56 protein-coding genes and 1 tRNA gene (2 of these 57 running past the window's edge) are annotated in these 57671 nt (G+C 31.3%); 39 read left to right on the plus strand and 18 right to left on the minus strand.

Annotated features, from left to right (window positions below; all coding sequences use genetic code 11):
• Positions 1-194 carry the 3' end of a zinc metallopeptidase gene (locus tag G6R40_RS13645; RefSeq protein ID WP_165136686.1) on the plus strand. Its footprint begins 517 nt before the window's first position, so only the last 194 of its 711 coding nucleotides appear in the window; its start codon lies beyond the left edge, outside the window; the stop codon is at positions 192-194.
• A 2-nt stretch (positions 195-196) separates the two neighbouring features.
• On the opposite strand, the gene G6R40_RS13650 is transcribed toward G6R40_RS13645, so the two are convergent.
• From G6R40_RS13650 to G6R40_RS13695, 10 genes are all read right to left on the minus strand, one after another.
• Positions 197-799: an IMPACT family protein gene (locus tag G6R40_RS13650; protein WP_165136689.1), complete on the minus strand. Its 603-nt coding sequence runs from the start codon at positions 797-799 to the stop codon at positions 197-199.
• Between the two features lie 2 nt (positions 800-801).
• Positions 802-1845 (minus strand): bifunctional diaminohydroxyphosphoribosylaminopyrimidine deaminase/5-amino-6-(5-phosphoribosylamino)uracil reductase RibD, encoded by a 1044-nt coding sequence (ribD, locus tag G6R40_RS13655; protein WP_165136692.1) that lies wholly within the window; start codon positions 1843-1845, stop codon positions 802-804.
• Positions 1846-1905: 60 nt separating this feature from the next.
• Complete coding sequence (locus G6R40_RS13660) at positions 1906-2568, minus strand: hypothetical protein (RefSeq protein WP_165130353.1); 663 nt, start codon at positions 2566-2568, stop codon at positions 1906-1908.
• Positions 2549-4360, minus strand: a complete 1812-nt coding sequence (locus G6R40_RS13665) for a DUF349 domain-containing protein (RefSeq protein ID WP_165136695.1) — start codon at positions 4358-4360, stop codon at positions 2549-2551. Before G6R40_RS13665 ends, G6R40_RS13660 begins: the two co-directional genes overlap by 20 nt.
• A 116-nt stretch (positions 4361-4476) precedes the next feature.
• Positions 4477-5211 carry a shikimate dehydrogenase family protein gene (locus G6R40_RS13670; protein WP_165136698.1) on the minus strand — a complete coding sequence of 245 codons (735 nt, stop codon included), beginning with the start codon at positions 5209-5211 and terminating at the stop codon, positions 4477-4479.
• A gap of 61 nt (positions 5212-5272) precedes the next feature.
• On the minus strand, positions 5273-7078 hold the full coding sequence (locus G6R40_RS13675) for an endonuclease (RefSeq protein ID WP_165136701.1): 1806 nt from the start codon (positions 7076-7078) through the stop codon (positions 5273-5275).
• 12 nt (positions 7079-7090) lie between these two features.
• Positions 7091-7627 (minus strand): tRNA methyl transferase PRC-barrel domain-containing protein, encoded by a 537-nt coding sequence (locus tag G6R40_RS13680; RefSeq protein ID WP_165136704.1) that lies wholly within the window; start codon positions 7625-7627, stop codon positions 7091-7093.
• Positions 7628-7872: 245 nt separating this feature from the next.
• Positions 7873-8958 (minus strand): endonuclease, encoded by a 1086-nt coding sequence (locus tag G6R40_RS13685; RefSeq protein ID WP_165136707.1) that lies wholly within the window; start codon positions 8956-8958, stop codon positions 7873-7875.
• A 78-nt stretch (positions 8959-9036) separates the two neighbouring features.
• On the minus strand, positions 9037-10227 hold the full coding sequence (locus G6R40_RS13690) for an ABC transporter permease (protein WP_165137742.1): 1191 nt from the start codon (positions 10225-10227) through the stop codon (positions 9037-9039).
• Positions 10228-10230: 3 nt separating this feature from the next.
• The gene (locus G6R40_RS13695) at positions 10231-10593 is read right to left on the minus strand and encodes a ribosome-binding factor A (RefSeq protein ID WP_165136710.1); all 363 of its coding nucleotides are present in this window, start codon (positions 10591-10593) and stop codon (positions 10231-10233) included.
• A gap of 201 nt (positions 10594-10794) precedes the next feature.
• Between G6R40_RS13695 and mce the strand changes: the two genes are divergently transcribed.
• The 20 genes from mce to G6R40_RS13795 all read left to right on the plus strand — a co-directional run bounded on the left by mce (position 10795) and on the right by G6R40_RS13795 (position 33221).
• Entirely contained in the window at positions 10795-11193 is a 399-nt protein-coding gene (gene mce, locus G6R40_RS13700; RefSeq protein ID WP_165136713.1) for a methylmalonyl-CoA epimerase, read from the plus strand.
• A gap of 191 nt (positions 11194-11384) precedes the next feature.
• Positions 11385-11458: transfer RNA gene (locus G6R40_RS13705), tRNA-Ile, on the plus strand.
• Positions 11459-11575: 117 nt separating this feature from the next.
• A complete protein-coding gene (locus G6R40_RS13710; protein ID WP_165136716.1) occupies positions 11576-12505 on the plus strand; it encodes a hypothetical protein in 930 nt (309 codons plus the stop codon).
• Between the two features lie 256 nt (positions 12506-12761).
• On the plus strand, positions 12762-13109 hold the full coding sequence (locus G6R40_RS13715; RefSeq protein WP_165136719.1) for a helix-turn-helix domain-containing protein: 348 nt from the start codon (positions 12762-12764) through the stop codon (positions 13107-13109).
• Positions 13110-13115: 6 nt separating this feature from the next.
• Positions 13116-14285 (plus strand): VapE domain-containing protein, encoded by a 1170-nt coding sequence (locus tag G6R40_RS13720; protein ID WP_165136722.1) that lies wholly within the window; start codon positions 13116-13118, stop codon positions 14283-14285.
• An 89-nt stretch (positions 14286-14374) separates the two neighbouring features.
• Positions 14375-15508 (plus strand): toprim domain-containing protein, encoded by a 1134-nt coding sequence (locus G6R40_RS13725; protein WP_228455867.1) that lies wholly within the window; start codon positions 14375-14377, stop codon positions 15506-15508.
• Between the two features lie 212 nt (positions 15509-15720).
• The gene (locus tag G6R40_RS13730; RefSeq protein WP_165136725.1) at positions 15721-16194 is read left to right on the plus strand and encodes a special sigma factor; all 474 of its coding nucleotides are present in this window, start codon (positions 15721-15723) and stop codon (positions 16192-16194) included.
• A complete protein-coding gene (locus G6R40_RS13735; RefSeq protein ID WP_165136728.1) occupies positions 16187-17098 on the plus strand; it encodes a relaxase/mobilization nuclease domain-containing protein in 912 nt (303 codons plus the stop codon). The genes G6R40_RS13730 and G6R40_RS13735 overlap by 8 nt, the downstream gene beginning before the upstream one ends.
• A gap of 1 nt (position 17099) precedes the next feature.
• A complete protein-coding gene (locus G6R40_RS13740) occupies positions 17100-17699 on the plus strand; it encodes a hypothetical protein (RefSeq protein ID WP_165136731.1) in 600 nt (199 codons plus the stop codon).
• Between the two features lie 483 nt (positions 17700-18182).
• Entirely contained in the window at positions 18183-18557 is a 375-nt protein-coding gene (locus G6R40_RS13745) for a GreA/GreB family elongation factor (RefSeq protein WP_165136734.1), read from the plus strand.
• A gap of 19 nt (positions 18558-18576) precedes the next feature.
• Entirely contained in the window at positions 18577-19848 is a 1272-nt protein-coding gene (locus G6R40_RS13750; protein ID WP_165136737.1) for a PIN domain-containing protein, read from the plus strand.
• 89 nt (positions 19849-19937) lie between these two features.
• Complete coding sequence (locus G6R40_RS13755; RefSeq protein ID WP_165136740.1) at positions 19938-23141, plus strand: type ISP restriction/modification enzyme; 3204 nt, start codon at positions 19938-19940, stop codon at positions 23139-23141.
• A 17-nt stretch (positions 23142-23158) separates the two neighbouring features.
• Entirely contained in the window at positions 23159-24217 is a 1059-nt protein-coding gene (locus G6R40_RS13760; protein ID WP_228455868.1) for an endonuclease domain-containing protein, read from the plus strand.
• A gap of 18 nt (positions 24218-24235) precedes the next feature.
• Positions 24236-26827, plus strand: coding sequence for a P-loop NTPase fold protein (locus G6R40_RS13765; RefSeq protein ID WP_165136746.1), 2592 nt, complete (start codon positions 24236-24238; stop codon positions 26825-26827).
• A gap of 31 nt (positions 26828-26858) precedes the next feature.
• Positions 26859-28904: an McrB family protein gene (locus tag G6R40_RS13770; RefSeq protein WP_165136749.1), complete on the plus strand. Its 2046-nt coding sequence runs from the start codon at positions 26859-26861 to the stop codon at positions 28902-28904.
• Between the two features lie 4 nt (positions 28905-28908).
• On the plus strand, positions 28909-30147 hold the full coding sequence (locus G6R40_RS13775) for an McrC family protein (protein ID WP_165136752.1): 1239 nt from the start codon (positions 28909-28911) through the stop codon (positions 30145-30147).
• A gap of 205 nt (positions 30148-30352) precedes the next feature.
• The gene (locus tag G6R40_RS13780; RefSeq protein ID WP_165136755.1) at positions 30353-30661 is read left to right on the plus strand and encodes a helix-turn-helix domain-containing protein; all 309 of its coding nucleotides are present in this window, start codon (positions 30353-30355) and stop codon (positions 30659-30661) included.
• The gene (locus tag G6R40_RS13785; protein WP_165136758.1) at positions 30658-31887 is read left to right on the plus strand and encodes a type II toxin-antitoxin system HipA family toxin; all 1230 of its coding nucleotides are present in this window, start codon (positions 30658-30660) and stop codon (positions 31885-31887) included. Before G6R40_RS13780 ends, G6R40_RS13785 begins: the two co-directional genes overlap by 4 nt.
• Positions 31888-31980: 93 nt before the next feature.
• The gene (locus G6R40_RS13790) at positions 31981-32913 is read left to right on the plus strand and encodes a helix-turn-helix transcriptional regulator (protein WP_144282110.1); all 933 of its coding nucleotides are present in this window, start codon (positions 31981-31983) and stop codon (positions 32911-32913) included.
• An 11-nt stretch (positions 32914-32924) separates the two neighbouring features.
• Complete coding sequence (locus tag G6R40_RS13795; RefSeq protein ID WP_165136761.1) at positions 32925-33221, plus strand: cyclic-phosphate processing receiver domain-containing protein; 297 nt, start codon at positions 32925-32927, stop codon at positions 33219-33221.
• A gap of 90 nt (positions 33222-33311) precedes the next feature.
• On the opposite strand, the gene G6R40_RS13800 is transcribed toward G6R40_RS13795, so the two are convergent.
• Positions 33312-33494 carry a hypothetical protein gene (locus G6R40_RS13800; protein ID WP_165136764.1) on the minus strand — a complete coding sequence of 61 codons (183 nt, stop codon included), beginning with the start codon at positions 33492-33494 and terminating at the stop codon, positions 33312-33314.
• Between the two features lie 111 nt (positions 33495-33605).
• Here G6R40_RS13800 and G6R40_RS13805 point away from each other — a divergent pair, with 111 nt between their 5' ends.
• Together G6R40_RS13805 and G6R40_RS13810 are read left to right on the plus strand one after the other, a co-directional pair.
• Positions 33606-34304: a hypothetical protein gene (locus tag G6R40_RS13805; RefSeq protein ID WP_165136767.1), complete on the plus strand. Its 699-nt coding sequence runs from the start codon at positions 33606-33608 to the stop codon at positions 34302-34304.
• Positions 34301-35215, plus strand: a complete 915-nt coding sequence (locus G6R40_RS13810) for a WG repeat-containing protein (protein ID WP_165136770.1) — start codon at positions 34301-34303, stop codon at positions 35213-35215. The genes G6R40_RS13805 and G6R40_RS13810 overlap by 4 nt, the downstream gene beginning before the upstream one ends.
• Here G6R40_RS13810 and G6R40_RS13815 read toward each other — a convergent pair.
• Entirely contained in the window at positions 35212-35442 is a 231-nt protein-coding gene (locus G6R40_RS13815; RefSeq protein WP_165136773.1) for a hypothetical protein, read from the minus strand. The two genes, G6R40_RS13810 and G6R40_RS13815, sit on opposite strands and share 4 nt — an antisense overlap.
• 177 nt (positions 35443-35619) lie before the next feature.
• On the opposite strand from G6R40_RS13815, the gene G6R40_RS13820 reads away from it, so the two are divergent.
• Complete coding sequence (locus tag G6R40_RS13820) at positions 35620-35928, plus strand: helix-turn-helix domain-containing protein (RefSeq protein ID WP_165136776.1); 309 nt, start codon at positions 35620-35622, stop codon at positions 35926-35928.
• A 118-nt stretch (positions 35929-36046) separates the two neighbouring features.
• Here G6R40_RS13820 and G6R40_RS13825 read toward each other — a convergent pair whose 3' ends face one another.
• The gene (locus tag G6R40_RS13825; protein ID WP_165136779.1) at positions 36047-37282 is read right to left on the minus strand and encodes a site-specific integrase; all 1236 of its coding nucleotides are present in this window, start codon (positions 37280-37282) and stop codon (positions 36047-36049) included.
• Positions 37283-37547: 265 nt separating this feature from the next.
• Between G6R40_RS13825 and G6R40_RS13830 the strand changes: the two genes are divergently transcribed.
• From G6R40_RS13830 to G6R40_RS13855, 6 genes are all read left to right on the plus strand, one after another.
• On the plus strand, positions 37548-38420 hold the full coding sequence (locus G6R40_RS13830) for a hypothetical protein (RefSeq protein ID WP_165136782.1): 873 nt from the start codon (positions 37548-37550) through the stop codon (positions 38418-38420).
• Positions 38421-38572: 152 nt separating this feature from the next.
• Complete coding sequence (locus tag G6R40_RS13835) at positions 38573-38836, plus strand: helix-turn-helix domain-containing protein (RefSeq protein ID WP_165136785.1); 264 nt, start codon at positions 38573-38575, stop codon at positions 38834-38836.
• The gene (locus tag G6R40_RS13840) at positions 38833-40107 is read left to right on the plus strand and encodes a DUF3987 domain-containing protein (RefSeq protein ID WP_165136788.1); all 1275 of its coding nucleotides are present in this window, start codon (positions 38833-38835) and stop codon (positions 40105-40107) included. The genes G6R40_RS13835 and G6R40_RS13840 overlap by 4 nt, the downstream gene beginning before the upstream one ends.
• Positions 40108-40197: 90 nt before the next feature.
• Entirely contained in the window at positions 40198-41400 is a 1203-nt protein-coding gene (locus G6R40_RS13845) for a site-specific integrase (RefSeq protein ID WP_165136791.1), read from the plus strand.
• Between the two features lie 91 nt (positions 41401-41491).
• Entirely contained in the window at positions 41492-42400 is a 909-nt protein-coding gene (locus G6R40_RS13850) for an AAA family ATPase (protein ID WP_165136794.1), read from the plus strand.
• Positions 42384-43463, plus strand: a complete 1080-nt coding sequence (locus G6R40_RS13855; RefSeq protein WP_165136797.1) for a DUF3871 family protein — start codon at positions 42384-42386, stop codon at positions 43461-43463. Before G6R40_RS13850 ends, G6R40_RS13855 begins: the two co-directional genes overlap by 17 nt.
• Positions 43464-43506: 43 nt before the next feature.
• On the opposite strand, the gene G6R40_RS13860 is transcribed toward G6R40_RS13855, so the two are convergent.
• The 4 genes from G6R40_RS13860 to G6R40_RS13875 are packed head-to-tail and all read right to left on the minus strand — an operon-like array spanning position 43507 to position 49671.
• Positions 43507-44670, minus strand: coding sequence for an HNH endonuclease (locus G6R40_RS13860; RefSeq protein ID WP_165136800.1), 1164 nt, complete (start codon positions 44668-44670; stop codon positions 43507-43509).
• The gene (locus G6R40_RS13865) at positions 44642-46720 is read right to left on the minus strand and encodes an AAA family ATPase (protein WP_165136803.1); all 2079 of its coding nucleotides are present in this window, start codon (positions 46718-46720) and stop codon (positions 44642-44644) included. The genes G6R40_RS13860 and G6R40_RS13865 overlap by 29 nt, the downstream gene beginning before the upstream one ends.
• 60 nt (positions 46721-46780) lie before the next feature.
• Entirely contained in the window at positions 46781-48211 is a 1431-nt protein-coding gene (locus G6R40_RS13870; protein WP_165136806.1) for a hypothetical protein, read from the minus strand.
• 5 nt (positions 48212-48216) lie between these two features.
• On the minus strand, positions 48217-49671 hold the full coding sequence (locus tag G6R40_RS13875) for a toll/interleukin-1 receptor domain-containing protein (protein WP_165136809.1): 1455 nt from the start codon (positions 49669-49671) through the stop codon (positions 48217-48219).
• A gap of 290 nt (positions 49672-49961) precedes the next feature.
• Between G6R40_RS13875 and G6R40_RS13880 the strand changes: the two genes are divergently transcribed.
• Positions 49962-50321: a hypothetical protein gene (locus G6R40_RS13880; RefSeq protein ID WP_185670490.1), complete on the plus strand. Its 360-nt coding sequence runs from the start codon at positions 49962-49964 to the stop codon at positions 50319-50321.
• Between the two features lie 295 nt (positions 50322-50616).
• On the opposite strand, the gene G6R40_RS13885 is transcribed toward G6R40_RS13880, so the two are convergent.
• The gene (locus tag G6R40_RS13885; protein WP_165136812.1) at positions 50617-50850 is read right to left on the minus strand and encodes a helix-turn-helix domain-containing protein; all 234 of its coding nucleotides are present in this window, start codon (positions 50848-50850) and stop codon (positions 50617-50619) included.
• A gap of 96 nt (positions 50851-50946) precedes the next feature.
• Here G6R40_RS13885 and G6R40_RS13890 point away from each other — a divergent pair, with 96 nt between their 5' ends.
• The 8 genes from G6R40_RS13890 to G6R40_RS13925 all read left to right on the plus strand — a co-directional run.
• A complete protein-coding gene (locus tag G6R40_RS13890) occupies positions 50947-51525 on the plus strand; it encodes a hypothetical protein (RefSeq protein ID WP_165136814.1) in 579 nt (192 codons plus the stop codon).
• A 6-nt stretch (positions 51526-51531) separates the two neighbouring features.
• The gene (locus G6R40_RS13895; protein WP_165136817.1) at positions 51532-52167 is read left to right on the plus strand and encodes a hypothetical protein; all 636 of its coding nucleotides are present in this window, start codon (positions 51532-51534) and stop codon (positions 52165-52167) included.
• A 40-nt stretch (positions 52168-52207) separates the two neighbouring features.
• A complete protein-coding gene (locus tag G6R40_RS13900; RefSeq protein ID WP_165136820.1) occupies positions 52208-52579 on the plus strand; it encodes a hypothetical protein in 372 nt (123 codons plus the stop codon).
• 6 nt (positions 52580-52585) lie between these two features.
• Complete coding sequence (locus tag G6R40_RS13905) at positions 52586-53035, plus strand: RadC family protein (RefSeq protein ID WP_165136823.1); 450 nt, start codon at positions 52586-52588, stop codon at positions 53033-53035.
• 614 nt (positions 53036-53649) lie between these two features.
• Positions 53650-54807, plus strand: a complete 1158-nt coding sequence (locus G6R40_RS13910; protein ID WP_165136826.1) for a site-specific integrase — start codon at positions 53650-53652, stop codon at positions 54805-54807.
• A gap of 310 nt (positions 54808-55117) precedes the next feature.
• A complete protein-coding gene (locus G6R40_RS13915) occupies positions 55118-55996 on the plus strand; it encodes a hypothetical protein (protein ID WP_165136829.1) in 879 nt (292 codons plus the stop codon).
• A complete protein-coding gene (locus G6R40_RS15065; protein WP_185670491.1) occupies positions 55996-57015 on the plus strand; it encodes a hypothetical protein in 1020 nt (339 codons plus the stop codon). The genes G6R40_RS13915 and G6R40_RS15065 overlap by 1 nt, the downstream gene beginning before the upstream one ends.
• 85 nt (positions 57016-57100) lie before the next feature.
• Positions 57101-57671, plus strand: the 5' end (the start) of a protein-coding gene (locus G6R40_RS13925; protein WP_165136832.1) for an ATP-dependent nuclease. 1289 nt of this gene lie beyond the right edge of the window; the window shows 571 of its 1860 coding nt (coding positions 1-571); the start codon lies at positions 57101-57103; its stop codon lies off the right edge, out of view.

The raw sequence follows: 57671 nt of genomic DNA on the forward strand, positions 1-57671 counted from the left end.
TTCCCGTAGAATATGATGCGAGTAATCGTGCGATGAAATGGTTGAAAGATACAGGAACGGTGACGCAAGAAGAATATATTGGGGTTGAAGATAGTCTAAAATGGGCTGCGAGAACTTATGTGGTAGCAGCTTTAGGGTCATTAGGACAACTTTTGTATTGGGCTTCGATGCTTTTCGGAGGCCGTCGCGAGTAATATTACAAATCTATAAAAGCATACTCTAAAAGCATCTCTGACAATTGGTTGGAGATGTTTTCTTTTTGTGCGGTTTTTACCCGTGCTGTGATGTGACAAATCTGTTGCGCATCGAAGTCTAAAATTTGTGCACCGTTTTTATTGAGTAAAGAAAAAATAACATTTTGCTGACTGAATTTAAAACTGAGTTTCAGTTCGCTTTCCAATTCTTTAGTAATGATATTTGCTGATTCCAAGGTTAATTTAGCGCTTTCTTTATAAGTTTTGACCAAGCCTGAAACGCCAAGTTTTGTTCCGCCATAGTAACGAATGACAACCACTAAAATATTGGTGAGTTGATGGGCAAGAAGTTGGTTGTAGATGGGTAATCCTGCACTTCCACTGGGTTCGCCATCATCGTTGGCGCGGTAGTTTTCGCCAGAAAGTCCTAGTCGGTAAGCGTAACAATGGTGCGTTGCTTTTGGATGAATTTCGCGTAAATGATTAAGACAAGATTTGACTTCTTCTTCAGAGATGACGGGATAGGCAAAACCAATGAATTTGCTGCCTTTTTCTTTTAGTGAAATATCTTCAATTGGCTTTTCGATGCTTTGGTATTCGAACATTTTTAAAGGAATTGATTTTCGGGATTAATATAATGTTGAATAAGATTTCCTCGGAAATTCATTTGATTATTCATTTCAAAATTAAATTCAGGTGCTTTGGTTCCGTTGGCTAAATTCAATTCAGGATTTTTAATGATAAAAGCTTCATCCCAAAGATTGGTATGGATAAATTGTTTCAACGTATAACTTCCGCCTTCTACCAAAACCGATTGTATGTCAAGTTCGAAAAGTTTTGTCATCAAATCCGTCATCATATTTTCTTTTTCAATTTTTACAAAGTGTAGATGATTTATTTTTTCATCTTTAATAACATTGAAAATTATCGTTGGTGCTTCGTTATTGTAAATTTTAAAGCCTAAAGGAACTTCCAAATTGAGATCAATTAAAATTCTAATAGGATTTTGACCTTCAATTTCGCGTACAGTTAAGTTGGGATCATCATGAAGTGCGGTATTTTTTCCGACCAAAATAGCATGTTCTTCACTTCTCATTTTATGTACAAATTGTTTGCAAAGGCTGTTACTAATTGGGTAAGGTTTATGATTTTTATCCATAAATGCATCCTGAGATTCTGCCCATTTCAGGATAATATAAGGTCTTTTCTTTTGATGAAAGGTGAAAAATCTTTTGTTGAGAGCCAAACTTTCTTTTTCTAAAATGTCAGAATCTACATCAATGTCGGCATCAGTCAAAATTTTGACACCTTTTCCACTCACTTTATCGTGGCTGTCGATAACACCGATAACGACTTTTTTAAAACCAATTTCTTTAATCTTCAGCGCGCAAGGTGGTGTTTTCCCAAAATGGGCGCAAGGTTCCAGCGAAACATAAATCGTTGAGTCTTGCAATAAGACGAAATCTTCCGCTTTTACACTGTTAATGGCATTAATTTCAGCATGGGCTTCGCCAGCTTTTTTGTGATAAGCTTCACCGATGATACGATTGTTATGGACGATAACTGCGCCAACCATCGGGTTAGGATAAGTTTTGCCGATGGCGTTTTCTGCTAATTGTATGCAGCGTTGTAGGAAGAATTTGTCTGTCATTTTATATAAAAAACACTTAAACAAAGTTAAGTGTTTTTGAAGATTTTATGCGAGAAAGCTTTATTTACCTGTCAATTTAATGTTTGGCATTGGCGTTGTGATGACGCGATCCAGCATTTTGTTTCTTTGTTTGTTGATGTATTTTGCAGTGCCACGAAAATCTGAGCTGTAAAATCTTTTGGAATATGTATAAATCAAAAATCCATTTTGGTCCCCATTTTTAGTTGGTCGAAAACGGTCGATATTATATTCCGCATAAGCTTCGCCAGCACCTTCTTTCGGGACAATGGTTACTAAATAATCTACAATAATCTCTTTACCGTCTGGACTTTCAATAACATCTACGAAAGAATAATTGTCATTAACCTGAGTTTTTCTGTTTTGTAAACTCTCAACTTTTTTCCGAACCGCTTCTTCAATATCGATTTCTTTGTTATAAAAAGAAAGATTAATTAGTTCTTGATAATTGTCGTAATCGTCATCGCTACGGAGATATTTTTGTTGAAACCACGTTGCCGAATTTTTTTTGCTCCAATAAAGAAAATATTCGTTATCACCAATTTTAATAGGGCCAGGAACGCTGATATAGTCAACAATATCGCGACCTTCCACTGCTTGGGTTTCTTGGGCAGAAAGTCCAAGAAATGCAAATGTCAATACGAGGATTAATGATAATTTTCTCAACATCGTTTTCTGGTTAAGATTAATTTTCGTTGTTGGCAATAATATTGTGGAGACTTAGTTTTAAACTTTCTAGCAAAGCTTTTTTGTCATCAATTTTTTGATAAGTATCTTTTAATAAAGGATTTTCGCGGGAAGCATTGCTAAAGAAGGAAATATTATTTTCTAATTTAACAACTTCAGCTTCGAGATCAGAAATTTGATTTTTGATTTTTCTAGCTTTATCTGTGATTTGGCTTTCGCTAAGATTTTCTTCGTGCAGATCGAACTCGTTGATTTTGTTAAGTTTGAGTCTTTCGCGCAAAGCTTTATTAAATTCAGTATTGATGCTAAGTTTGTCTTTCGGAACTTTTCCAATCGCGTTCCATTGATTTTTGATTTGCTCAATCTTTTCGATGCTGCCTTCTTCATTAGAAATTGTTTTTAATTCTTCTAATAAAGCTTTTTTATGTTTGTAGTTATCTTTCCAATTGTCCGTTGTTGCGCTATTTTTGTCACGGAAATTTTTGAAAAAAGTATTACATGCATTGCGGAATTCGTCCCAAACTTTGTTGGCTTGCGAACGTGGAACATGCCCTACGTTCTTCCAATCTTCTTGTAATTTTTTGAAAAGAGGAACTGCCGTTTCCCAATCTTCAGAATTCATGTTATCTTGTGCGGTTTTTATCAAAATGATTTTTGCCTCAAGATTTTTGATTTGAGAATCCTTTAGATCTTTATAAAAACTATTTTTTGCAGTATTAAAAGCGCGAAGGTTTTGTTTGAAATCTGTCCAAATTTGGTTTGAAAATTTCTTGGGAACACTACCTATTTTTAAGAAATCAAGTCTAAGATTTTCAACTGTTTTTATAGAGTTTTGCCAATAATTGTGGTTGATGTTTTTGTCTGGAGTAGCTAGCTTTTGTAGCGTTTCGATAATCTCATTTTTCTTAGCAAGATTCGCTTCTTGATCTCTTTCCAAAGTAGCGATTAACTCGGACTTTCTTTCATGGATTTTTTGAGAAACTTCTTTGAAATCTTCCCAAGTTTTTTCACGGAATTCTTCTGCAACGGGTTCTGCTTCTTCTTTCCAAAGTTTGTGCAGGTATTGCAATTCGTTGAGCGCTTTTTGTACCAAAGGTTCTTCTAGCAATTCTTTGGCTCTGTCGATGATATGCATTCTCTTTTCCAAGTTGTGTGCATACTCTTGCTCCAGATATTCTTTGTTAAGATCCAACATCTCATTGAACATTTTAAGATGGTGGAAGTAGTTGTTATTAAGATTTTTAAATTCGGATTTTGGTACTTGTCCAGCATTTGACCAAGCTTCTTTGATCTCACGAATGGCTTTGAAAAGATTGGTGCCGGGCTCCGAGTTGCTGTATAGATTTTTGAGACGTTCGATAATCTCGTGACGTTCTTCTAGATTTTTGCTGTGTTCTTCGTCCTGTTTTTTGTGGAAGTCATCCATTTTTTCTTTAAAAATACTGACTAAAGCATTTAAGCGCGACGTCTTTGGATGTTGATAACTGAAGGTGTTTTCATCATTGCCTTCTTCTAGATAATGATGTTTTTTTTCATCAACTTCGTCTTGGATAAGGTGCGACGCGGCATCTTTCAGCTGTTGGAATGTTCTTGAATACGAACCTGCATCTTTCAGATTAATGGTTTTTTCCATCTCGTCCAAAATCTCATCGAGAGATTTGCCTTCAACAGGGTTTTCTTCTGTTAAAACTTCAAGATCAGTATTATAAGCAAATTCGCTATTGTCATGTTCTTGTGGTGAAGCGTTTTGAGATTCAGCAAGTGTTACTTTGTTTTCTTCGTTTTCAAGATTTCCAGTCTCTGTTATCATAGCCCAACTTTTTATTAGAATAAGAACTTTTTATCGTACTAAATTAGATTTTTTTTATTGAAATACCCAAATTTTAAAGCCTTTTTATTAAGATTTTGATTTTTGGTGTAAAGTTTTTAAATATTTTTTGTCCAAATATCCCAAGCTTTTTCGGCTTGTTGTTCTAGCATATAATAGCCATTCATGGTTGTAGCGCCTTTGTTTCTCGCTTTTTTTATGAAGGTCGTTTCGCTGGGATTGTAGATTAAATCGATGATGTAATGTTGACTGGTAAGTGCATCAAAAGGAAAATTGAGACAATCCTCAACATTAGGAAATGTGCCAACAGGCGTACATTGTATAATTAATAAATGCTCCGAAACGGTTCTGAAATCAAGGTTGTCAAAAGTGGTTTTTGATTTTCTCGAAATGGTCAAATATTCGATTTGATGTTTTTCCAAAATATATTTAACTGCTTTTGCTGCGCCACCGTCCCCTAAAATTAAAGCTTTGGTATGGTTTGGATTTTTATGAATCATAAGACTTTTTTCAAAACCAAAGGCATCGGTATTGAATCCAATTTTTTTATCATCAATAATTTTGACGCAATTGACAGCACCGATTTTTTGAGCTTCATCACTTAGCTCGTCCAAATACGGAATGATGGCTTCTTTGTAAGGAATTGTAACATTGAAGCCTTTTAGGTTTTCTTGTTTTAAAAAGCTTTCTAAATTGTCGAGGTTTTGGAAATCAAAAAAACGGTAAGTATGATTTTTTAAAAATAGTTTTTTGAATTTTTCTTCAAAGTATTTTTTTGAAAAAGAGTAGGAGATATTTTTTCCTAAAAGTCCAAAAATGTGTGCTTGTTCCATAGAGTAAAGTTAAAAAAAAGACCGAAGTTTTCTTCGGTCTTTAATATGATTCTTTTCAATATTATTCAACAATAAATTTAGTTGAAGCTGTTGAGGATTTTAGAATGTAGATTCCTTTTGGAAGCTTGTTCAGGTTCAATTTTTGTTTGTTTTTAACTTGGTTGAAGTTTTGAACTTTTTGTCCGTTAAGGTTATAGATTTCTATATTGTCAACATTTTTAATTCCTTCCACAAAGATTTCATGGTTTTTAACAGGATTAGGATAAACTTTGATTTTGTTATCTGCGTTTTTTACTTCATCTGTTGCCATTTTTGTATAACAAGTCCAAGACAGGTTGTCTAGAGATACACGGTTGTTGGCAGATAGGTTTTGATCAATAATTTCGATTTCTATATTTCCTTCGATATTGATGTTAGAAATGGTGAAGGTTTTGGCATCTTTAGAATAAGCAATTGTCCCAACATTTTGACCATTAACCAATACGTTGAGTGTCCCTGCTTTGTCTGTATCGAAAGGTAGTTTGGTTCTCAAAGAAAGACTTCCGATTCCACCAGAAATTCCTGTAGCTTTTAATGCACCAGCGTTAGTACCACCAGTTTTAATACAGATAGCTTTGTTGTTGTCGCCATCAATATAGATTTGTTTATCTGTTCTGGCATTTGTCGCTTCATAAATAACACCATTGGTTGACCATTCTCTCAAAGAGTATGATGATGCTGGCGGTTGACTAGGAACTGGGATATTGTCAAAAGTTTCTGTACCACAAGTTGCTCCAGTGTTGCCGCCATCGCCGTCACCATTACCAGAAGACTTCGTTGTTGTCAAGTCAATAGTATTGCTGTTTCCGGAAATGTTGCCAGCAGCATCTTTGGCTTTTACATAAAATGAATATGCTGTTTCTGGTGTAAGACCAGTAATATTCGCGCTGTTGGTTGTTGTATTTTGTTTGAGTTGATTATTCATGTATACATCGTAGCTCGCAACAGCAAAATTGTCGGTTGAAGCTGTCCATGCCAATGTAGCAGAGGTAGCTGTAACATTAGAATAATTAAGATTGGTTGGTGTAGATGGTGCTTGTGTGTCTGTAGTGCCACCACCATTGAAAGAGTCTGGCCAAGTGTTTTGTGCCGCTTGTCCACCCCAAATAACAGTTGCTAAATAAGGATTGTCAATGAAAGGGTTTCTGTTACCTTGTTTGTTAGCAACGATATTGTTTCTTTGTATTTCAAAATTTGAAATAGGATCTTCTACGTTCCATTTTAATAAGATATCTGGGAAGTCGGAAGCAATGGTACTTGGTCCATAAGTGATGTTCAAAGGTTTACATCTGTCTTTGTAACGCACATACATGTACATAAGAATTCTAGCAACATCGCCTTTCCATTCGTCGCCAGGATACCATCCACCACGACTTGTTTTTTGAGCCATTGCACCTATTCCATCGTCGAAAAGAAGACTTCCTCTTGTGCTGTTTAAGCTAATATCTGCTGGTCTCAAGTGGTGACCATCAGCGCCAGGTCCAGATGTTCCTAAGTTGGGCGTTCCTTTCGATTTTGCATAGACATGCTCTCTGTTCCAAGAACCGCCAATGCTTCTACTTCTTTGGTGCGTGCCCGAGCTTTGGGAACCGTAGATTAATAATAAATTACCAGCTACATCAGGATCTACATCGCTGGTTTTCATAAGTTCTTTAAGCTGAGAATAAGAAATTGTTGTAGTATGTGTGTTAGTAATTGTTGCAGCCAACTGGTTTTTTAATTGATTTCCTGTTAGCTGTAAGTTGACCTGGTTGTAATATGCAGGTGCTGACTGGGCATTTATTACAAATGAGATAATAGATGCTAAAAATGATAACTTTAGTTTCATAGATTTATATTTCTATTTTAGTTCTGTGGTTGCAGCAATGTGCTGATTTATTAATATTTTAAAATTGTTATTAAATAATGTTTTTTCAATAGGTTTTAGAAATTCAAAAAAATAATTGTCATCAAAACGATAAAGCTTGGCTTGTAAGATGTCTTTCTCTGGGTGTTTTTCAATCTCAATATCAATGGGAAAATCAATTGGATCATCGATTTGCCATTTTAAAAATATTTGAGGCAAGCTTATCACTTTTGCGAATAATCCTGGATGCTGATTGCCAGCGCCTGCGAAAATTCGGTTGTCCTTTTTGTCGATTGCGATGACAAAAAGAGGATTAGGTGATCCGCCATATTGATTAACGCCTTTTCTTTGACCAATTTTGAAATGCTCAATCCCGTCATGCCCTCCAATGAGAATTCCGTCAAATAACGAATACATCGGATGTGTTGAAAGCCATAACAGTTCCTCTTTTTTCGAAGCGAACGCTGGTGTCGGCTGCGAGTAGAGTAGAGAAGAAGCAGGTATTTCGACAATTTGACCTTTGTTAGCCATTATTTCATTAATATTCTTTAATTATATTTTATCTTAGAAAAGAAAAGGGCACCAAATGTAAACATTATTTTTCACATGTAAAGCACAGGTTGTTAGTGTTTTTCGATAATTAAAACGGATTAATTACTTATATTTTATTAAATGGCAAAAAAGCTTTAGTTTTACTAAACAATTGTTTGAAATTTTCATAAAAAAAGCATTCAGAATTTTCTGAATGCTTTCAAAAAAAATATTTTTATAAAGAATTATTCGATAATGAATTTTGTGTTTAATTCTCTGGTTTTTAAGATATAAATCCCTTTTGGTAGATTGTTAAGTTGAATGGTATTTCCATTTTTAAATGGTTGCACAATCTCTTGAACTCTTTGTCCTACCATGTTATAGATCCATGCTTTGTCATATTGTTTAAGGTCGTTGCCTTGTACGGTGATAGAACCGCCTGATTTTGCAGGATTTGGATAGATTTTATAGTTCTTAGAGAATCCAGTGTCCTCTACGGCTAGTGGAGAAAGTCCCCAAGTTCTGGTTACGAATTCTGGATTATCGATGTATGGATTTCTGTTTTTTTGGTAGATGTAGGTTGCGTTGTTACGATCGATTTCTATTTGTGAAACCGGATCTTGCTGATGCCACAGTAGAAGCGTGTTAAGCTCCCAAGTTTGTAATCCAGGGAATTTTGTTTTCGATAAAATTTGATTGTCTTTAAAACCGGATAATTTGTCTTCATAACGCGTTGCGAAATACAACACCATTCTAGCGACATCTCCTTTGAATTCATTAATCGGTTCTGCGGCAGAACCTGAATAACCTGGAGAACTAGAAGAGCCAACTTTAGTTCCGTTTTTGGAAGTGAAGGTGGGCGAGTTTACTTTTGCAAAAGGAAAATTGCTACGCATGCCATTCACTTTTCCATCTGTTGGACGGATGTGGTGCATGTCAGAAACCATTGGAGAATTTTCACTGAAAATACTTTGTGGTATTATGTGTTCTCTATTATAACAGTTGTTTTCTACAGAATAGCTTCCGCATTTTCTTTGACCATGTATGTAGTTGTAAGGGTCTGGACCATTTGGATTTTCAGAATAAATATCTAAAACAGTTCCGTCATTTTCGTAACCTGGTGTAGAATATTTGTCTGTATCTGTAGATGGATAACCATTGTATAGATTGTCATAACTTTTTGTTATGTAACCAGCGCTGATGATTTGGCTAAGCTTAGTTTTCAAAGCGGCGCCTGATAAATCATCAGTCCCGTTGTAGTATCCTGCAGGGATTTGAGCTGATACAAATCCAAATGCAGCTAGTCCTAGTAAAATAGAAAGTTTTTTCATACCTTAAAAATTGGGCGGTAAAGGTACAGATTAATTTTATAGAATAAACTTAAAATAAACTTAAAATTTGGAATTCTTCTAGCTTTTTAATTTTCTAGAGAAGATATATGCTATTAAAATACCGAAAAATAAGCCTACAGCACCGACAACCAAATAGTTAATTGCGGTAATTCTCACGGGGAATGGTAGGTTTTCTCCCGCCATGAAGAAGTTGGTTTGTATCTGGAAATAACACAAAATGCTACCGATTATTAAACCTAAAGCCACACCAATAACAACAATTAAAAGCCCTGTGTTAAAATAAGTTTTATTCAAATCTTTTTGGGTAAAACCTAAAGATCGCAAAGTTCTCGCTTGTGGTGTTTTGTCGAGTTGTAGAATAATAACTGCACCCGCCAAATTGAAAGTGGTGATGAAAATAACCAAAGAAAAAATTAAATAAATCATTAACTTCTCAGTATTAATCATTTTCCAAAAGGCTGCATTTTCCTCAGATTTGGTTTTTATTTCGACATTATTATTAAGTTGTTTTAATAATTCAGATTTTACATTATCGGCAGAATCAGAATTTTTAAGTTTAATAACAACTTGATAAGCTGCATTTTTTGGAAGATTCAGAAGTTGTTGTGTAAGTTCTATAGGCGCCAAAATGTAGTTGTTGAGCTGGTCATTACTAGGAAAAACACCAGTAACATAGATTTCTTTTCGGTTAAAAATGTCATCCTCTTGTTGGATAATACCTTTTCCCGCCTTTGGCATATAGACGGTCGCGAAATCCTGTGAAGAATTAACAGGGATTGCCAATCGGTTATCGAGTTGACTTTCCATCAAGACTTCATTGGAAAATTCAAAACTAGGATAAGCACCGTAGATGACAGATTTGTTAATCGGATTTACAGAAATGTACGCCGAGTCAACACCGCGTAAATAAGCAATTTCTCCATTGTCTTTGTAAATGATATAGACTTTCTCTTCTATAACTTTGGAAAAGCTGTCTACATTTTTATTCTTTTTCAGAATATTCTGGATATTCTCAATATTAGTGAGTGTTTTTCCGTCTTTACTTTTTATGGTGAGATCAGCATGTAGGTTTGCGATCATATCACGATTGATATCCTCCAGTCCAGAAAATACAGACACGATGACAAACATCGAGGCAATCGCCACCATCATTGCAAATGCAGCCAACCATGTGATAAAGGTTACCGCATGACTTCCTTTTTTGGCAGTTATGTAACGGGACGCGATATAAAACGGATTGTTTCTCACCAATTACAGAATAGGATTGTCACCTTCACCTTTTAGTTCTTTTTCAATGCGCTCCACATCGTCCAAAGTAGTGTCAATATAAAATGCTAAATCTGGGATAATTCGGACTTGCTTTGCCATTTTTTGACCAAGATAATTGCGATATTGGGCTTTGTTAGCTTCAATTTCTTTCATAATCGGCTTACGCAATTCAGTTGGGAAAATGCTTAAATGTATTTTTGCAATCCCCAAATCTGGCGTTACTTTAACATCGCTTACACTCACCAAAAAATTTTGAGCGCTTTCTGCAGCTTGCTTTCTGAACAATTCTGCGAAATCCTCCTGTATAATTTGTGCGACTTTTCTTTGTCTATTACTTTCGTTCATGGCGCAAATTTAATACTTTTGTTTGATATAATTTGGGCGTGCCCCTTTGTTTTTCCAAAGCTTCGGCCAATAGCAAAACAAGCGGGTCGGTCTTCGTGCAGTCGCTTTTTTATCCAGTGGCTTCCGCTTCGCTCCGTCACTGGATAAAAAGAGCTCCGACAATGCACTACGCCCTCACGCAACTCAAAAAAAGAAATTAAAATGAAAATAGAACATTTAGGTATCGCAGTCAAATCATTAGGCATGTCCGAGGATTTGTTTTCAAAACTCTTAGGAAAAGAGAACTACAAGCAAGAATCTGTAGAGCGCGAAGGCGTTGTAACATCTTTCTACGAAGTAGGAGAAAGCAAAATCGAACTTCTAGAAGCTACTAATCCAGAAAGTCCCATTTCAAAATTTATTGAAAAGAAAGGCGAGGGCATTCATCACATCGCTTTTGGCGTAGAAAATATCTATGCAGAAATCGAAAGATTGAAAAAATCGGGTTTTGTATTTATTTCTGATGAACCCAAGGATGGCGCTGATAATAAATTAGTTGTATTCTTGCATCCCAAATCGACCAATGGTGTTTTGGTAGAATTATGTCAAGAAAAGCCATAAAAAGTTTGGTTGGGAAATAAATTTTATTATTTTTGCACTCACAAAATTTAACCAAATTTTGAGGTCCTATAGCTCAGTTGGTTAGAGCACCTGACTCATAATCAGTAGCCCGAAGACATTTTGAAGGGAAAAACGAGGTTGAAAAAAGTAGAAACAAATTTTTAGAATTTTTTAGATATAAAAATTCATAAGGCCCTATAACTCAGTTGGTTAGAGTAGATGACTCATAATCATCAAGTCCTTGGTTCGAGCCCAAGTGGGGCCACTTTTTAAGGGATTTTGCAGCAATGTAAAATCCCTTCTTTTTTATTTTGACGAACATTTGACGAACATTTGAATTTTATTTCTCCATATATTAGCATTTAATACTTTAGTAAAAAAAATGGACACCTTTTATTTAGTTGTTTATATAGTCGTTTTAATCCTTAACATAATTTTCCCATTATATTTATTAGGTAGAATGTGGTTTGCGCTAAGTCCATTTGTCATTAATCTATATTTTTCAGAGAAGAAGAGTTGGTATAATGACTGGAATAGCACTCGTTTTATTATTGTATTTACATTATTCGTAATTTCATTAGGGATTTCTTTTTTGTGGGGTTTACCCCTTTTAGAAAAAATCAAATTTGGAGATATTGATATTACATCGATTTTTTTCTACATTTTTTTACAGAGTTTGTGCTTCGTTCTTTTAGAAGGAAAGATGGATCATTCTTTCAAACCATATGCTGCCTATAAAAAGTTTCATAAAGAAAAATATGCCGAGCGTTTTGTTTTCACAAAGAAAATTGGAACAAAAGAGACTATCTTGCTACAATCCAAAAAGATTACGGAAGAAATAAAAAACTCAAAACAAAGTTTATCAGAGGAAATACTTCAACATAAAAACGTCAGTGAAGAAATTCATCATTTGGCTACCGAAAACAATCAACTATTAAAAACTTCAGATTTCAATTTTGAAATTCGGAATACTGCTAATTTGATTTTGGCGGATGTGATGGAAGATTATTTTATTAGCAAAGATTCTGAGGAAAATCTCTCAAATTTTTTGCTTAGAAAAAGAAAGAGTGGTAAAATAATCTTTACAAAAACTGCAAGAAATGGCGTGAGTGTTCAACCAATTTTAGACTTCTTTTCAAAATATACAGATTTGATTGAAAAGTGCAAGAACGAAGAAATTAATGAAGAAAAAATAACTACACAAGTGGAAGCCATAAAAATCATCAATGAAATTGTTTTGGCAAATGATAAGCACGGAAATCCTGTAGAAATTCCAATAAATAGCAAAAACTTTTCAAAATACCTTTCTTAGTTGAGTTTTTTGTTGAAAATTTCATCAAAATTCATTCGTGCTCAAAAATTTCTCATAAATTATCTTGCTGATTATCAGTTTTATAAACACGACATTTTTTCGTGTTTAGTTCAAACCATTCTAAAACATCATAAAGAATAAATTGCTCCTATAAGTTCAATTCTTTATTTTACTTTATTTTACAAAAAACTTTTTTAGTCGCTTTTAGGTGGCGTTTCCTTCCTAGAATATCTTGGTCACAACAAAATTCAACAATATGAAAGACCAAGAAAGACTACAGTTACTTGAAACTCAAGTTTCAGTCCTAGTTAATTCCCAAAAGGAATTTACATCCAAAGCGCTACAACTTCTAGCTCTTAGTGCAAAGACCATTTACTCCAAAGAAGAAGCCGCATTGTTTCTAAATCTTGACCCCGATTATCTCTATCAATTGAAGTTTCACGGAAAGTTGAAAGCGTATAAAAAGAAAGGGCAAAAGAAAATTTATTTCCGGAAAGAAGATTTGGAAGAATATCTCATTTCCAATAGTGCATCGGAGGATATCGAAGATAGTAATGACTACGATGATTTTGAGGGAGATATTTTAGAAAAGTGGAAAAAATAATTGATTATGAATTCGGAAGAAGAACTTTATCAAAGCAGCAAAGGTTCGGTCACGGTTTTCGACAAAATAATCAAGTACATCGGAAAGAAATACCACCTCCGCTTCAACGAAATCGCTTTGGAATTCGAGATAAAGACAGAGAATGGCGATTGGAAGGTGTTGAACTTAAACTCTCTGTACATCGAACTCACACAAGCAGGAATCAACATTGCCTTCAACAAACTTGAAATACTGATGCGAAGCCATTTGATTACGGTATTCAATCCATTTGAGAACTATTTTCAGAACCTTGAAAAATGGGATGGTGAAAACCATATCCAAAGATTGACGGGTTTTGTCAAAACTACGGATACAGAACCCTTCCAAATCCATTTTGAAAAATGGCTGACAAGGTCAGTTTTCTGCGCTTTGAAAAGAGGATACATCAACAAACAATGCTTCGTGCTTTACAACACCAAACAAAACAGTGGAAAGACAAGTTTTTTGAGGTTTCTGATTCCGCCAAGTTTGGAGAAATACTACACCGAAGATATTGGCGTGGACAAAGACGGACTGATTGCGCTCTGTAAAAACTTCATCATCAATATCGACGAACTTTCGGTGATGTCCAAAACGGATGTCAATATTTTGAAGGCATTTATTTCCAAAAACACGGTAAATGCAAGATTGCCTTACGACAGAAAATCGTCTTTGATGCACAGAACTTCGTCTTTCTGCGGTTCAACCAACCGTTCCGATTTCTTGACCGATGAAACAGGAAGTGTGCGATGGATCATTTTTGAAGTTTTGGAAATTGATTTTGGTTATTCAAAGGAAATCAACATCAACCAAGTTTGGGCTCAAGCTTATTATAATGCTTTTGAAAGAAAAAATTACAATCCCGAACTCACTGCAGAAGACCTTATCGAAAATGAAAAACGAAACGAGAAATTCAAGCAGGTCAGTTTGGAGCAGGAAATCCTCATCACCCATTTTGAAAAATCCGAAAACAAAAACGACTTCTTGACCGCAACAGAGATTATGCTCGCAATGAGCAATGCTTTGGGAGTGAGAATGAACAATGTCAAAATCGGAAAAGCATTGACCGCCTTAAACTTTGAAAGGATAAAGCATTCTAAAAAGCAGGTTTATGGCTATTTAATCAAGCGAAAAATTGAGGACGAAAAAAACGAATAGAAAATAATTAGAAATCCACTTACCTAATTACCTCTTTACCTAAAATCCTTTGAAACCATTATGAATAAACACTTTTATAATGGGTAAGAATGGTTGATTTGACTTACCTAAAGTTACCTAAATGTAAAAGATTAATAAGTAGAAAATATTTAAAAACAGCAGGTAAAAAGGTAAGTCGAGGTAAGTCAAGAAAAGCACTCTCAACACTTTCTGCCAAAGGCTTAGGTAAGAAGGTAGGTAAAAACACCAAAAAACTTTATAAAACAAAACACAAAAACCCCAACATTATGAATTGCAAACAAGCCAACGAAAATATCAGCATCAGGGAAATCTTGGAAAGTTTTTCTCTTTTCCCGAGCAAAGACAGCCGCAAAAGCGCATTTTATTACGCCTTCGACCGAAAAGAAAGAACACCGAGTCTAGTTGTAAACTTCAACCAAAACAGCGCTTTCGATTTCGGAACAGGAATGAAATACGATAATGTTTCCTTGGTTCAAGGCATCAAAAAATGTTCAGTTTCCGAAGCGTTGGAATATCTTAAGAGATTTGATTATTCACTTCCGACTAAAGAGGAAATAGAAACAAATAATTTCAAACCAAAATCAGGATATCAGATTTTCGAAATCAAGGAAGTTGAACATCCAAGTTTGATTGACTATTTAAAATCAAGAAAACTCGATTCACTGAAATCAGAACTCAAAGAAATTCATTATGAACTCAACGGAAAAAATTATTTCGGTTTGGGCTTCAAAAATGATTCGGACGGATATGAAATCAGGAATCCATACATCAAACTTTGTTTGGGTAAAAAAGACCTCACTTCGATAAATAATCAATCCAATATGTTAAGAATTTTTGAAGGATTTGCAGATTATCTGTCGTTCAAAATTTTGGAAAAATCACTCGAAAAAGAACCGTCCGATTACATCATATTGAATTCCGTCACGATGATTTCAAAGGTCAAAAATCAACTCGAAAATTATCAAAATACTGAACTCTTTTTGGACAATGACAGGACGGGAGATTCCGTAACCGAAATCCTCAAAAAACAAAATTTCAATGTTTGGGACGAAAGGATATTATTCAAAAATCATAAAGACTTAAACGAGTTTTTAATCAATGGAAACCTGCGTAAAAGAGATACAGGTGGGATGCTCAAAATAGATAAAGGTGTCGAAAATGAAGAGTTGCGTAAAATAACTACACGGAAAATCGGCAGATAGTTAGTGCAAAAAGTACCCAATGTTTACAATAAGCGTGTCCGCTCATCGTAAAATTGGAACATTTTGGTTTTCTCCTATCGTCGAAAACTTTAAAACAGAACGCAGATTTAGAAAAAATTCAGACAAAATTTCACTAAAAAAATCAAACAAAATTCAAAAAATATTAACGGCAAAAAATAGAAATTTTTGCTTCAGAAAAGAAAAAACATCAAATGGAAAATGATCAATTAAGACAATTTGTACAACAAATTTCAAGAGAACAGGAAAAGAAAATTGCACAAGAAAAACGAAGAAATTACTTCAAAGAAATTGGCAGAAAAGGAGGTTTGAAAAAGAAGACTTCTAACCAATTTACGAGAGTGGTTTCAACAAGATTAACGCAGAAAGAATTTGATGAAGCCATACAAGAAGCGAAGCGATACAATCTCAAATTTTCAAAATATACCCGAATAAAAATCACAAACGGAGAACTTAGAATTAATGAATTTAAAGAACATGAAACTTTGCTTGACTATGGAAATAATTTCATCAGAATCAAAAATATGTTTCGGCGTAGTGAATTTTCGCAATTGGACCACACCAAAGTGATTTTAAGAGAGGTTGAGATCGTGACAAAACTAATCCACGATTATCTCTACAACAAAATGAACGCTAGAACAGAAGGGGACTTCCGAGAAGATGAATAACAGTGCCACGACAAGACGAATTTCCAAAATCGCGGTGGAATATAATGGAAACGATAGAGGAACTGCGGAAATGGTTTATTGCAATAATCTTTTGAGCGAGGATCCCGAAATACAATTCAAGGAAATGAAAGCAGTCGCCAACAGAAATAAAAATGTAAAAAATTGGGCATTAACAGGATATATCTCTCCGGAGAAATCTATTGGCGATAAGCTGACAAATGAAGAACTGACTGATTTAGCCTTGAGAGCATTAAAAAAAGTCGGAGTTACGGATGATAATCAAATTCGTTTGGATATTCATTCTTCCACGAAGCAAAAGCACATTCACTTCATTGTAAACCGAGTGAACACTTTTGGCGAGAACACGATTACCGCACACAAAATCGGAGAAAACTTTGGTAAAGCAGTCCGAGAAGTTTGTCAGAAACTGAATCTGAAAACAGATATCGAGATTGGAAAAGAGAAGAAACAGATGATGTATTATGCTTTGACAAACTCTTTGAAATACGCTAAAAACTTCGATGATCTTGTAATGAAAATGCATCTAAAAGGTTATCGAGTAACTCTTTCACAAAATGTGAAAGACGGAATTTCGGGAATGCGGATTGTGCGATATGAAGACATCAACTACCAAACCGAACGACAATACAAACCCGGCTATAAACTTTCAGAAATTACCAACAAACTGAAAATTGCAGATATCAAGACAACTTTGAATTCCAACTTCGAGAGGGCTGAACATATTCAAACCTTGCTTGAGCAAATGCGAGAAAATGAAGAAACGGAAATTTCAAGAACCAATATCTCCAAAGAGATTGGAAAAACGGTTGATGAGTTTTTAAAACCAACGTACACCGCTCCCGACGATGAATTATTAAAACGAAAAAAACGAAAATTTAGATAAAATGGAACATCAAAACACAGCACCAAACGAACCACAAATCGATATTTATGAACTGCTGAAAAAGGTGGTTGAAACAAATGAAGAAAGCATTAAATCTGCTAATCAAGCAGAGACAATTCATTTAGAAGCACGTAATTTTTATCAATCTGCACAAAATGCGATTATTGGTTCAACCAATATGATGCAGAAAGCGATTCAGTTTGTTAGAACAGAACTTGATTCTATTTGGGATTACAAAACTTCAATTCCTGAAAGCATTCCTGCGCATTTGTCGGAAACCACGCTCAGCTTTTTTGAAAGAATTGAAAAACTTGTAAAATTTATTTTTTCTAGAAGCCTCGCTATTTTGTCTTTAGCAGTGATAATTTTGTTTGGGACTGGACATTTTTCTTTCAAATGGTATTCCGAAAGCATTAGAGCCAAAAGTGAAATTCGGCAGGAGATTTTGGATGAAATCAAGAGAGATGGAAAAGCGATTTTCGAAATTGAAGACTACAATCAACTCAAATATAATACAGATTTGATGAACAAATGGATGAAGAAAAATCAGAAAGATGGCGAGAAATTTTTGAGGTTTAAAGAAGGGTATGAAAGTAAATAACTTCGCCAAAGTTTTATTATCTTTACAAAACATTGACGCACTGCTAAGCTTGGCAACGAGTATTGAATGAGAACAATAGTTCTCATTCTTTTTTTGCTTTAATTTAAGTATTAGAATTCCCCATAATCATTTTGTTTTATTTGATTTTCCTCTTTTTTCTTTCGTTAGCAATTTGTAATTTTGAGATTTTGAGCATTTTTATGAACTAAAAAATACAAATTTTGCCCAAAAAATCATTTGATAATCTAAGAATAAAAATATAGTTGCATATGAATAGAGAATTATGGGTTATAGCATTAGCCTCATCATTTATTATTGGCTTTGCTATTTATTACGAAACAATAATTTCTAGAACAAAGGATCCATCCTCCCGTAAGAATATGGGGAACAAATTGGTGGCGCGATCCGAAGGAAGAAACTGATAAGCTAGTAAGTTTTATTGAAGAGAAAAGAAAACCTATTGTTGGTGACCTATACTCCGATTTGGATAGTAAAATCTACGCTTTCACTGATGATATAGAAATCTCAACGATTGAGATAATCCCTGAAGAACTTAAATCTGAAGAAACTCAGGAGGAAATTGAAGAGCTTTTTGAAAACGAAGAAATTGAAATTAGCGAAGAGCCGCTTATCAAAGTAGAAATGGGTTCTGAAGTTAAAATAAAATACTTACGGGATAATTCCATCAAAAACGTTAAATTAGTTCCAAAAGCTGACGAATCACTTTCTCAATCGGATAATCCTATGAGGGTATCTCCATTAAATCCATTAGGAAAAGCCATTTGGCATAAATCCAAAGGTGAGACATGTAAATTTGAGGATAGAGATTTTTTTGTAGAAATTTTGGAAGTTATTTAATGTAAATTCAAACGAATAAATGAACTACATTGTTTTAGACACCAATATTTTCATTCATTTTAGAGATTTTGACCAAATTAATTGGTCTGAATTAGTTGGTAATAATCAAGATTATATCATTCTTATACCACCAACTGTTATTGATGAATTGGATAGACATAAATATAACAAGAATCAAAAAATTTCAAAAAGAGCTAAGAGAATTCTTCCAAAAATTGAAGATTATACGAATACTCCGGATGATTCTCTTCAATTGAAATTACTGAACAGTAGACCAAAGGATGAAACTTTCAATGCCAATCAGTTAAATCGAGGTGATCAAGACGATTGTATTTTGGCTTCAATAATCGAATTTAGACAAAGCATCACTGAAAATGATAATTTGATTTATTTTACTTATGATACAGGTCCAAGACTTAAAGCTAAGACCTTATCAATTAATTGTATGAAAATCAGCGAGCAATATTTATTACCACATGAACCTGATGAAAATGAAATCAAAAACAAAGAGTTGCTAAAAGAACTGAATACATTTAAAAATAAAGCGCCTAAAGTTGTTTTAGAATTTGTTGAAAGTAATGATCTTCTTAAGCCAGAACAAAAGAAGCCAATTAAAAGCAAGGATGAGTTTGTTAAACATTTCATAGATGAAGTAAAGGAAGAATATCCTTATCTAGTAAAGATAGACCATGAAGAAAATAACTTGAGTAATATCTTAAGAGCAGCGAGTTTTTATGGACTCTCTGATGATCAAATTAAAAGATATAATTCGGAACTAAACCTTTTCTTTGAGAAATTCAGTAAATATTATAATTCAGTTTATGAGAATCTATCCTATCTGAACGACTGCATAAAAATAAAACTATTGTTAAAAAATGAAGGAACAGCCCCTGCAGAAGATATTGACTTGCAACTTCATTTCCCTGATGGATTTGAGTTACATAATATTAAGAAATTACCGAAAGTTTTAAAACAACCCGAACCTCCTTATAAGCCTAAACACAGGTTTGACTTTCAAAATACCAGTAATTTTTTTCCATCATTCCCTCATGTCAATACTGTACCAGAAGTAAATGTGGATCTTAGTGCGGCGCAAATAAAAAAAACAAATAGTTATAATGTTGATTTTCATCTTCGAAGTTTAAAACACAATCAAACATATGAATTTGAAACACTTTATCTTAAATATGAAAATCGAGATTTGGCAGAAAATTTCAGAATTGATTACAAAATTATGATTGCTAATTACCCGAATATTATTAATAATAAGTTGAATGTTGTAGTGAAATAGAAATTTTACAGTTTTGAGACTAAAAGTCGCAGTCCATTTCCTAAATTTCACTCTTTTTCCCTATTTTTGAAAGATTACGAAAAACTGAAATGACAACTCAACAATACATTGAATCAATTAACCAAAGATTCAAACTAGGAAATGCAACCGAACATACATTTAGAGGGGATTTAGCACAATTAATTGAGACGTTGGTTCCAGAAATTGTAGCGACCAACGAACCAAAACGCCAAAAGTGCGGAGCGCCTGATTATATTCTTACAAGAAAAGATATTCCTGTCGGATTTATTGAAGCAAAAGATATTGGCGACGGTGATTTAGATGGGAAAAAGAAAACTGGAAATAAAGAACAGTTCGACCGTTACAAAGCTTCTTTAGAAAATCTCATTTTCACGGATTATATTAATTTTCATTTGTATAGAAATGGTGAATTTATCACCAAAATTTCTATTGCGGAAGTTGTTGGAAATCAGATAAAGCCAATTCCAGAAAATTTTTCAAGTTTTGAAAATCTGCTCAAGGATTTTACGGTGTATGTTGGACAAACCATAAAAAGTCCTAAAAAGCTTGCCGAAATGATGGCAGGAAAAGCACGATTATTAGCAGATATAATTTCAAATGCGTTGATAAGTGATGAAGAAAGCAGAAGTAATTCTACTTTGCACGACCAGATGGAGGCATTTAAGGAAATCTTGATTCACGATATTACACCCAAAGGATTTGCGGATGTTTATGCACAAACAATTGCTTACGGAATGTTTGCTGCAAGACTGCATGACGCTTCTTTAACAACTTTTAGCCGTCAGGAAGCTGCTGAACTAATTCCCAAATCAAATCCTTTTTTGCGAAAACTTTTCGGATACATTGCTGGTCCCGATTTGGACGACAGAATTAGGTGGATTGTAGATAGTTTGGTAGATATATTCTTGGCTTGTAATGTTGAAGATATTCTAAAAGACTACGGAAAATCAACAAAAATGGAAAATCCAATTATCCATTTTTACGAAACGTTCTTAAGTGAGTATGACCCGAAGTTAAGGAAATCAAGAGGTGTTTGGTATACTCCTGCTCCAGTGGTTAATTTTATTGTGAGAGCTGTTGATGACATTTTGAAATCTGAATTTGGATTACCTCAAGGTTTAGCAGATACAAGTAAAACAAAAGTCACGCTCGATACTCAAAATTTCAATAAAAAGAAACAGAAATACGACACAGTTGAACATGAAGTTCACAAGGTTCAGATTCTCGACCCAGCAACAGGAACAGGAACTTTTTTAGCAGAAGTAATTCAACATGTTCACCAAAAATTTGTTGGACAACAGGGAATTTGGAGCAATTATGTTGAAAAACAACTCATTCCTCGATTAAATGGTTTCGAATTATTGATGGCGAGTTATGCTATGGCGCATCTACAATTGGATTTACTGTTAAAAGACACAGGCTATAAAGCAACTACTGATGAACGATTGAGAGTTTACTTGACCAATAGTTTAGAAGAAAGCCATCCCGATACCAATACCCTTTTTGCAGGTTGGTTAAGTGCCGAAGCAAACGAAGCAAATCGAATTAAGCGTGACGCACCAGTAATGGTAATTATTGGTAATCCACCATATTCTGGAGAATCTGCCAATAAAGGGGAATGGATTATGAAACTGATGGAGGACTACAAAAAAGAACCAGGAGGCAAAGAAAAACTGAAGGAAAGAAATTCCAAATTCATCAATGATGATTATGTCAAGTTTATTCGATACGGACAGCATTTCATCGAAAAGAACGGAAGTGGAATTTTAGCATTTATTAATCCGCATGGTTTTCTAGATAATCCAACTTTTAGAGGAATGAGGTGGAATCTTCTGAAAACCTATGATAAAATATACACCATTGATTTACACGGTAATGCGAAGAAAAAAGAAACTTCTCCTGATGGAAGCGTAGATATGAATGTGTTTGACATTGAACAGGGAGTTTCCATCAACTTTTTTATAAAGACAGGAAGGAAAGAGCGAAATGAATTGGGGCAAATATTTCATGCTGATTTATACGGAAAGAGAGATGTGAAATATGATTTTCTGATGGACAACAATTTGAAGTCCGTTCTTTTTAATTCTGTCATTCCTTTGGCAAATAGTTATGTTTTTAAACAAATAGACGAAACTCCTTTTAAGAAATACGATGCAGGAATAAACCCAACCGAATTGTTTAAGATTAATGTGATGGGTTTTCAAACGCATAGAGACCATTTTGCTATTGATTTCGACAAGCAGAACATAAAAAAGAGAGCATTGGATTTAAGAAACCAAAGCCTTACGAATGATGAAATTTGCACTAAATATTCAATTAAGGATAATCGGGATTGGAAATTAGAAAAAGCCCGAAAAGAGATTCAATCAGATCATAATTGGGCGGATAAAATAATTAATTGTGGATACAGACCATTTGATAATCGTCCATGCTACTTTAGTTATGTTACAATGGATTATCCTCGTAAAGAACTTTTAAACAACTTTCTAAATCAAGAAAATCTATTAATCGGCATTGGAAGACAAGGACTTGCAGTGGGTAATATAGAATGGTGTTTAGCAACCGTATCTAGAAATCCAACTGATGCAAATATGTTTAGACGAGGTGGCGTTAATTTATTTCCACTATACTTATACCCTGAAACAAAAGGACAGATTTCCGACGAAACTTCAGAAAGAGTTCCCAATCTAAACATGGAAATTATTAATAAAATTGCAAATAGTCTTGGATTATACTTCGCACCGGAACGACCAAATTATTCTGAACAAACAGAAGAGACCAATCAATTTTATCCTGAAGATATTCTAGATTACATTTATGCTGTTCTTCATTCGCCGTCATACCGCGAGAAGTACAAAGAATTTTTGAATATTGATTTTCCGAGAATTCCATATCCAACCGATAAGAAATCTTTTTGGATATTAGTAGAATTAGGAAAACAGATAAGGGAAATTCATCTGCTCGAAAGTCCAAATGTAGAGCAATTTATTACACAATATCCCATAGATGGAGATAATGTTGTTGAAAAATCTATGTATAAAAACGGAAATGTTTATATCAACGCAAATCAATATTTCGCCAACGTTCCCGAAATTGCTTGGAATTTTTACATAGGAGGTTATCAACCCGCACAAAAATGGCTGAAAGACCGAAAAGGAAGAGCCTTAGATTTTGAAGACATACTGCATTATCAAAAAATTATTGTGGCTTTGACGGATACGGATAGGTTGATGATGGAGGTGGATAATGTAGTTGAAGGTTTTCTTAATTAAAAGTTTTTACCAGAAAAATGATTACGAATCGACCGGAATTCCTAATTAGGAACTTGCCTCACTATAAAAATTTCCCAAAAAGGAAAAGCCTTAAAGTAGATTTAAGTAATCTTCCTTTACTGTTGAATCTTGACTTTAATTATTTGGATGGTATTCAGCCAATTACAAAATCAAGAATAAATTATTTGTTAAGTCACAACGTTCCTCCGATTATTCATGCAAATCCAAGTGAAACTGAACTTGAATATTATGAAAGTATGGGAGTAAAGGAATTTCAATGCGTCAAAATCGTTCTAAATTTTTATGTAATAAAAGACATTGATGAAAATACGATTGAAGGGATTCCTTATAATGTGTCACTAATGCCAATGCTTAAAAGAGGTAAAATTGATACGTTTTCGATTGAAAATTTTAAAATTTTTGATTTGCAAAAAGTCAATGAAAACTCAAATTTGGTATATACCGAATTCAATCCATTTCAAAAGTGGAATCAAGGAATGGGCATGAGCTATGAGATCTTTGCAGAAATAGGATATAACAACTTTATTGATTCATTAGGCTTCAATTGGGGGATGTTCTTTTTGTCACCAATTTTCGATAAAAGAGACGTTCAATTACCAGAAAATGAAGATTACACTAATGAAATGAACGCAAAGTTTAGAAGATATAAAACCAATTTATATTTCAAAAACTTCAAAAATTCAGTTCCACGGAGAGTATTTGGTTGTGGATCTCCAATAGAATTATTTTTATTACAAGGTTTACATGTTAAAAATCTTACACCAAATATGCAAACAAGTATTTTTAAAACGGGTGAAATAGTTTCAAATTATTTTGATATGCAAAGAGATGAACTTTGGTTAGGTCAAGAGCGACTGATTACCGAGGTAGATCTGTATTTTCCTGAAAAAAAACTCGCAATTTTTTGTGATGGCAAAGAATTTCATGATGCTGAAAAGGATCGAAGAATTGTTAAAGAATTGGAGCAACTTGGCATTCAGAGTCTAAGATTTAGCGGAAAACAAATCACCGAAAATTTGGAAGCGGTTTTAAATTCTATTGAAAGACAATATTGACATTGATTAAATAATTAAATGATGGACACAAAAGAAGTAGGTAAATACAGAGATTTTCTATTATTTCTAATTTTCGTAATTGTTTTGACGGCACTTACTCCCTTAATTGAGAAGTTTTTCTTAGAGCATTTAGTTCATAATACTATGGATCAAGTGAAATCTACTTTTTTTCTTGATTTTATCTTAATCGTTGCGGTGATAATTTATAGTGCTCTACAGATGAATTTTTGTAATTCTGTAAAGCCAAAAGCCACAATGACTTTTGTTTTACTGCTTTTGACTGGTTTGTATACTTATGAAAGAGCGTTTAATGATTTTTTTACTTTTATAACCTTCAGATTAAGTAGCAGTATTGCGTATCTTGATACAATTTTTTTAGTTTTAATGTTTCATTTGGGAGGTTATCTAAAATTTTTGCAGACTAAGAAAACTATACAAAAACATAATCAACTATTTGAAGATGCTCCAATTTCTGATCCTGTAGATGATAAGTTAGACGGATTGTTTGATCTGGCATCTAAAAAAATAGCAAAGATTATCTCTAAAAATAGTTTTGAGACATCATTTACAATAGGCTTAAATGGAGAATGGGGAGATGGTAAAACTTCAGTCCTCAATTTTGTAAAAAATAATTTAGAGGGAGAAAATACAATTGTTTTTGACTTTAATCCATGGATGGGATATGACAAAAAAGTTTTAATAAAAGATTTTTTTAATTCCTTTTCGGATGCATTGGGTAGAGATTTATCTGATGATTTTTCAATCTATTCGGAAGAATTATTAGATAATGGGAACAGTTTGACTTTTTACCGTTTCTTTCGTAATATTTTCTATAGAAAGCAGAGTATACAAACTATTTTTGAAAAACTAAATGAAAAAATAGGTCTTGTAAATAAAAAAATTATTGTTTTTATAGATGATGTAGACCGATTGGATAAAGAGGAAATCTTTGAACTTTTAAAGTTGATTAGAAAAACCGCAAATTTTAAAAATACATTCTTCGTACTGGCATATGACCGTAATTACGTAAATGAAAGTATTAAAGGTCAGAGTGCGGAGTCCACAATAAAATATCTTGATAAAATTATTAATGTAGAAATAAATTTACCATATTTTGAGAAAAATATATTAAAAGATTATTTTCAAGAAAGTTTGCGTGAGGTTTTGCCTGCAAACGTTTCTTTTAAAATAGATAATTTCTTGAGAAGTTACGATCAAGATCCTACAATCTGGGATTTAGGATTTAGAGAAAATGACCTCTTTTTATTTTGGCTCAATAATTTTAGAGAAATAAAGAAAGTAATTAATTCCATTATTGTAAACTATGAAGGAATATATTTAAATCTAAATTTCTTAGATGTAGTTCACCTGGAAATTCTAAGATTAAAGCATCCTTATCTTTATAGACTTTTATTTACAAAGAAAGACGAACTCTTTAAAGAAGACACCAATACCGGAGTCTATTATTTTAGGCCGATAGATGAAACCAAAGCAGCGGCTAAACAATTTGCAAAATTTTTAGAGAGAAATAATAAATCGGGAATGGATAGTTCCGAAAAAGAAATTACAGTATTAGATTACTACTTGTCTGAATATGTTGAAATAAATTGTATCGACGATATTGAAAAGGAAAAGATTAATGATTTAATTCATCGCCTTTTTCCTAGATATGAAAATAATTCATTTAGTTATGATGTTGATAGCAAAATTTTGGAAGGAGAACTGTCTGTGAGATATGCCACCAAATTCGAAAGATATTTTTCTCAAACGATTTTCAGGAATAATATTGATGAAAAAACCTTTTTGGATTTTATTGAAGGAGATTCTATGCAAATAGATTCTCAAATCCATAAATGGATTGAAGAGAAAAAAATCAAAGATTTATCAACAAGACTTAACAAGATTACTCATTTCAAAAATGGAAAAGCATATGAAAACACAATAAAAGCCTCGTTGGAGATTTTGGGCAAAGACGTTAAAGGTAATCTGATTGATTTTCAGAAACTTTCCTATAAATTGATGGAATGGGAGGATGTTGCTAAATTTTACAGCAATGTTACTGATGGGAAGAACTTCTTAATATCAGTATTTGAAGAAGATTCAGGAAATATTCAAAGTAAGGCCAACCTTCTTCATGATCTCAAATTAAAAAATAGAAGAAGGGGAGAAACAATGAACAAATTCCCTCTCACAGAGGAGGAGATTTACGGAATTCAGAAAGGCTATCTTTTGAAATTTATAGGAGAAGAAACTGAATTTACCGAAGGGTTTTGGAATTTGTATTTCAAAAATGTAAAACAAAAAGATGATGGCGAAAAATATGTTGATGCTGATATTAATGAAAAAGTAAAGTCAATATTAAATTCTTGTAATTCAAAAGAAAATTTTTTACTAAGTCTGATAAATAATGTTGGATACTACGAAACCTCGATAAAGAAAGAGGGGATTAAGTTGCTATTTGGCAAATCTGAAGATTTTGAAGATTTTTTCTTTAGAGAAATTTGTTCTGATATAGTAGAAGAGTTCGCCGATTTTTATGAAAAAGTTAAAGGGAATAGTTGGAATTCTGTAGATTTTCAGTTTTCACATATTAAATTACCTCATGATTAATATAATTTGAATAAATTTAGAAAAATAAACTATGAACAAAATCAACTATAAAGCATTACAGCAGGAAGTTTTTGACTGGCTAAAATCAAAGTACGACAAAAACCACAACTTTACTTTTTCGGTAAGGCAGAAAGCAAATAAAGGTGCGGAACTGAATTATTTTATTGGAACGGAAAAATCAAAATACTTTTCCACAACGTTTTGGTTTATTCCGGTTGCATATCCCGGTTCTTCGGGGGATTTAATTAACCTTGTTTTTGATTTACGCCCAAAGTCGGGAATGGAATTTTTCATTCAGTTCAATCAGACAAAAAAACCTCACGATGAACAGAATGCTTTAGCACTTGAGTTAATCCGAAACATTAAAAAAAGGGTTGAAGGGAAGTTTGAACATATGTACATTGGTTCCGATACCAATAAAATGGAATTTTTTGGAGTGTATTCCACACCTAAATTTCAGAGTTTTGATGAAGCAAAAGAAGAACTGGAAATAATGATGAATGCAATTATTCCAATTGTTGATGAGGAAATTACTTTGCTGAAATCTCAAAATCCCGAATTTATTGCACATCGTTTTACTGCGGATGAGCAGGAGAAAATGTTCCAGAAAATGGAAGAACGATTCAATAAATATAAAATTGTAGAGCAGTTGGATGAAGAACTTGATGCTGAAGAAGAAAAAATTTTTATTTCTGCGGAAACAGAAGATTTTCGTCCTCCTTTAAACCAAATTCTGTTTGGCCCTCCCGGAACCGGGAAAACATACAGCACGATTACAAAAGCAGTCCGCATCGCAAACCCTCAATTTAATATCAATCTGGATAGATCTAAAATAAAGGAAGAATATCAAAGGTTGGTGAACGCGGGGCAGATAATGTTTACGACTTTTCATCAAAGTATGTCTTATGAAGATTTTGTTGAAGGGATAAAACCACTTGTCGAAGAAGACGAAAAAGGCGAAAAGAAAGTAATTTATGAAGTTCAGAAAGGATTATTTAGAAAAATTTGTGACCAAGCGAAAAAGCAACATTATGAGGTATCAGAAGTAATTCAGGAATACAGTTTTGAAGATGCTTATCCCCAACTTATTTCAGAGGTTTTGGAACATCTGGAAGAAAATAATCCACTTGTTTTGCCATTGCGAACTTCAGGCATGGGTATGAAGTGTGTGGATGTGTCCAGCAACGGAAATTTAATTGTCCAGCCAGCAAATACGGTATATGCCAGAGAATATACTGTTTCCTATTCAAGAGCGGAAAAACTGCAAAAAGCATTTCCGGATCTAAGCATAGTTAGAAATATCGATAAAGAATTTCGGGAAGTAATTGGAGGTTCTAATTCATCGGCATATTGGGCAGTAATAAACTATATTAATCAGAAAATTAAGCACAACAATTCGACAAAAACTGAGAATAAACTTTTACCACAAAAACCTCATGTCCTGATTATTGACGAAATAAACCGTGGCAATGTTTCGCAAATATTTGGAGAACTGATTACACTCCTCGAAGAAGATAAAAGAAAAGGAAATGACGAAGAACTTGAGGTCGTTTTAGCTTACAGTAAGGAAACATTTAGTGTTCCTGCGAATCTGCATGTTATTGGAACAATGAATACCGCTGACAGAAGTGTTGAAGCTTTGGATTCGGCATTGAGAAGGAGATTTGTGTTTGAAGAGATTGCACCAGATTACGACTTACCAGAGTTAGATTACAAGCTTTATGACTTTAAAGTAGCTGAGGTTTTAGAAAAAATAAACTTGCGAATTGAAAAATTATTAGATCAGGAACACATAATTGGTCATGCCTATTTCATAGGAAAAGATGAATCCACAATTATAGATTCTTTTTACAGAAATATTATTCCATTACTTCAAGAATATTTCTTTGGTGATTTTGGTAAGATTGGTTTGGTTTTAGGAAAAGGTTTCGTATCCCGGAAAACGCAAAATTCTGTTTTTGCTTCGTTTGATTACGATAATTCGGCACAATATGACGAAACTGAAATTTTTGAAATAACTGATTTAAGAGACAATCACGCCGGTTTTAGTGAAGCACTTCAATTGCTGATGAACTAAATTAATGAAAATAGATAATAATAGAATAGTAACTTTCGAACATTGCAAGTTAGTTTTTGACCTTTCAAACAAGGATCAAAAATTAATTCATGATGCTTTAGAAAACTATTATGGAAGTTACTCACCGTATTTCAGTTTGATAAAAAATGGCGTTCAGTTTAATTCTTTTGTTGGAGTGCTTCAGGTGGGAAAAACAACCATTGAAGTCTTGCCAAAAGCAGATTATAATAATGAAATCGTTTGGCGGAATATTCTTATTGATATGCTGAGAACTGTTTGGGGATTCAATGTTCACAGTACAGGAAATTCATCGTTAAAACTAAAAAGTAATTCCTTGCTCGATCTTTACATTGAAATTTTTATTACTGAAATTGAAACCTTACTCAGAAAGGGTTTAGTAAAAAAATATATTATAAGAGAGGATAATTGCAATGCTTTAAAAGGCTCCATTCATTTTGCAAAGCATATCACAAAAAACTGTATTCATCACGAAAAATTCTATGTTAGGAAAACAGAATACAATAAAGAACATAAAATCCATCAAATACTCTATAAAGCGGTAAAATTTCTTCCGAGGATTAATTTTAATTTAAGATTGAAAAGTAGAATTTCAAATCTTCAATTATCTTTTCCGGAAATGCAGGATATTAGAGTTAGAGAATCTGATTTTGAGCAAATTCATTATGATCGTAAGAATAATCCCTACAAAACTTCGCTTGACATAGCAAAACTGATTCTTTTGAATTATCATCCAGATGTTACCAAAGGAAAAAACGATGTTTTAGCTCTGATGTTCGATATGAACGATTTGTGGGAGCGGTTTATATTAGTTACTCTAAGAAAAAGAATGGTAAATTATACGGTATCTGCACAAATACCTAAACAATTTTGGAAACCTGAGTTTGGAAAAAATTCTACAATGCGACCGGATATCATTTTGAAAAATAATACAACACAGGAAATTGCAGTTTTAGATACCAAATGGAAAAACCTGAATGGTTACAATCCTTCTCCTGAAGATTTACGACAAATGTATGTATATCACAAATTTTATAGAGCAAAGAAAACTGCACTACTTTATCCTGGCATTGAAAGTTATACCACAAAAGGAAAATATTTTTCGTCGATTGATAAAGAGTTGCTTTCTGCAAAAGAATGTTCGGTTATTCAACTTAGAACAAATAAAAACATACAGAATTGGCAAAGTGATATTTGCTCGGAGGTCAGTAATTTTCTTAACTAGATAAGGGTATCAGGTTTAATTAATTAAATATTATATGTTGAGTCGTTCAACATGTAAATCTCTTTATGCTCTCTTCTAACTTTACTGAAAATAACGAAATTACTTTAAAAATCAAAAGTAACAGGAGCATCATATTTGAATGATTTTAGTATATTTGTAATACAATAATACTAATTAGATAGAAAAAATATAATTAAATACTATCATGATGTTATTTATTTCTCTTTCAAAAGCACACCAAAAACTCGTAGAGAATATCCGTGAAAGAAGATTGCAGATGGATCTTACTCAAGAAGGTTTAGCAGAAAGATCGGGCGTTCCTTTATCCACTTTGAGAAAATTTGAACAAACCGGAATGATTTCTTTAGAATCTTTTTTGAAAATTCTTTCTATTGTTGGTGGTTTAGAAGAGATGATTGAAGGTTTAAAGCCAGTTACACCTGTTTTTAAATCAATAGACGAAGTCTTAAAGAATGACGAAAAAACTGTCAAAAAAAGAGGAAGTAAAAAATGAAAACATCCATCAAAGAATTAAAAGTAGGATTGAATTTTGGATCAGAAATTCAAAAAGTAGGACGATTAGCAATTCGTGATGAAATCATCTATTTTGAATATGACAATTCTTTCCTTAAAAGTAATTTGGAAATTTCACCAATAAAACTTCCTTTACAACGTGGAGTAATAGAACTTCCTAGAACGCCCTTTGAAGGATTGGCAGGTGTTTTTAATGACAGCTTGCCCGACGGTTGGGGAAGATTACTTTTTGACAGGATGTTGAGAGCTGAAGGCATTTTACCGAATGAAGTTACTGCTTTAGATCGCTTAGCGTACGTTGGATTAAATGGAATGGGAGCTTTGGTTTATGAACCAGATGAAAGTCCTAACCATTACGATGAAAAAATTAACCTTGACGTTTTGGCTTCGCAAACTGAGCGAGTTTTGGAAGGCGAATCTGGAGAAGTCATAAATGAACTTTTGGCATTGAACGGATCTTCTGCCGGAGCGAGACCAAAAGCAATGATTGGTTTTGATTCAGAAAGAAAAAATATTTCGCACAGTGCAGGTGAATTGAGCGAAGGTTTTGAACATTGGATTGTGAAATTTCCGAACACCCAAGATGGAAACGATTCAGGAGCTATTGAGTATGTTTACTCGATTATGGCGGCAAATGCAGGATTAGAAATGCCTACAACACATTTATTTCCTTCACAAAAAGGAAGTGGTTATTTTGCCGTAAAAAGATTTGACAGAGATAAAAATAAGCGCTTCCACATGCACACTGTAAGCGGATTGATTCATAGTAACTTTCGGTTTCCATCTCATGATTATGAGGATTTGTTGGCTTTAACGAATGTTCTTACCAAAGATATTCGAGAGGTTGAAAAAATGTTTCGATTGGCTGTTTTCAATGTAATGGCACACAATCGAGACGACCATGCTAAAAATTTCAGCTTCTTAATGGATGAATCTGGCGAATGGAAATTGTCACCCGCATACGATCTCACATTTTCAAATGGACCAGGTGGAGAACAAAGTACGATGGTTATGGGAGAAGGACGAAATATTACTCGAACTAACCTTGAAAAATTAGGTTTGGAAGCAAAACTTTCAAAAGCATTTATAGATGAAGTCATTCAAAATACAATTGCTGCATTGGGAAATTGGAAAAATTTAGCGAAGGGAAATGGTGTTAAGATTGAAAATATTGAGTTGATTGAGAAGCGTTTTCTAATGTTTTAGATGTCCGTTAGTATGAAAATTTATAATCGCATCAATTAAATAGTCATCATTTGTCCGTTTGCTTGTTTATCTTTGACCTATAAAATTTAAACAATGGCAAAAAGAGACCAAATGTTGCGTTTGATTCATATTTCAAACTTGCTACAATCCAAGAAAAATGTAGGTGCGACTTATGATGAAGTACTTAATTACTTGGAAGAAAAACATTATTCAAATGGTTTCGATAATGATTTGGCGTTCAGTGAAAAAACATTCAAGCGTGATAGGGATTTACTTTGGGAACTTTTCGGAATTGAAATCCAATTCAAGCGATCGACCATGACTTACCAAATTGTTGAAGATGAAAACTTGGAGCAATCCAAAGGTGTTTTCGATAATTTACTGTTAGTAAACGCTTACCGACAAACCGCTGATCATTCTAAAATAATGCTTTTTGAAAAGCGTCAAGCATCTGGATTACACAATCTAGAGGGACTTATTTATGCGATTAAGAACTCGAAACTCATCAGTTTTAATTACACCAAATATTGGGATGGAATTCCTCAAAGAAAAGTCGTAGAATCTTATGCAGTGAAAGAATTCCGAAATCGCTGGTATTTGTTGGCGAATGAAAATGAAGGAAAAGGTTTTTTCATAAAAACCTACGGTTTAGATCGACTCACCGATTTGGAAATTCATAATAAAACTTTCAAAAATATTGAAACAGATATTGAAAAACTCTTTGTTAACTCATTCGGAATTGTTTCTACACCTGGTGAAACACCAAGGAAAATTGTTCTTTCATTTGATCCGTGGCAAGGAAAATTTGTAAAGTCGCTGCCAATCCATCATTCACAAAAAACATTGGTTGAAAACGACGAAGAATTTCGAATTGAATTAACATTAGTTCCCACCTACGATTTCTATCAGGAATTGCTTACACATGCGGAAAGATTGCGAATTATGGAACCGAAAAGTGTTAGGGAAGAATATTTGAAATTTCTTTCTGTGGCGCTGGAAATGAATGAAAAAGATAAGAAATTTTGAGCAAGAAAATTATGAATCTATATCTGGATGACCTTCGTTCTACTCCTGAAAATTTTGAAAGAGTTTATGACTATGATGAATTTGTAAACTTCATCAACAAAAATGGTGTTCCTGAGTTCATCAGTTTCGATCATGATTTAGGAGAAGGAAAAACAGGTTTCGATTGTGCGAAGTTTTTGGTTGAATTCTGTTTGGACAATGGAGTTTCGGACATCAATTTTCAAGTCCATAGCCAAAATCCTGTGGGAAAAGAGAATATTGAGAAATTGCTTGGTAATTTTAACAGATTAAAAAATCAGAATCATTAAAAGATGAAAATTTTGTCGCAAAATTAGTAGATATTTGCGACAAGATTTCGTTTTTTTCCATTTTGACAATCGTTAAACTGATGATTCTTATTATTTTAATCCAACTGGAATATCAAGTGATAGGATATATGCGACGATAAAAATTGCAATTGAAAATAGCAAAACAAAACCTAATTGCTTCAAAATTATTTTTCTTTCTTCAGAATGTTTCTTTTCAATTTCTTCTGTTACTTCTTCGAAGAAATGATTTCTAATTTTTATTAAAATGCTCATATTTTTTATTCAAAGATAAGTGCTGATGGAGACAAAGTGCGACTGTGAAAAATAATGTTGAGGGACTTGTTTTGGCGGTTTGGATGCCTATATTTGTTAGAAATTATTAATATGAACGAAAGAGCAAAGTTTTTAGAAAAAAGGGAAAAATGGTTGAAAGAAGTCGCAGAAGTTTGTCATGAATACGCATTAGAAATAGATAAGAATTTTTATGTGTTTCAAACCAACTCTGATCGCTTCCGTGCCGAAATTCTTTTTATTGGAATTAATCCAGGTGGAAATGAATCTTATAGTGATGCACTACTAAATATAAAAAAATACAAGAATGAAGACAGGCGACTTTGGACAAATTTAGGTTACGATTGTAATACTTTAGTGGAGAAGCCACAATGGGAAATTGAAGAAAAATTTAAAGGTAATGACGTTATGAGAAATAGGCTAAAAATTATGTTTCATAATGAGCATTTACATTCGAAACTAAAAGATTCAGTTTTTATGAATATGTTTTACTTTAATACAAAAAAAGCAAACGATATAAAAGATTTACCTTTGAAGATGAGAAACTATTGCGAAACAAAGACTCTTGATTTTATTAAAATAATTGAACCCAAGAATATTATTTTTTTTGGTTCTGAGACCAACTTGAAAAAAGTAGGATTAAAGAATTTTAAATATCTAGGCGATAATATTAAAACAGCAAATCTCAATGACCTGAATGTTTTTGTGATACCTCATTATGGCTACTATAGCGCATACAGTTATGAAAATGGGGAACGTACTGGCAATAAATTAAGTGTACTATTAAAATGAAAAAAATCCACCCGTGGCAAGCCAATGATTTAGCCGGAGATTACGAAGATAGAGGTTTCCATCCAACTGATTGGGAAGAAGTAACTGATTTTGACGAAGAAGGTTATGGTTGGGTTTGTACCAATGATGGTTTTGGCTTTGTAAACAGAGAAGGATATTTGGTAATTCCCGATGAATACCAAAGTATCTATCATCCTTTCTTTCAAAACGGATATTGTATAGCAAGGAAAAATGAAAAATATGGAATTTTCGACCGCCAAAATAATCCTGTAATACCGTTTATTTACGACAATGTTTTTGCTGACCTTTCATCCGAAAATCCACGAGTTGCACTTTGTTTTAATGGAAAGTGGAAAATCATCGATATCGATGGAAACCTTATTCTGCATTTGAATTATGATGATTTTTATAGTTTCAACGAAGATTTGATCATTGTTGGTAATGACTATAAATACGGAATAATTGATTTTGATCAAAATGTTATCATGGATTTTGAATGGGATCATTTGGAGTTTGTTGGTGACAATTTTTGTGCAGGAAAAACTGTCGATGTATTCTTTGATAGAGAAAAATTGGAATTAGAAGGTGTTCATTATAATAATTATTTCAAGTACTTTAACAAAGATTATCAGAAAATAAAGTTCGGAATCATCGACATCCATAAGAATATTCTTTTCCCTTTTGTTTCTGATTCACCAGTTCGAGAATTCAATCCCAAAAATGGTCGAGCAAGAATCATAAAAAATTATTGGGAAAATCCTGATTTGGATGATGATGATTTGTGTTTTGTTGCAGATTCTGAAGGAAACAAAATTCCTTTTTCACCATCTTTGACGAAAGAAGAAAGAAGCAAAAACTTTCATAAAAGATGCCACGAACTTATCTTTGGAGAAGGAACATTCCCATATTAAATCTGCATCCAATACGAACCAGAATCCACCGACCGAAACCTTCCTTTTGAAGTCGTTGCATAAATTGTTTCGCCTCTTCGGAAAATATCCCAAAATTCTCCTACTCCGGTCGAGCCATTAAATCTGATTTGCCAAGAAATCCCTGCGTTATCAGAAATTTCGAGCAAAAAAGGATTGGATTTTGAAATGCGGATGAGTTTTATCCCCATCGAAATAATTTGAGCCATAATGAGTTTTTTTGAAAATTCAGACATTCTGTTTTGTTCTTGTTCAATGAATTCTCATGTTCATTTTCATTGAACACTACTAGAGGTTATTGCTTTTTCTGTTTACTTAATCGTACCTTTAATTATAATAATCAAAAAAATCATGATAAATTATGGAGAATCCATTTGAGTTAATTAATGAGCGATTGCAAAAAAATCGAAGATTTACTGCAGGAATTAGTGCAAAAAAACCCATTAGTTCACGAAGTTAATCACGATAATGAATTGATGTCAATTGATGAGCTTGCAAAGTATTTACGCTTAAGTAAATCAACAATTTACAAACTCAAATCTACTCGCGAAATTCCTTCTTTTAAAACAGGTAAAATCCTTATGTTTAAGCGAAAAGATGTTGATGAATGGTTAAAAAGATGTCGTTCTAAGTCAAAATATGAGATTGAGCAGGAAGCAATTAGAGATTTCAAAAAAATGCGTCTTAAACATTAGTGAATTGTATTATGCAAATTATGCATAACCTTTAATTCATTCAATTGATAATCAGAATGTTTCCGATTATCTTTTACTAATTTCACATTAGTAAAATTTGTAAGTGAAGAAGAAAATATTATTTAATAATATCCTCAATAATTTTATCCAATTTTGCATCTGGAAGAGAATTCAAATAGGACATTGTCGAATTGATATCCTTGTGGCCTAATGCTTCTCGAATAATTTCAATTGAAACATTTTCAAACTTTAGTGCAGTAGCAAAGGAATGTCTTGCGCAATAAAAGGTGATATTTTTATTGATTTTAAGATTGCTCATTATATCCTTCAAATATTTATTGACATAAATCGTCAAATACTTTTGAGACTTATTCTTCAAGTAAGTTTTTGTAGGATTGTTGTTTTTTACTATGGATAATAGAAATTTAGAGTCGGGTTCTGATTTATATTTCGTTAGAATTTTTTCTGTGATGTCAATTAATTTGAATTTAACGGCAACCCCTGTTTTTTCTCGGTAGTAAGAAATATTCTTATCAATTAGTGCATTCTTTTCGAGTTGCATCATATCGATGAAATTAATTCCCCTTGAGTAATAACTGAACAGAAACATATCTTTGGCAAATTGTTCGTACTGATCCTTTGGTTTATATTTTTTTAATAGGTCGATTTCGCTCACGCTCAAGAATTCTTTTTTGCTGTTACTCTTGATTTGGGAAATTTTGTAATCCTTGAAAGGGTATTGTTTTTCCTTGATTACTTTAGCCTTGATTGCCTGATTAAAAACGCTTCTAATCGCCCTCATTCGGATTCCGATAGTTGCAGGTGTATTTCCTTTTTCAATACAATGTGCCTCATATTTTTTGAGGGTTAGATATTTAATCTCGTTAAAACCGATGTCTTTTTTGTCAAAAAATTTTTGAAGAGAGTTTAATGCATCTTGGTCAACTTGCGCAGAACCAATTTTATCTGATTTTTTTAGGTTTTCAATAACGATTTCTTGAAACTTGGTGTAGGACATTGTTTTCAAGTCTCCCTTATAATTCTTAATCTCATAAATTACATCCTGCAGCGTATAGGGAATATTATCATCTTCAAGATCTTCAATAATCTTTGAAGCAATTCCTTTGTATTTATCAATAAACTTATTAAGTTTTTCGTAATCAGGGTGGCTTTTTTTTACACGTTCCGTTTCTGCGCTCCATTGTTGGTCAGTACATGAATGTCGAAGTGACAAACTTGTATTTTTTCTGTCTTTGATAAACGACATGATGATACTTTTTTCACCATTTGATTTAGCGTTATTCTTTAAAGTAAACTGAAAAGTGGTCATTTTATACTTTTTTTTGACGAACATTTGACGAACATTTGCTCTACAAATATAAAGAAAAGTAAATTAGAATAAGAAACTTTATTTTGTAAAACACTGATAATCAGTTAAAAATAAAGTATAATAAAACAATGTAAAGTATAATAAAAAAGAAATTAAATGACTCATAATCAGGTGGTCCTTGGTTCGAGCCCAAGTGGGACCACTCTTTAAATCAAGCACTTACAGCGATGTAGGTGTTTTTTTTATTTTTGGCTGCAACAATACTGCAACATTTTGTAAATTTGAGATAATGAAAAGTAATTTACAAAACCCAGTTGCATTTTTCGAATATATTCTCAATGAACAAAATATCTATCAGGAGTTAGAAAAGCAATTGTTTTATTTTGATTCCCCATCTTATAATATAACTTTACCTATAGAAATAAGTTATGTCGAACAAAATGAATGGGGAGAATACATTACAAAATCAATGCCTGTTGCTGATCTTCTTATACCAATATTACGGCGTGAGTTTGAAAAATCCAAAAAACTCCTTTTAGAAAATTATATTAGCAATGATCTTAACAAAAATCAGAATTTTTTACGCTATCAATTTAATACAATCCAAAGTCTAATAAATAATAATATTGAAATATTTAATAAATATTCTTATTTCCTATTACCTTTAAGGGGTTTGGTGAAATTTCTAAATGAAAATTTAGCTTTACCTAATGGTTCAAATTTTACGCTTAATGAATCTGGAGTTGTTTACACTCCTATTAACGAAAAAGAAAAAATTCTTAAGTCTAATGAAGATATTATACTCTCAATATTTGAGTATATGCAAAGAGAGAATGAGAAAAAAGAAAAAATATTAAATCAGGAGGATTACCAACAGCTCTTAAAGTATATAACACATTTAGTTGAGAAAGAAGAAGTCCCTTACATAGATAAACAATTGAACCCAAAGATAAGTAATGATCAATTGAGATTTTCTTTTTGGGTGCTTCATTATGAATTATATACAACAAAAAGAAAGAGAAAATATTTTTATGATTTTATAAAGGCTGTATTTCTGAATTTTTCTAACAGTGAAATTTCTTCTATAGAAAGCCAATTTGGGACAAAATCAAGAGTTGTTAAAGATAAATTTTTGCCTAATTCTATACTTAGCCATCTGTAATAATTCTTATTTTTTTACTTCTACATAAGTTCTACAAAATCTGATAATATCTACAGATTATTATCTTCTTCTACATTACTTCTTTTAAAATCTTTGCCATCTAAAATCGAAGTCTAAATTTTTATGGTACCAAGACTTCAAAAAATTTAATTATGGCAAAAGAAAAATCAAATTCAACCCTACCAACATTTGTAGGAAAGGATATTTTAAGTTTTCAAGAAGCTATTCAATATCTTGATTTATCAGAGAGTTCACTCTATAAATTAACATCGGATTCAAAAATTACATTCTTTAAACCAAACGGTGGAAAATTGTATTTCAAAAAAACTGATTTGGATAATTGGATGCTTCAAAATGAGAACATTAGTGTAGAAGTATTAGAAAAAGTTTTAATCAACAAAAATTTAGACAGATGAATAATAGATTAATTGATAAGGAAGTTTATCGAAACTTACCTAAGGAATTAAAAATGCTAACTGATAACTTTGATGATAGAGAGAAAGATATTGTTTTACTGTCTTGTTTAGGTGTACTAAGCAATTGTGTTCCAAATATTATAGGGATTTATGATGGGGATACAATTTATCCTCACTTATATACTCTAATTGTAGCGCCACCAGCAAGTGGAAAAGGGGTTATGAATTATTCACGAGCTTTGATAGAGCCCATTCATAAGAAGATTTTGGAAGATAGTAGAGCAGAAAAATTGATTTGTGAAAATTCTAAAAAGAAAACAAAAGAAAATAAAAGTGAAGTTTGTCCTAATATTCAGGTGAAAATTGTTCCCGCAAATATTAGTACATCAGAACTTTATTCATTTTTAGGAAACTCTAAACACGGATTACTTGTTATGGAATCTGAAGCAGATACGTTATCAAGTATGATGAACAATGATTGGAGTAATTATAGTGATGTCTTGAGAAAGTGTTTTCATCATGAATCATTATCAATTGCTAGAAAAGTAGAAAATTTATACGAAGAAATATCAGAACCTAAAATGTCTGTTTTAATAAGTGGTACACCAGGACAATTAAAACCATTTTTGAAAAGTAGGGAAAATGGTTTGTTTTCCAGATTTATTATTTATTCGTTTGATGAATTATCTGAATTTAAAAATGTATTTGCGGCAAAAACAAATGGTAACAAATTAATTTTTAAGGATGTAGCTAATGATGTTTTTGAACTATATGGAAAACTTTCAAAATTAGAAAAACCAATTGTTTTTGAATTTTCTGAAAATCAACAAAAAAGATTTCATAAAACATTGGATTTTATTTGGAAAGACATTGTTACTAATCATACAGATGCTTTTATACCAAATCTCAATAGGCATGGATTAATATTATTTCGAATTGCAATGATTATTTCTATCATTAGAAATGGAAATAACCTGTTGAATAAAGGTAATATTGTCTGTAGTAATCGAGATTTTTTAATTTCATTGAAACTTACTCAAACAATTTTACGCCATTCTCAAACAATTTTTGATACAATGGAAACAACTTTTCTTTCAGCTCAGGATGAAGGAATATTGGATAGTCTAAACCCTCAGTTTACAAGACAAGAAATTATTGTACAAGGAGAGTTGTTATTAATTCCAAATAGAACTATTGATGATAAACTTTCTCAATGGCAGAAGAAAAAAATCATCAAAAAGATATCTAAAGGACTTTATAGAAAATTATAATGTAAATCTGCAAAAATTGCAGTTTCTGCAATCTTCTTTGACTGCTCAAGAAATTGGGCAGTTGATCTAACAATTTTAAAACTTTCAATAATGAATACAAGTATTAAGATAGTGCTTGATGGTAAACCTATGTCAAATGGTTTGCATTCTGTTTATCTTCAAATAATAAAAGCACGTAAAAGAAAAATGATAAATATTGGCTTAAAATGTTTATCTGGAAATTTTGAGAATGAAAAATTTTTAAAGTCTCACCCTCACTATAAGGCTGAAAATATAATACTCGATAAAAGAAAAGTCAAAGCACAGAATATAATTCGAGATTTTCAGCTTGATGATATAGATTTTTCATTAGATGAGTTTGAAGAAAAATTTAAAGGAACTCAAAAAGATAAAAAATTAGTTATTCCTTTTTTTGATGAAATAATTGATGAAATGACGGTTTCTGGTAGGATTGGTAACGCAAGAGCATATAATGAAACAAAGTTAGCCCTATTAAAATTTTGTAATAATAAAATAAAGTTTACCGATATAACGCCAGAATTTTTGGAGAAATTTGAAGTCTATATGAGGTCTCGTGGTAATAAAGATGGTGGAATTGCATTTAAAATGAGAGAATTAAGAGCTTTGATAAAAAAGGCAATCCAAAGGAAAATAATGCTAAAAGATGATTATCCTTTTGATGAGTATAAAATTGCTAAACTCAAAACAAAAACAAAGAAAAGAGCTCTAACATTGGAAGATTTTAGAAAATTCAAAAATGTTGATATATCTGGTAGACCTGAATTGTTGGAAGCTTATCATTATTTTATGTTTTCATTTTATACTCGAGGGATGAATTTTGTTGATATGATGAAGTTAAAAAAAACGGATATTAGAAACAATAGAATAATTTATACTCGATCAAAAACAAAGGGAAATTTTAATGTAGAATTGAATGATAGAGCTAATGATATTATTAATTATTACAAAGATAGGGTTCAATCAGAATATGTGTTTCCCATCTTACTCAATAATGATATGACTCCATTACAGATTGCCAACAGAAAGCATAAAGTACTGGCAAGATTCAACTATAAGCTAAAAGAAATTTCGAAAATTGCTAAAATAGAAACTCATCTAACTTCTTATGTTGCAAGGCATAGTTTTGCAACGATAATGAAAAATAAAGGTATAAGTACAGATATTATTTCGGAACTTATGGGTCATAGCAATGTTCAAGTTACAATGACTTATTTGAAAGAATTTGATAATAATGTTTTAGACAATGCTGTAAAAACTTTAGAGAATATATAAACTCAAAATTCATATTCGAAAATATTTGAAAGGTTAAGTATTTACTTAACCTTTCTTCATTTCAAATATTAACCACTAAACAAAATATATTATGCAATTAAAACAATCACAAAGACAACAAGTCAAGCTCAGATTAGGTTTATCTGGAGCAAGTGGATTTGGTAAAACTAAATCAGCCTTATTATTAGCCTATGGAATGACACAGGATTGGAGTAAAATAGCTGTGATAGACACAGAAAACTCATCTGCTTCTCTCTATTCTGATCTAGGAAATTATAATGTTCTAGACCTGCAAGCTCCTTACAGTCCAGAAAGATATATTCAAGCTATAGAATTATGTGAGAAATCTGGAATTGAAGTTATTATCATAGATTCTGTAAGCCATGAATGGAATGGTACTGGTGGATGTTTAGAAATACATGAAAAATTGGGAGGTAGATTTCAAGACTGGGCAAATGTAACACCTAGACATCAAGCTTTCATTAATAAGATTCTTCAATCAAGTAGCCATATAATAACAACAACTAGAAGAAAAATAGATTATTCATTAGATGTTGGTTCAAATGGTAAAACTCAAGTTGTAAAGCATGGAACAAAAGAAATTACTAGAGATGGTTTTGAATATGAGTTAACCATCAATTTTGAGTTGGTTAATGAAAATCACCTTGCTAAAGCTAGTAAAGACAGAACAGGCTTGTTTATGAATAAACCAGAATTTTTAATAACCTCTGAAATAGGTCAGTTAATTTTGAAATGGTGCAATTCAGGTACTGCAATAGAACCTAATCACACTTCTTCTTTTACTGGTACAGAACAATTACCAAAAGAGAATGTTTTAAATAAAATAAGTACCAGTAACAATATTGCTGAACTTTTGACTATTTACAAACAATATCCTGAATATCAAGAGGAATTAAAGCAAGATTATGAAGCTAGAAAATCCTTTTTAATGAAAATGTCTAACCCTCAAAACTTTTCAACTAATGGAAAATATCATTGATTTAAAGATACAAGATTTGCAATTAACTCCTGTACTGAATTTAGAACCAGTAGCAAATAAAAGTGATATTAATAGTTTTGATTCAGATCAAAATCAATTAACAGGACATACTGAACTTTATCAAAAGAATAATAAATATGTTGATAAACCTTTTATCGAAGCCAATACACAAGAAGTTACTTTAAATCATTTAAGAAATGATTGTATTATCCCTGTATTCTCAAAAGATAATGAGAAAACTATTGCTCATCAAGAGTTTATAGAAATTACACAGAATTGTATTACTAAAGTATTTCCTAATCAAATATATAGCGAGCCAGAAGTAAGAGTTTCTCATCAAATTAAAGGTAGGACTCCCGATGCTATTTATAAGAATGCTAAAGATTTATTAGAGCATGAAAGAACTCAATATTTTGAGAGAATGGCTTTTATTATTAAAATCCCAACAATTACAGATGTTATTACTGGTAATGAATTATCATTGACAATTGGCGGTGTAAGAGCCTATAATCAAGAGAATTTATATAATAAGAAGACGTTTGAAAAGTTCAAGTTCTTCATTGGATTTCAGAATAAAGTATGCTGTAACTTGTGTGTTTCTTCTGATGGTTTTGTGGAAGAAATGAGGGTTACCTCTTACCAAGAACTACAATCAAAGATTACTGGTATTTTACAAGAGTATAATACTGAAAAGCACTTGCAGGAAATGAAGCAATTAAGTGAAAACTATCTTACAGAACATCAGTTTGCTCAACTTTTGGGTAAATCAAGATTATACCAACATGTATCTAAAGTAGAAAAACAGAGATTAAAAATACCTCAATTTACCTTTAATGATGGACAATTAAATATCATTGCTAAAGATTATTATGAGGATGAAAGTTTCTGTAAAGATAATAGTGGAAATATCAATTTATGGTCAGTTTACAACTTGTTTACCCAAGCCAATAAATCATCCTATATTGATACTTTCCTTGATAGAAATCTGAATGCTTTTGAGTTTACCCAAAGTATTCAGAAAACACTCAATGATAATTCTGGTTATCATTGGTTTTTGTGTTAGAGGAACTGCCTTACAGAAATGTGGGGCGGTTTTACTAAATGAATTAAATTAGTTTCAATTGTTTAGCAATATCTTTTTTATACTTTTGAAATGGTTTATTACTATTTTCTGTAAAAATATCAGACCCAAATATTTGGGTCTTAATTTCATTCTCGGAAATAGGTTTTCCTTTATCATTAAATAATTTAAAAATTTCCTTAATTTGAGAATCTGAATATATCCGTCTCTTAGAAATAAGTTCATGAGATATATTTTTATGGAAATTATATCTACCTTGTAAATTAAAAACTTTAAAATATTCTGTATAAGGAGATTCAATTTTTATTGAATACTCATTTAGTTCTTTGGGTAAATTTTTATTATCAAATCCTGTCTTAAAATAAATTTTGAATATAATATCATTAATAGTTTTTGAGCCTGTTGGAGAGGTAAATAATAACTCGTCTAAATCTACATAAATTTTTTTGTCATTTTTAAGCTTGGAATTACAGCTGTAACAACTTGGTACAAGATTGAATAAACTCAGGCTCAAATATGGATATTCGCTCTGTGGCAATAAATGATCTAAAGTAAAATGATTTTTCTTTTCGTTTTTGAACAAATCAAATTTTAATATACCTGAAACATCTGTAAGCTGATGTAAGATCTTGTTAATATATTTACTATTACCAGTATTTATATCAGAATATTTTAAAATTTTCCCTTTATAGTCACTAATAATGTCATCTGATGTTACGTCTCCTATACCATAAATTTTCATTAAATCTTCTTTAGTACATTCATTCATAAAATGTTCAAAATCCCTGTAATCATTATCTAATGGGATGTATGCATTAATAAAATCAATTCCACAGTAGGTACAACCAGTAAGATCTAATGATGTTGAATAATTGTTGAAAAATTTTGAGAATTCATCTTGTTGAAATTTTGAGTAATTGAAATACGATTTGAGTTCTTCTTTCTTAGCTTTTTTTTGCTCATCCGATAATCCATAAAATATATTGGTTCTTGACAATGGAGTTAATTTTATTAAATCTTCAAGTGGCATAATGATTAGTTCTTTGAAAGAAAACCTTACTCCAATAGAATTAAGAAAAATTTGAATTTTAAGAATATCAATTTTACTACTATTCAAAATAAAATTCTGAAATTCTTTTTTTAAATCTTCTAATTTTGAACTATTGGTTGGATAATTTATTTTGTGCATTTTCTAATTGTGTTTTTAAGTTTTGTAATCTTTCAATTTCTTGATTAAGAGTTTCAATATTACCTGGATATTCAAACTTCTCATCTAATCTTGACAGGTGATTTTTGAGAATTTGCTTTATAACATTCTCACCAATAAGATTAATAAGTATTTCAAAATTATCTCTTTTTGATTGGTAATTGTTTTTTGCATCATTTGTGTATTCATCAAAGTCTAAAAACTCATGAATTTTACTTTTTGCAAATGCTCCCATAGTTTCTTCTAAGAAAAAGCCGTTAGATAGAATCTCATGTATATTTTCACCAAAAGTATTGTCAGATGGGTACTCCTTAGATACACTAAAATTATTATCTACTTCTAAAAACAAAGTATTTTGTTTAGGTATATCTGAAAGAATAAACGGAGAATGGGATATTATAAGGATATTAATACCATATATTTCTGGAAACTTAAAGCTTTTTAAATCTTTTAATAAACGATGGATGTAAGTCCTCTGGTATTCTGGATGAAAATATAATTCAATTTCATCTAAGATAATATTTGCATAGTTGTATTTTACCAACACATCTTTTTCTTCCTCAACAGAGTTAAGATTACTGAGATGATATAAAACTGAAGAGATAGATGTTATAAGCTGCATCTCTCCTGAACTAATAGTTTCGAGAATGTCAATGGTTTGTCCTGATATAATTTTAGTTTGAAATATTGGGGGAGGAAGTAATTCTACCAAAGGAATATTATCATCTTCTACTTTCTTTAATAGAAAATTAGATAGGTCAAAAATAGGAACTAAATTTTCGTCGGCTTCCTCAATCAAATATCGCCATATAGTATCATAGTTTTTTATGAAATTAACAACTTGTTTTAATTTTACTACAATATGGCTTTTACTACCAGAGAATTTTTCTAAAAAATTATTGAATAAAATATTATAGCTTTTTATATCGCCATATTTTTCCCCCTCATCGATAAAATCTTTATATAGAATATATTTATCGCAAATACTTGTTATCTTATAAAGTATATATAAATCTAATCTACTTTGTAAAAAAGGGATTTCTATATCGGAAATTTTGAAGTGATTTTTAAATTCGTTTAAAAGTTCATATAAATTGCTGTATAGAAAAGGTGGTGTAGTTGTATTATTAACTGAAAAAGTAAAACCATAATTTTCTTTTAATATTTCTGAATAAGATGCTTCAATTTTATCGTTATCGTAAAATTTTATTAAATTACCGCTATCCCCTGGAACAAAAGCATGGAAATAACGATTATCTTTAGTTATTAATTTTATGTTATGTACTCTTAAATTATTGGTTATTGTATAATCTGGATTTAAAATGATTGTAGCTAATAATCTTTGCTGTAATAAATAATTTTCATTATTCACGTCAATGATTCCTGCCATACCATCATCTTTACTTTCTCTTTTAGGATTTATCACAATCGGAATTTGGTATGAATCATTTTTATGGAAAAGTCCATCTATCCAATCTCCCAATTCCCAAGAATTAAATGCATAAATAGAGTAGTTAATAACATTCGTGTAGAAAAAATTATCAAAATCCTGTTTTTCATCTCCACCAACCACTTTAATGATACACTCTCTATCTTTCACTTGGAGAACATAAAAAATAGAATCAATTTCGTAAAATAACTCACAAAATACCTTTTCAGTTTCTAACTCACCAGTTGTTTTTAAACTGGCAGTGGTTTTTATTTTATCATCATATTGTAATTGCAATGCAAATTGATTAAGTGATGAAACTATTAAATTGATTAATGTACTTTTCCCACTACCATTTTTTCCAACAATTGCTGATACATTTATATTTTTCCCAAAAAAATCATTTAGTGCTGAATTTGGATTTTCAATTTCATCTATTTCAGAATAAATGATTATGTCTTTATCATAAGAATCTATCCTTTTATTATCTGAGCTAAATATATATTCATTATAAAACTTATAAATTCTATTCGGTTGAAGATTTTTTAAAAATTTTGAGCCACATCCGTCAGTTGGGCGAATTGCAAGTAATTTAAATGACATGATTATAAAAATATTAGTTTAAAAATTATTCCACTACTTTTTATTATAGTGTATAAGTATTTAATTGTTCAGGTTATTTATATTAAAGTCATAGTAAAATTGAAAGTATCTTTTATCTTGAACCAACCTAAATTGAAATTTTTCAAAATCCCAAATTCTACCATTCCAATGATTATTTTCATCAATTTCAGATTCATCAAAATATCCTTTATCGTTACTATCAGTTCCCAAATAATCAACTATAATTTTAACCATTCCTTTTATTTCACTAAAAAAAACACCTAAACAATTTGTTGGTAATTCTTTACTAAATAAAGCACTAAAAGATTTTCTATCTGTATCTGAATTGAATATAAATATTTTGTTAAAATATCCAAAAAAATAATATTTTGAAAAATGCACTTTATAGAAATCATCTGAATTATCTTTATCAGAAATATCATAAAAATTTCCATTTTTCATAGTTTCTGTATATTTATCCCAACTTGTTTTAAAATCAACTATTTCAAGATTTTCCTTATAAAAATTAATGAACTCATCTGGCTTTAATACATATGTAGAAATATTTTTTTCTTTAAAAATAGCCTTTGCTTTTTGATAATTTTTTTTATCATTTGTAATGTAAAAATCACAAGTAGTTGCAAATGCTGTATGAAAAGAGTCTTGGGTTGTATTTTTGAATGTCTTTTTCTTTGTTTCTGTAACCTTAACTTCATCAGAATGAAAGCCATGCATATCTAAACTAATATATGCTGAAGTTATATCATCAAACCAGACTGGTGCATTTTTGCCTTTCTCGAAATAATCTTTTTGTAATGGACTTTCCTCAATACCTAATTTTTTGTAAGTTTCATTTAAGACATCAAATGGATTGTTATCAGGATTTGTTAATTTACCGTGATTAATATTTAAATGTTTAAAAGGAGTTTTTAAGTCTTTATATCCTTCTTTTTCATTAAGGTTTTCCAACATCTTTCCAAATGAATTAAAAAGTCCTTCAAATGTTGGATTGTCTTGTAGATCAGGAAACATAGAATTCATTATTTCGGCACTTTGTGGATTTTCAAATGCATCTTTAAACAACCCGTCAACAGGAAGAGATTGCAACATTGCTTTCAGTGGTGCAACCAACTCAGTATTTTCATTATCCTCATCTAAAATATTGAAGATATTATTGAAAGAAAAATCATCAGTTAAGTTTTTGCTTTCAATTTCATTCTCAAATATGTGAAAAGGCTCATTTTGTTGTAAAACTATATCTTTTCCATTATTAAAAACACACATGCAGTCTGTTATTTCAGCAAGAAATTCTAAATCTGATTGAATGTTTGGATTTTCCTTTTCATCTGAATAACTTGAAGCTATATCAGAAATATGAGATGTCGAGTAGACAATGACAAACTTTTCAGATTGTCTAATTATTTCTTTGAATTCTTGAAACCTTCCATTTTTAATTCCATTTAGAACATTCCAATCAATGTAGAGTTTCATAAATACTATCTTTCAGTTGCGATGTTATCAATTTTAATGAGTTCATGAATGAATGGAATTGTATGCCAATGCCCATAGGTAGTTCTCTTTTTATTTTCTTTTTCAACAAGTTCTTCATAATTTGAAATTAAGGATTTGAAACTTTCAATATCTTCTACATCAAAAATTTGTTTAACCTTTTCAAAAAATCTTTTTGAATTTAGTTTTATAAAAAAATCAAAATCTTTGTATTCATCCTTATACAAATATGTTGTTGGAAACCATTTTTTATAATTTTTTGATTGTAAATCAGAAATATAATGACAAAGTAAGTCAGCAAAAATAATTTCCATTTTACTGAAATTACTATTTAGATTTGTAATGATATAATGTCCAAAACCAGTAATTTTATTTTCTAATTGTTTGTAATAATTTTCCAAGTTCTGATTATATGAATAAAGATGATAGAATTTTTCAAGTCCTTGTTTTTTTCCAGTGACTTCATTAAAATAATATCCAGAATTTAATAAATCTGAAATCAAATTATAATTGCCATTTTTGTAAATAATAGCAATTGTATACAGAAAAAGTTCATGAAAAATTATATTGAAATTTTCAAAATCTGCTTCATAATAAGCTCTAATATTAGTTCCAAAATCTCTTGGTTTCTTATATGATGAAACTTTTTCAAAAAAAGCAATTAATATATCGACGTCAAGGTTAAATTCTTCTTTACTAACTTTCAAGAGAAAGTATATATAATCTTCTCTCATTTCTCTGTAAGATGATAAGTTATCAATTAGCATTTCTCCAAACTCCCCAATTGTTTGTGGAGTATTTATCATTTGAAAATTCCAAAGATTCTCCAGAAAATCATCCAAAAAACTTTTTGTTAATGAATTAACTTTTAATGGATTTTTATTAAGTTGATTATCTAAACCCTTTAAATGAAAGTAAGTTTTACTATCGTGCTGTTTTTCATCAGTAATATAGCTTGGTATATTACCAAGTTTTGGCTTACGAATTTGAGGAGCATCTAAAATATTTCTTACTAAGTTTTCATATTCTTCTTCATAATATTCCTCATTGGACAAATCAATATATTTTCTTGTTTTTAAAAAAGTTGGGAAATATGGTTTGTTTTCTTCATCTCTTTCAAACACAATTGGAATAAATTTCTCTTGTTGAGTGTTTCCATAAACTTCAGGTGTCAGTATCTGTGCTTCAGTTCCAACACCTCCTTTTCTGCCGTCTGCTTTTAATGAATAATTTTTATCAGAAATAATTAAGACCTTATTTATTGTACTATCATTAACAATTGATTCCATGAAAAAGTTCAAATCATGTCCATCTTTTAGACTCCATTGGTCTAAAATTACATCAATCCCATCACTCATTAATCTTGTGCCAAGTTCTCTTACTTTTTCTTGATGCTCTTGTATTCCCCAACTGTATGAAATGAATATTTTCTTAGTTTCCATTAAGTATTTTCGTTTTAAAGTTATAATATAAAAAAACCATTATGAGAATAGATTTTCTCGAAATTACTGAAAAAAAATCTATAAAAAATTTTCCAAAAAAAATTATTCACCTACAAAGTCCCCCCACCATACAACCCCAACTCATTCTCAGGAGCAAAGCACCTCCCACCACTTATTAGAAAACAAAAATTTTACAGGAGCAATTATAAATTCAAGTTGAAAGCTGGGTTTGTTTGTGCTGTTTTATTTCAATTCTTGTGGTGTTATTTCTAACTCAAAAATCAAAAACAATGGTAACAATTATCAACTACAAAAAAAGAGAAAAAGAAGATGGAACAAACTTCTTTGTTTTGGAAGTTCAAGGAGGAATTGAAATGGTTATGAGCCAAACTACAAATCAATTCTATGCAACATCTAAAAAAGCATCAATCACATCAACATTTGATGAACTAACTTGTCAAGCATTGATAGGTGCTCAGATGAATGGTGCAATTATAAAGCAAGAATGTGAGCCATATGAGTACACTGTAAAAGACACAGGAGAAATAATAGTACTTAATCACAGATTTATATATTCCCCTCATGAGCAAGAAGATATTAATGTACATCAACAATTACCAGTAAAGAATAATCTTGTTACTGGTAACTGAAAAAACTAAAGCAAAATATCCAAATTGTACTGTCAAGTCTTGTATAGATTACAGTATGATTTGGATTTTTTTTGCACAATTTTTCCTTTTATTTATATATACAAAAAGAAATCTGTGCATTTTTCTAATAGTTCTTTGAAATTCACTTTATTTCTTTACTGGTAGCTTACAAGATGTTCGGAAAAATTTTAGAATACCAGTAAAAATAGTAAGTCTGAAATAGGGTATAACTATTGGATATTTAAACTTTCTCTGTAATTGAGAATTTATTTAGATTAGTATTAATAGCCAAATTCTAAGTTAGGCTGTTACTATTAAAGGTAAGTATTTCATAGACTTCAACCTCTAACTTTTGAGCAATAATATATAATGTGTAAGCTGTAGGATTGGTATTTCCTGCTTCTAATCTGGACATATTAGATTTTTCAAAATTGCATAAAGCTGCTAATTCAACTTGAGAGATGTTCTTCTTTTCTCTAAGTTGTTTTATACGCTTTCCAATTGCAATTTGGTAGTCTTTTTTCTCCACTTTTATATTAATAGCCAAAAGTGGTCATAAATGATAATCAAATGGTTATCATAAATGATACATTTACTATATTTGAAAACTTAAAAAACTAATTATATGAACACAACTTTGCTTATAATTTTATCTTTGCTCATAATCGTTGCTTTATTTTATTATATAAGAAAACCTAATAGAAAAGGTGTTGAAAGTAAAAATTTTAAAGAACATAAATCACCTGAATTAGACCATGTAAAATTTAATGAAATAGTGAATGATTTTGGACATCTTCTAAATGGAATTCCGAAATCATTAATTAATTCACCAGAACTAAATAAAATTATTTTGAAAAGTATTTCTCATGATGAAATAAAATCAGAAATTAGGAAAATGCATGCACGTGGTGAATTTGATGAAACAATAAGGCATTATATTGTGTCAAATTTGGATGATATTGAATCCATTGCCTACAGGATTCTTGAAATTTCAAAAGAAACCTCAAATCTTCCCAACTATAAATTCAATCAAATAGAACTTAAAGAGCCTTATATCATTTCTGATTTACAACAACAACTAAGTAATAAACTTGAATCAACAATAACATTTGACAATGTTTCAGGAAAAGAAATACAAATTTTCATCTTATATCTAATCCAAGAATCAAAAAAAGGTTTGATGAAATTTTTATTACAATCTTAATTCTTAATGGAAACAATTATATCTAACTCGCTCAACCATTTAAAACAACTCAATGACAATCCTTTTACATTGCAAAAGGTTGCTTATTGGTTGTATGAATACAATGATTTATACAAAGAAACCAAGACTTGTTCAGAAACTATTTGTGAACAATTCCAAGAATGGAAAAATGAAGGATTACCTTATGATTGCTTTCAAAAACCAGATTATTGTACAAAGAAATATAGGTATTTTACAGATTTTTATGAAGGTGTTGAATATGGAGTTAAAGTACAAGAATTAGATGCAGTTTGTAAAATAGCACTTGAAGAATATAATTCTTGTAATGGTACATTTCAATTAAAAGATTGGTTGATAAAATACTTTGATATAGGTTACAATAAGTTGGTTATTTTCTACTATGACCATTTGGATTATTCAGTTGATGAAGATGAGATAGTACACCCTCATTTTGGGAACTCACCAATAGGAGAATTTGGAGTTTGCATTGATAGAAAATATTACCAGAACTTAATTGAATTTGAAGATGTATTTAAAATGCTACTTTATGAGAAGAAAGTATATCCAGAAAAACTGAAAGAAATAGATGAGGAAATGAGCAAGATAGTTTTGCCTATGATTCCCATTCAAAAAATTGAATAATAGCCACCTTAAATGGTGGTTTTTTTATACCCTTACACTAATGAAAAACGATATTTATGATTACTTACTTTTTAAACTTGATACTGAATTTGCAGATTATGAATTTGACATAATATCTATACCTCCTTATGAATTTATTGAGAATGAATTGGCATTAGAACCCTATGAATATTTTGGAGAAATAAATGCAATTTTAGAGTTAAAGGTAAAGCATATTTTACTGTACTTCAATGCAGATGTTTTAATGAGAGTTGAATTTTTATTTAAAGGAGATTTAATTGAGTTTTTAAAATTAAAATTAGAGGAACTGAATGAAATTGAGTTACCAGAATATATGATGCTTATTTTAAGGAAAGACAAGAAATTCACTGTGTTGATGTATCAGAATAAAATATTACAAAAACAAAACTAATTTAATATGAAAAATACTATATCAGGAGTATCAGAAATTCTGGTATCATACAAATCCAATAAAATAGGTAATTCAAAGGTTACCACAAGCAATGACGCTGTAAAAATAATTAGACAATTTTGGAATGAAAATACCATAGAAATGCAGGAAGAAGTAAAGGTAATTTTACTTAATAATTCAAGCTGTGTATTAGGATTCTATAATTTATCCAAAGGTGGTATTACAAGTAGTTTAGTAGATATTAGACTTGTATTATCAGTAGCATTAAAATGTTTGGCAACAGGTATTATATTAGTCCATAATCATCCAGGTGGAAACCTCAAACCAAGTTCCGCAGATTTGAATATAGTCAAGAAACTAAAAGAAAGCTGTAAGCTTATGGATATTGCTTTGCTCGATAGTATCATAATTACAAAAGAAAACTACATGAGTTTTGCTGATGAAGGATTATTGTAGATTGCAAATATTGCAGATGTTGCAAGTTTACATTATTTCTACATGTAATTATTTTGGCTGCAACATTACTGCAACAATTCGATTTAGTGATTGAAAAAAAATACTAATAAATGAAAAGGTTTAAGATTTAATTTATTAGTAAATTATTGAAAAATAGATGAATACAAATAATTGCAAAAGATTGAAAATTATATTTAATCGTCTCATAATCAGGTGGTCCCTGGTTCGAGCCCAGGTGGGACCACGAAATCGAAGAATGAAAATTTTTCGTAAATCTAAAAACTCCCTGTTTATGGGAGTTTTTTCGTTTTTAGAACTTTATTTTGAAGACTTTTATAGTCTTTTTTCTCTCAAAAAGTTTCCCCTATACTTTCCCCCTTTTGTTTTTTGGTAATATTATTATAAAAATGATGATTCTTAAATTGAGGTACATATTATAAGGTTGTAAAATTTGACTGTAAAAAATAAAATTAATTTAATAAACTGATTGTCAATGATTTAATTTTTATAATTGAAAATTTATTTCTAACTTCGCTTCTTTTTTCTACCTAAAAAATTCTTTTGAGATTATATTGGGGTATAACTCGTAATTAATAACATTAAAATTTTTTATTATGAAAAATGCGTATTCTATTAAAGTAGCATTGAGAACTGATAAAGTTCTACAAAATGGAGATTGTCCTTTAATCTTAAGAGTAATTATTGATTCTAAACAAAAGAAGATTGATTTGAAAGAAAGAATTAATCCGAAATATTGGGATTCTAAAAATTCTAAAGCTTTAGGAAAAGGATTTAAAATTCTGAATAATAAATTGGATAAAGCTAAATCCGATTTGGTAACTTTTTGTTCCCTGAAAGAAAGTGGAGGTATTTCTGTAACCTTTGAATTAATTGATAGTTATTTGAAAGGAAAAGATGATAACGATTTCTTTCAGGTATATGATGATATTGTAATTTCTAAAAAACTAAAAGAAGATACGGAGTATAAATATACATTGCTGAGAAACCGATTAAAAGAATTTAAAACCCGAATTTTCTCCTCTGATATTAATTATAATTTTATTGTAAAATTCGATACTTTTTTGAGAAGTAAAAGTATTGGGGACGGAGGATTGTATAATCATCATAAATGTTTAAAATCTATAATTAATGAAGCGTTGAAGCTTGATAAATTGGAAAAATCTCCTTATTTATTGTTTAAATTTAAAGGAGTAAAACAAAACGAAGTTTTCCTTGAAGAATCCGAAGTTTTGAAAATTAGAGATTTAAGATTTACTGTTGAGGAAAGAAAAAAGTATGCAGTAAGTAGAGATATGTTTTTATTTTCGTGTTATACAGGTCTAAGATATAGTGATTGTAATAATCTTAGAGTTGCTGATGTTGATTTTGGGAATGGAATTTTGAAAATAGAAATGGTAAAAACTGGCGATGAAATAATTTTGCCTATTAATTCTCAAACGAAAGGATTACTTTGTAGATATATCATTAATAAAAAGAAAGAAGAAAAAGTATTTCCCCAAATTACTAACCAAGTTCTGAATAGAAATCTGAAAAAAATAGCGGAAATGGCTGAGATTGATAAAAGGGTTACTTGCCACGTTGGGAGGCATACATTTGCTTCTAATTTGATAAATAGAAAGAATGTACCTATTCCGATTGTAAGTAAGCTTTTAGGGCATACTAACATTTCTAATACGATGATTTATACTAATTCTAATCTAAATGTTTTGCGAAATACGATGAAAGATTTTAGATATGGAATAAAACCTTAATTTTGTAATTGATAAAATATTAAACTATAAGAATAAAAAATCTTTAGATAAAATAAAAATACCGCATTTAGCGAACTTATTTCTGTAATCGAAAAGTCGAAATTTCTTGTAACACGGAAAAAGTTTAGCAAAATGCTCGGGCATGGGCTCGGGCGTTGCTTTACTTTGTGTTACAGGGCTTCGACTCCCTCGATTACGAGTAAAGATTAACGCTTCGAGCTTTTTTTATGTTTATGGATTTCCGTAAAGAATATATAGAATCGAAGCTTATAATTGAGTTTTTTAAATTAATAATCATAAAAATAATTATATGAACGATTTCTCTTTACTAGTTAGGAAGAAAATTGAAGCCTTGGATTCCGAGCAAAAACGAATGTTTGACGAAGAATACAACCGAAGGAAAAAACCTTTTGGAGACGACTATAATAGCGACCTTGCTATGGATATTCTGCGTGATATTTCTTTGACATTTGAAAATATTAATCCTATTCAGAAAAATAATGAAGAAGATGTAAAAACCGATGGACAAAGAAAAAGCTATGGAAATACCAATTATTTGTCTCCGAAGAAAAAATCTAATAGAAGTTACCTTTTTAATTATATCTATGTTATAATCCTTGCTTTTATTGGTATATCGGCATATACGAAACCTTCTAAGGTGCAAATGGAAAATGATATTATAAATAAATTTCTGGAAACGCAACCCCAGTTCGTTAAGTTCTTTAAAAATGTTTTTTTGGGAGAGGAAATAACCGAAGAAAAAGCGGATAATTTAATCTATAATGTTTTAAAGAGTAGCGGATATGAAATTTATTTTAAAGATTCTGATTTTTGGATTGCGAAAAAATTAGAAATTGTAGATGAAGCTTCCGATAAAACACTTTTTGTAGTTTACGGATTCTTGGGAAAAACTTTTATTACATATAAAGCTGATGATTTGCTAATTGATTTTAATAAAAATAAACCTTCTCAATACAACGATTCTTATTCTAAACCTTACGAAAAGATTGGTAACGGAAAATATGAAAGGATAGATGATACTTCAAACTATGAAGATTATAGCAAACCTAATTTTAATAATAAGCCTACAATGGAAGAATCGAAAAGCCCTAATCTTTTGAGAAAAAGAGAAGAAACCTCTGAAAATAAACTAAAATCCGAACCTACGGAAGATTCCATAAAAATATAATGATGAAAAAAATACTTTTAATTACCTTATTCTCATTCTTTACTGTCGCTTTTTCCCAAAATAAATCTTTGGATTATAGAAGTGAGATAAAGAATTTAAAAACGTATGTTGAGAATACCTACAAAAATGATTATGATAAAATTAAATCTTATGTGAAAAATGAAAGTAATGGGAAAATATTTCTAATTAAAACCGAAGATATTTACTCAGAGTTTGATTTTGAATTTTACTATGCTTACGATTTTTTGAGAAAAGATGATAAAGTGGTCTATATCCGTAAAACGCCTATTAGTCAGAGTGGAGATTCTGCAATTTTCTACGACTATTACTTTAATAATGAGGGAAGATTGATTGGAGCGGAAAAATTTGTGAGTGCTTTTTATGGAGAAAATAGTAAAGTTGTTAATTATGCGTTGGGCTACGAACTTAGTGATAAAACTGATAAACTCGAAAGAGTGAGTGAAATTTACACTGATGATAAGGATAAAAAGATAGAGAAGAATTCAAAATTGTATAAAGAAGCTGTTGAAAATGGTCTAATATCCTCTTATATCGACGGCATGGATAAAATTTCTTTCAGAGATTTGGAAGGTTTTATGAAAGCTGAAAAGATTAAATATTATCGGAATGATGAAAAAGAAAACTCTGAACCGAAAAAAATTCTTGAAAAAGAAAAACCTTCCATTGGCAATCTCTTAAAAGGAAGAGGAAATATTGGTGATCCGCTTGGAGGAGATGGAAACGAAGATAGCCGAATTGGTGTTGATAGAAAATTAATTACTTTTATTCCTGGCACGATGGGAAGAGGTGGAAAGCAACCTTCCCATAATTGTTCTGTAAGCGGAACTATAAATATTTCTTATTTTGTTAATGAATTAGGAAATGTAATTTCTGCTCGAAGAATTTCTGGAATTAGCGATGCTTGTGTAGTTTCTACCTCTGTTGCTTGGGTTAAGCAATATGTGAAAGCCGAAGAATCTACTGTTACTTCCAGAGGAACTTATAAAATTACGTTTTAAGGCTTCGATATTAAAATTACTGGAGGCATTATGAAGAGAAAAAAATAAATATTATAAGTAAATTAGCACTATAAAAGCTAATTTAATGAAAGGATACAAAACCTTACTCTTAGAGCCTATTGCGGGGTTCTATTTAAATGAAAATGAAGAAATAATCCCATTGGAGCATCTTCCTTTTACCAATAAAATTAATATTCTTATAGGAACAAATAATAGTGGTAAAAGTAAGTTTATGAGAAAAATAATGCAACTAAATAATTATTCTTTCTTAAATGAATATGCCTTTTCCAAAATAAATAGTTTACTCGCAGATTATGCTCCTTTTCGCAAGGGAGTTAAAATACTGACTAGGAAACACTATAAAATTAAAAATGATATTGAAGATCAACGGCTGAGTGGAAGTTTCGTTAGGGGAGATTTTCCTGATGATATTTTCATTAGTGTTGATCGTCCTAAAGTTTATTATATTCCTACTTTGAGAAGTGCTCACTCCTTGTATCTTGAAACTAAAACTGAGCAATACAATAGTTATAAATATGAAAAAATAGAAGATGATATTTTTCTTCACACTCTAAGAAAAAATTATTCTTTGTCGGAATCTGTTGATGTTTTTACTGGAATTCATCTTTATAAAGATATTTTAAATACTAGAAATT

The sequence above is a fragment of the Chryseobacterium sp. POL2 genome, from assembly GCF_011058315.1.
Lineage (GTDB): Bacteria > Bacteroidota > Bacteroidia > Flavobacteriales > Weeksellaceae > Soonwooa.

Excerpts from the sequence above, each read along its gene's own strand:
- G6R40_RS15065 (WP_185670491.1), top strand. The coding sequence starts at position 55,996 with ATGATGAAAAAAATACTTTTAATTACCTTATTCTCATTCTTTACTGTC.
- G6R40_RS13800 (WP_165136764.1), bottom strand. The coding sequence starts at position 33,494 with ATGAGCATTTTAATAAAAATTAGAAATCATTTCTTCGAAGAAGTAACA.
- G6R40_RS13855 (WP_165136797.1), top strand. The coding sequence starts at position 42,384 with ATGGAAAATATCATTGATTTAAAGATACAAGATTTGCAATTAACTCCT.
- G6R40_RS13840 (WP_165136788.1), top strand. The coding sequence starts at position 38,833 with ATGAATAATAGATTAATTGATAAGGAAGTTTATCGAAACTTACCTAAG.
- G6R40_RS13710 (WP_165136716.1), top strand. The coding sequence starts at position 11,576 with ATGGACACCTTTTATTTAGTTGTTTATATAGTCGTTTTAATCCTTAAC.
- G6R40_RS13810 (WP_165136770.1), top strand. The coding sequence starts at position 34,301 with ATGAAAAAAATCCACCCGTGGCAAGCCAATGATTTAGCCGGAGATTAC.
- G6R40_RS13905 (WP_165136823.1), top strand. The coding sequence starts at position 52,586 with ATGAAAAATACTATATCAGGAGTATCAGAAATTCTGGTATCATACAAA.
- G6R40_RS13865 (WP_165136803.1), bottom strand. The coding sequence starts at position 46,720 with ATGTCATTTAAATTACTTGCAATTCGCCCAACTGACGGATGTGGCTCA.
- G6R40_RS13850 (WP_165136794.1), top strand. The coding sequence starts at position 41,492 with ATGCAATTAAAACAATCACAAAGACAACAAGTCAAGCTCAGATTAGGT.
- G6R40_RS13875 (WP_165136809.1), bottom strand. The coding sequence starts at position 49,671 with ATGGAAACTAAGAAAATATTCATTTCATACAGTTGGGGAATACAAGAG.
- G6R40_RS13835 (WP_165136785.1), top strand. The coding sequence starts at position 38,573 with ATGGCAAAAGAAAAATCAAATTCAACCCTACCAACATTTGTAGGAAAG.
- G6R40_RS13670 (WP_165136698.1), bottom strand. The coding sequence starts at position 5,211 with ATGGAACAAGCACACATTTTTGGACTTTTAGGAAAAAATATCTCCTAC.
- G6R40_RS13860 (WP_165136800.1), bottom strand. The coding sequence starts at position 44,670 with ATGCACAAAATAAATTATCCAACCAATAGTTCAAAATTAGAAGATTTA.
- G6R40_RS13750 (WP_165136737.1), top strand. The coding sequence starts at position 18,577 with ATGAACTACATTGTTTTAGACACCAATATTTTCATTCATTTTAGAGAT.
- mce (WP_165136713.1), top strand. The coding sequence starts at position 10,795 with ATGAAAATAGAACATTTAGGTATCGCAGTCAAATCATTAGGCATGTCC.
- G6R40_RS13695 (WP_165136710.1), bottom strand. The coding sequence starts at position 10,593 with ATGAACGAAAGTAATAGACAAAGAAAAGTCGCACAAATTATACAGGAG.
- G6R40_RS13765 (WP_165136746.1), top strand. The coding sequence starts at position 24,236 with ATGATGGACACAAAAGAAGTAGGTAAATACAGAGATTTTCTATTATTT.
- G6R40_RS13900 (WP_165136820.1), top strand. The coding sequence starts at position 52,208 with ATGAAAAACGATATTTATGATTACTTACTTTTTAAACTTGATACTGAA.
- G6R40_RS13715 (WP_165136719.1), top strand. The coding sequence starts at position 12,762 with ATGAAAGACCAAGAAAGACTACAGTTACTTGAAACTCAAGTTTCAGTC.
- G6R40_RS13675 (WP_165136701.1), bottom strand. The coding sequence starts at position 7,078 with ATGAAACTAAAGTTATCATTTTTAGCATCTATTATCTCATTTGTAATA.
- G6R40_RS13770 (WP_165136749.1), top strand. The coding sequence starts at position 26,859 with ATGAACAAAATCAACTATAAAGCATTACAGCAGGAAGTTTTTGACTGG.
- G6R40_RS13825 (WP_165136779.1), bottom strand. The coding sequence starts at position 37,282 with ATGTTCGTCAAAAAAAAGTATAAAATGACCACTTTTCAGTTTACTTTA.
- G6R40_RS13790 (WP_144282110.1), top strand. The coding sequence starts at position 31,981 with ATGGCAAAAAGAGACCAAATGTTGCGTTTGATTCATATTTCAAACTTG.
- G6R40_RS13895 (WP_165136817.1), top strand. The coding sequence starts at position 51,532 with ATGGAAACAATTATATCTAACTCGCTCAACCATTTAAAACAACTCAAT.
- G6R40_RS13760 (WP_228455868.1), top strand. The coding sequence starts at position 23,159 with ATGATTACGAATCGACCGGAATTCCTAATTAGGAACTTGCCTCACTAT.
- G6R40_RS13725 (WP_228455867.1), top strand. The coding sequence starts at position 14,375 with ATGGTTGATTTGACTTACCTAAAGTTACCTAAATGTAAAAGATTAATA.
- G6R40_RS13785 (WP_165136758.1), top strand. The coding sequence starts at position 30,658 with ATGAAAACATCCATCAAAGAATTAAAAGTAGGATTGAATTTTGGATCA.
- G6R40_RS13870 (WP_165136806.1), bottom strand. The coding sequence starts at position 48,211 with ATGAAACTCTACATTGATTGGAATGTTCTAAATGGAATTAAAAATGGA.
- G6R40_RS13650 (WP_165136689.1), bottom strand. The coding sequence starts at position 799 with ATGTTCGAATACCAAAGCATCGAAAAGCCAATTGAAGATATTTCACTA.
- G6R40_RS13915 (WP_165136829.1), top strand. The coding sequence starts at position 55,118 with ATGAACGATTTCTCTTTACTAGTTAGGAAGAAAATTGAAGCCTTGGAT.
- G6R40_RS13665 (WP_165136695.1), bottom strand. The coding sequence starts at position 4,360 with ATGATAACAGAGACTGGAAATCTTGAAAACGAAGAAAACAAAGTAACA.
- G6R40_RS13730 (WP_165136725.1), top strand. The coding sequence starts at position 15,721 with ATGGAAAATGATCAATTAAGACAATTTGTACAACAAATTTCAAGAGAA.
- G6R40_RS13805 (WP_165136767.1), top strand. The coding sequence starts at position 33,606 with ATGAACGAAAGAGCAAAGTTTTTAGAAAAAAGGGAAAAATGGTTGAAA.
- G6R40_RS13845 (WP_165136791.1), top strand. The coding sequence starts at position 40,198 with ATGAATACAAGTATTAAGATAGTGCTTGATGGTAAACCTATGTCAAAT.
- G6R40_RS13755 (WP_165136740.1), top strand. The coding sequence starts at position 19,938 with ATGACAACTCAACAATACATTGAATCAATTAACCAAAGATTCAAACTA.
- G6R40_RS13815 (WP_165136773.1), bottom strand. The coding sequence starts at position 35,442 with ATGGCTCAAATTATTTCGATGGGGATAAAACTCATCCGCATTTCAAAA.
- G6R40_RS13830 (WP_165136782.1), top strand. The coding sequence starts at position 37,548 with ATGAAAAGTAATTTACAAAACCCAGTTGCATTTTTCGAATATATTCTC.
- ribD (WP_165136692.1), bottom strand. The coding sequence starts at position 1,845 with ATGACAGACAAATTCTTCCTACAACGCTGCATACAATTAGCAGAAAAC.
- G6R40_RS13775 (WP_165136752.1), top strand. The coding sequence starts at position 28,909 with ATGAAAATAGATAATAATAGAATAGTAACTTTCGAACATTGCAAGTTA.
- G6R40_RS13820 (WP_165136776.1), top strand. The coding sequence starts at position 35,620 with ATGAGCGATTGCAAAAAAATCGAAGATTTACTGCAGGAATTAGTGCAA.
- G6R40_RS13735 (WP_165136728.1), top strand. The coding sequence starts at position 16,187 with ATGAATAACAGTGCCACGACAAGACGAATTTCCAAAATCGCGGTGGAA.
- G6R40_RS13795 (WP_165136761.1), top strand. The coding sequence starts at position 32,925 with ATGAATCTATATCTGGATGACCTTCGTTCTACTCCTGAAAATTTTGAA.
- G6R40_RS13685 (WP_165136707.1), bottom strand. The coding sequence starts at position 8,958 with ATGAAAAAACTTTCTATTTTACTAGGACTAGCTGCATTTGGATTTGTA.
- G6R40_RS13740 (WP_165136731.1), top strand. The coding sequence starts at position 17,100 with ATGGAACATCAAAACACAGCACCAAACGAACCACAAATCGATATTTAT.
- G6R40_RS13890 (WP_165136814.1), top strand. The coding sequence starts at position 50,947 with ATGAACACAACTTTGCTTATAATTTTATCTTTGCTCATAATCGTTGCT.
- G6R40_RS13680 (WP_165136704.1), bottom strand. The coding sequence starts at position 7,627 with ATGGCTAACAAAGGTCAAATTGTCGAAATACCTGCTTCTTCTCTACTC.
- G6R40_RS13910 (WP_165136826.1), top strand. The coding sequence starts at position 53,650 with ATGAAAAATGCGTATTCTATTAAAGTAGCATTGAGAACTGATAAAGTT.
- G6R40_RS13780 (WP_165136755.1), top strand. The coding sequence starts at position 30,353 with ATGATGTTATTTATTTCTCTTTCAAAAGCACACCAAAAACTCGTAGAG.
- G6R40_RS13880 (WP_185670490.1), top strand. The coding sequence starts at position 49,962 with ATGGTAACAATTATCAACTACAAAAAAAGAGAAAAAGAAGATGGAACA.
- G6R40_RS13720 (WP_165136722.1), top strand. The coding sequence starts at position 13,116 with ATGAATTCGGAAGAAGAACTTTATCAAAGCAGCAAAGGTTCGGTCACG.